We start from the raw sequence: 47,906 nt of genomic DNA on the forward strand, positions 1-47,906 counted from the left end.
GGCCCCCTTTCGCGTCCCCGCGGGGGTTGAGTGGTGTGGGCGCCCTGGGTGTGGGCGCCCAGGGTGTGTGCGTGTGGGCGCCTGGGTGACTTGGCCAGCCTGAGTCAGATTAGACAGGTTTGAACCAGCTCAGTCTGACTTCGACTGTCGAAATGCTGTGCTCAATCGCACGAGAGTCCCTGAGGACGACTGCTCCTTCACCGTCGTAGACTTGTACGCATGCTTTCTACCCGCTCTTCCTCTGCGTCGCTGACGACAACTGCCTCGCATTCGTTCGGCGTGGGAGTGCGCCTCATCATCAGCGCCATGCTCGCATTGCTGCTGATCGGGGCGCAGCTGGTCCTCTACCCCGGCACCTCGCACGGTGTGGGCCAACCGGGTGAGAAGCAGGAGAAGGTCTACGAAACACCGGCGGACCTCGGCGATGAAGCGAAGCCGCCGCAGCCGGTGGGCACGTCGTGGCTGGTGGGTGACCTCGACACGGGTGAAGTTCAGGCGGCGCACGATATCGACAAGAAGCACGCACCCGCCTCGACGATCAAGCTGCTGACCGCGCTAGCTCTTGTCGACGTGCTCGACGATCCCAAACAGAAGGTCGAGGCAGAGTTCGAGGACATGGAGATCGACGGCACGAAGGTCGGTCTCATGCAGAAGAACGAATACACCGTCGACCTGCTCTTCCACGCGATGCTGATGTCGAGTGCCAATGATGCCGCCAACGCCCTCGGTCGGGCCGCCGGCGGCCAGGAGAAGGCCGTGGCACTCATGAACAAGAAGGCCGAAGAGCTGGGGATGACGAACACTCACGCAGCCAACACCTCAGGCCTCGACGACACGAAACAGCACATGACGGCCTCAGACATGATGAAGCTGGCGTGGGCGGTGTGCGAGAACGATTACCTGATGGACGTCATCAGCACCGAGACGTACAAATTCCCGGGTGGCAAGAACCCGGATACTAAGGAGAAGTTCAAGGGCTACGAAATTCAGAACCATACGAAGATCGTCGGCCAGATCGACGGTGGGTTGGGCCTGAAGAACGGATTCACTCGCCAGGCCAAGGGTGCCTATATCGCCGTTGCCGAACGCGACGGGCATCGTGTGGTTTCGACGATGCTAGGCATCGACAACAACTCCCGCCAAGCCGCGGTCGACCTGCTCGAATGGGACTTCGCCCAGAAGGACCCGAAGTCTCTTCAGACCGTCCCTGTCGGCCAGTCGATGACGCCCAGTGCCGATGCGACTGCTTCGGAGAGCGGCAGTGATGCCAGCGGCGCCGACGCCGCTTCGGTCGGCACCGAGATGGACTCAGGCGATGGTGGCGAGGCGACTGAGTCCAAGGCCTCGGCGAAGATCCTCGGCGTCTCGAATGAAACTCTGCTTCCCGTCGGAATGCTGGTCGTTGCGGCTGCGCTTCTGATCACCGCGCTCATCATCTTGCTGAGTCTGCGTCGCGGCAAGACCTTCCGCTGATCAACCACTGTTTTGACTTCTCGTTTCCGATGCGGTTAAGCTGATGTCTTGCGTTCGGAGTCGTCCGGCTTCATTGAACCATCTGATCCGCTGAGCACGATGACACGTCGCTCATGAGTGAGAATTCAGATCCAGGTTCGACATTGCAAATGATTCGCCACGGACACTGTCTCACTTCGAATCGCAGATCCCCCACCGTGAAGGATCAACCCACACCACGGTGACATTTCAGCGGGCCAGCATCCGATTCGCTCCGATACTCGGCCAGCACCTCGGCGACCGCCCCGTCGCCACCACGAAAACAATGAGAACGACATGCGTTGATGCATGCCGTTCGACGAAGTAGCTAAGAAAGGAGGGAACGATGACTCAGTTCCCACAGTGGGTCCAGCGTGCCATTGAGCATGCAGGACTGATTGATCCGAAGATCAGCACCCGCAACGGCAAAGTCACGATCAGTGACATCACCGGCCGCGTCGTGCTGTTCACCGGTTCATCGCTGCGTGAGATCACGCCGCTGGCGGCCTGATCGCCGCCGTCTGTCGGGTTTTCCTTCGCACTGCTGGGTTTTAAGCAGAGCGAGAACCACGACAGTCTGAGCTCTGCCCGACATTTCGCAGGTTTCACCTGCAGGAATGTCGGGCATTTTCATTCTCCGCCCATTGCCCCTCGCCCACGCCGGTCAGCTACCATATATGCCTTGTAGGGTGATAACTCCATGCATTCTGTCCGAAAGGACGACCATTGCAGCAGAACTCACGACACCAGCTATCGTTTCTGGCCAGACGTCCCGAAGTCGTCACCGACATTCTTCAGGTCGTCAAGACGGTGATCGCGGCCACCGGCGCCTGGTGGCTGTCTGATAGCGTCCTGAACTCCCAGATGCCGTTCCTGGCTCCGTGGGCGGCGCTGCTGACAGTCCATGCCACCGTCCACCGCTCGCTGTCTCGCGGAGCGCAGTCGACGATCGCCTCAACCCTCGGTGTTGCCTTGTCCTTCGTCATCGGCAACTACCTGGGGGTGAGCATCTGGACTTTTGCTCTCGCGCTCCTGGTCGGCCTCACTGCTGCGCGGCTGCCGTGGATCCGCGATGAAGGTATTGCGATTGCAACAACCGGAATCTTCGTCCTCGGCAGCGGCTTCGACAGTCAGCAGCCCTTTCTCGGGGAGCGGATCTTGGAGCTCTGCGTCGGCGTCGCCGTCGGCATCGTCGTCAACCTCCTGGTGATTCCGCCTCTGCGCGATCAACAGGCAGCTCGCTATGTCGACAGCATCAACCGTCGCATGGGCGACATGTTGGTCGACATGGCAGATGAACTGGATGACGGCTGGGACACAGCCGATGCCGATGATTGGTTCGAGGAGACCGAATCGATGAGCCACGAGTTGAGCTCGGCATGGCAGTCGGTCAGATTCGCTCGTGAGAGCCAGAGGGCAAACCCGCGTTATCGTGTTCGCCGGAGACGCAACCCATCCGGTGAAGCCCACGATTCGGTGTCATCGGCAGAGGAGACTAACTACGAGAACATCCTGCAGCGGGTGGAAGAAGGCATCTCGCATCTGCGTCACCTGACCCGGACCCTACGTGAGGGCTCATATGCAAGGGGTGAATGGGACACTCACTTCCGCGAACAGTGGACCTCCATCGTCCGGGACGCAGGACGGGCGATTGCCGACCCCGATGCGGAGGTCGAACCGGTCTTCAAGCGGCTCGAACAGTTGTCGGTGAAAATGGCCAACGATGACGGCCTCCCCGAGCGTTCCTGGGCTCTCTACGGTTCGCTGATCGCAAGCATGCAGCATATCGCCGCCATCGTCGATGACGTCGCCTCGGCACGATCGGCGCGCGAATCTAGCTGACGCTGGAGGCTGCGGGCGCCTCGGCACTGTTCTGCACCGTGCTGGCCTCGGCCATGGTGGCCTCGACCACCTCGTCTCTGTCGTCAGCACGTGGCTCGAAGCGGACCATGACCGCCTTGAAGCCTGGTGTGTTCGACTCTCGTGCCACCAGGTCACGATGGACGAGTGCATTGGCTTCGGGAAAGTACGCTGCCACGCAGCCCCGAGCAGTCGGGTAAGAGACCATTCGGAATTTCTCGGCCCGACGCTCCTCACCGTTGAAGACGGAGACGACATCGACGAGCTGTCTGTCCTCAACGCCCGCAGGTGCGAGATCAGCGGGGTTGATGAGTATTACGCGCCGGCCGCCGGAGATGCCCCGGTACCGATCGTCGAGCCCGTAGAACGTGGTGTTGTATTGATCGTGCGAGCGCATAGTCTGCAGAATGAGGTGGCCTTCAGGCGGAATCAGGTATTCGAGCTGGCGCGTGGTGAACTGTGCCCGACCTTCTTCTGTCGCGAACGAGCGCTCGTCCCGTGGAGGATTGGGCAGGACGAAGCCGTATTTGTCGCGGACACGAGTGTTGAAATTCTCGGTTCCGGGGATGACTCTGGAGGCATGGTCGCGGATGACATCGTAGTCCTGCGCCATCGCCTTCCAGTCCACCACATGGTCGGGACCGAAGACCGCCTCGGCGATTCTGGCAAGGAGGACAGGCTCCGCCAGCAGGTGGTCGGAGACCGGCTCTAAACGTCCCTGTGTCTTGCTGACCACGGACATGGAGTTCTCGACAGACAGGAACTGAGCTCCCCCGGGGTGCTTATCATCGCGGTCAGTGCGTCCCAGTGTGGGCAGGATGATCGAAGTCTTGCCGTGGACGACATGTGAGCGGTTGGGTTTCGTCGAGATGTGTACCGTGAGTCCGGTCTGCTTGAGACCGGACTCCATCAATGCTGTGTCTGAATTCGCCATCGCCAGGTTTCCACCCAGCGCCATAAAGACATCGACATCGCCGCGTGCCATGGCCCGCATCGCCTCGGTGGAGTCGTAGCCATGTTCACGGGGCGCATCGATCCCGAACTCGGTGTCCAACAGGTGCAGGAACTCCTCTTTCGGCTTCTCCCAGACCCCGAACGTACGGTCACCTTGAACATTGGAGTGTCCCCGTACCGGGCACGCTCCTGCTCCCGGCTTGCCGAAGTTTCCCTGCAGGAGCAGCAGATTCACGATCTCCTTGATCGTGTCAACGGAGTGCGGCTGCTGTGTGATGCCCAATGCCCAGCAGAAGATCGTGGCCTTCGAGGTCGCCAGCATTCCGGCGACATGTTCAATCTCCGCGCGCTTGAGTCCAGTGGCGAGTTCGGTCTCGTCCCAATCGAGTTCCTCTCGTGCCTGCGCGTAGGAAGCGAAGCCCTCAGTTGATGAGTCGACGAAATCACGATCGACGACAGTGCCTGGAGCCTCAGCCTCCATCTTGAGCAGCAGATGCCCCAGGGCCTGGAACAGGGCCTGGTCTCCGCCGACCCGGATCTGGAGGAACTCATCACTGGTTCGCTCCCCGTCTGCCAGCAGTCCTTTCGGGGTCTGCGGATCTTTGAAGTTCAGGAGCCCGGCCTCCGGCAGCGGGTTCACCGCGACGACTTTGCCGCCGTTGCGTCGGCATTCAGCCAGGGATCCGAGCATGCGGGGGTGATTCGTTCCAGGGTTCTGTCCCACGACGAAGATGAGCTCAGCCTTGTTGAGATCTTCGAGGGACACGGTGCCCTTGCCGATCCCGATTGTGGGACTCAGCGCCGAGCCGGAGGACTCGTGGCACATATTCGAGCAGTCGGGAAGGTTGTTCGTCCCGATGCTCCTGGCCAGGAGCTGGTAGAGGAACGCCGTCTCATTGGGTGTGCGACCCGAGGTGTAGAAGACGGACCGGTCAGGCTCGGTGGCCCGAATGTGTTCACCGATGATCTCGAAGGCTTCGGACCATTCGAGGGGCGAGTAGTGTGTCTCCCCCTCCCTGATGATCATCGGGTGGGTGATTCGACCCGACTGCCCCAGCCAATACTCGGTCTTCTTCTCGAGAACGGAGATCGGGTGCTGTGCCCACCATCCGGGCGTCGCCACACGTGTCGTGTTCTCCTCGGCAAGTGCCTTCGCGCCGTTTTCGCAGAATTCGATCTTCTTCCGATCACCAGTGATCGATTCCGGCCAGGCGCAGCCGGGGCAGTCGACGCCGTCGGGCTGGTTGACTCGGAGCATCGACCGCACGGTCCGGCTGGCTCCACCCTGCTTGAGACCCCGTTCGAACGAGACCTCGACGGCCTTCAGACCCGCCGCCGCAGTCTTGGGTTCGGTCACCACCAGATCGGATTCGTCGATATCGTCGAATTCGACTTTTCGCCCACGCACACGTGTCATGAAGATCGCCTCTGATCTTGAGATGGAATTGATATATCACACCCTATCCTGTTGTCCGTGGACTGCACACTCCTGGATCTGGGAGTTGCCGGGCCGGTTCGCCAACTAAGGCGGTACGGGCCTGCGAAGAGGTGGACACTCAGAAGTCCCAGTCGCCGTCTTCCGTGTTCTCGGCCTTGCCGACGACGTAGGAGGATCCAGATCCGGAGAAGAAGTCGTGGTTCTATCGGCCGCGCTGGTGAGAGCCCCGTTCGCTGAAAACCTGGAGATGTTGGCCGGGGTCTGCAGGGGGCTGATTGTGGGTGATCTGAGGTCACGTGTGCTCGTTTTGTGCTCATGTCTCCGGGGCCACCACACATGGACCGATAACAACTTCACAACAGTGCTTTAGTCCCTCAGAATGTTCGCAAAACGCATGTAGTGTATTCTCATGAAATCTTCGAGGCCGCCCGCGGATTCGGAGCGCCCCGACAGCTCACAAGTCTCACACCTCTCATCGATTCCTCGCCACATTGAAAAGTGGCTCGACGCCTTCTTTGACGGAAGCCCCACGGTCCGCTTCACCTGCACTCCACAGTTCTACGAGCACATGTACTTTCGACTCCGAGAAGCAGCATCCGAGCACGGCTACGATCCTGACCTCATCGTCGGTCGCGGCGGCACTCTCGAATTTCGACTTCGAGCATCAGGACGAGAAGCGCAGACCGTCCCTACCCAGGATGAATCGGTACAAGAAGCCTTCAGTTCACCCAAACGGAATTCACCCAAACGGAATGAGCCGCAAATAATAGAATGCGCTTCTCCCGACGAGCTCATGACACGGCTCGAACTGCTTCGCGACAATATCTCACACGAAAGTGCCCACCGTCGGGAACTTGCGCGCCGGGCAGTGGCAGCAGGAATCAAAAAATCTCGCGTCTACATCAATGCTGGCGTTACCCCTCCGACTCTGAACCGATGGCTTCGCGACGACACCTCAGTCGGCAACGATCACGAGCCAGACCGACACCTGATATTGAGACGGCTCCAGGTTGCGAACACACACATACGGTCGAGTAAGGCTTTGCTGCGGGAACTCGCGTCCGAAGCTGCGCTAGCAATAGAAGACGTATCCAAGGTCGCACGAGCGGCAGGAATATCACGACAGGCCATCTACCGCTGGCTCAGGATCCGCAAATCGACCAACGGCTAGCCACACACAGCGCGCTGTTTGAGCACTGGACAGCAAACGTGCTGCCCCTCCCACCCCACGTCGTCTGCATGCAACCACGCGCCCAGCGTGGAGCAGCGCGCTCAGCGTGGAGCAGCGCCGGTCCTTGAACTCAACGAAGATCGCACCATCGAACCCTTGACGAGTCGCCACACCGCCGACTCCCTCCACTCCGTCACGCTCCCGCTCGATGCGGTCACGCACCCGCATGGGTGGGCGGTCCTGGAATGACGCACGGGCGTCGGCAGCGTTGCGGATCTTCTGCCAGTAGCGCCAAGTCGCTGTGCCGTAGTCCTCGGATTCGGTCATAAGTTCTATGATGTATCCGCTGCCCTCTAGCCATGCCCTCAATGTTCAGTCCAGCCTGAGTATCTCACCCGGCCGAGTGCAGGACCAGGCACGGTGGCATGCGACATGCCCCCGATGGAAGGGCACGACACCAGTCTTGCGTGACAGGTCTGTGTTGAACCGGCATCGTCAACGCGGATACAGTCGAGGTCGAAAACGTTCGCCGAGCCTTCTGGGATCGCCAGAATAAGGGAATGGTGGCCTTCGTGGCCTGCTTCTAGTCCTGCTGCTCTAGAATCACCCGTATTACGCTTTCACAGCGAGACGGGTGATAGGTGACTCATGCCTGAGCATGGTCGACCTAGCTTCTATCCGTTCCTCGTCATCGTCAGCGATTGCCACGTTAGCCACTCTCAGTCGGCCTCGACCATTCAGCGGTCCTTCTTGATGCGATTGAAGCGCGTCAGCGCGCGCAAAGAGGTTCGCGCAAGATTCCACCGAAGCCAAACTGAACCGGTTCCGCGACTATTCGCTTTCAGGCAACAACTGAAATCAGAGAAAGCCAGTCATGCAGCAGCTCAATGCCACTCAGATAAAGAAGTCCTTCATCAACACCTCTCGCCGCGAAGCCGAGAAAATCACGCCGCCAGCTAATCTCGCTGAGGTCGAGTGGGCGAAACTCGAATACTTTGGTTGGGCCGATACGAAAATTCCACAACGCGCGTACATCATCGTCCCCGTAGACGACGTGCCACGTGGACTGATGCTAAGGGTAGTACCCATATCGAAGTCCCAAGCGATGTGCAGTTGGTGCGAGGACCTGCACGAGACCATCGGCGTCCGGATGTTCACCGCGAAGAAGGCTGGGTCATCGGGGCGGAACGGCAATACGCTCGGGACGCTTATTCATGGCAATTTCGAATGTTCCGAGATAGTCAGGAACCCTCCTCGCGCAGTTGAAGGTCACAATGACTTCGAGACTCACGTATCGATGCGCATCGGCAAACTCAACGAGCGTGCCACGAACTTCGTCAAACGAGTTTTAGGCGAGAAATAATCCGCAATTAGGCTTGCCAAGCCCAACCGAGCCTGCGCCGGAACAACATAGGCTCCGCCGTAACCGCGGTGGGGCCATGTTGTGTCCGATATTCTGTTGCCATGCACTCACCGACGAGCCCAGCATGAGTACTTGTGCAGCAGTGTGGTGCGACCGGGATGCGATTGCGCGTGGCCTATGGATGCGCTGCTATGCGAGGTATAAACGCGGCCTTGGCGGGAGCGAGACACGGCAGTACACGATGCGAGAGACCAAGGATCGTGTGCGCTACGAGGTGACTGCGCATCGTGAGGCGGGTGAGTCCATCGCCGAGATTGCTGCCCCTGTGGGAGTCAACGAGTCGACGTTGGTTAAGTGGTTCAGAGAATGGGGTATGCGACCGGCTGTTGGTACACGCGGCCGCTCGTTGGCGACGAGCCGGTGGAAGCCATGGACATGTGAAGATGCTGTGGTCGCATACACCCGCACGGACCTGCCGGTCGCGGAACGTGCTGCAATGCTCGGCCGCTCATACACTGCCGTGGCCGGGTACGTCCGCGACAACCGGCAACGATCGAGCGACTCCTACCGGATCAAGTAGGCGCGAAAGGGCACCACTCGGACGAGCAAGTGATGGTCTGCACATGGACACCGGCGATATAATCCAATCCCGACGCCGACCAGCATTGAAGGCTAAGTCTCATGGCTATTCCACGTGATCTCATCAGACTGACCATTGCCCTTGCAACCGCTGCGACGGTAGCAGCCGGAATCACCTCTATTGTCACCTTGGCACGATCTCGCAGGACAGAGGGCGACCAGAAATATCACCCTTGGGACCACACCGTCTCGCAATCTGACAGCGCCGGGTAGTCTCGAAATAGTCTTGCGAGCGGCACAAATTCCCTCGGTATAATAAGGGCCCATTCGAACTGTAAGGGTGAATCATGGACCTGACTCAGAACAGCAAAGGCGAGTGCACACTACGCAACGATGAAACCACGGCCGTTTATCACGTCGCGGTGACAGGTGAGGTGTTCAAGGACATCAACGTTCCGGAACTTCAACCGAATCAAGACATCCAGTTTGAACTGGCCCCGGCTGCCCAACGACGTTCGGGCGAGTTGCGAGTCACATGGGAGACGCACCTAGGGGAAAAGCAAGTGCTCACGCAGGCACTTCACTAAGCAACGACCAACTACCCAGACCCCCGCTGCGAGAGTAAGGCTGGGTCGTCGTCGATACCGGCAATCTACACCGCGTTCGCCGACAGTACTCGGTTTCGCAGCGCGAGTTTCCCTCCGGGCGACGAGCTTTTCCACCTGACATGGGACAAGACACCCCACTTGTACGCCGCTCCGAGTTCACCAGCTCCTCCGGCCTCTGTCTCACGTTGGCCCTACGGTACGGTAAGGCCCAAGTGAGCGGCCTTTGTGCTAAGTCAAACATCACCTGCTCGTGAGACAGCCTCATGAGACCACTCACAGGGCCATATCGCATTTTCGCCTCAACGACAGAGCCTGCACCTCCGAAAATGGAAGTGCAGGCTCCTTGATCCTCGATTAGAAGTGATACTGCGATGCTTCGAGTATTGCCCTCGGCTGGACTAGCGCACGGATGATGACCCAGAGCGCAGCCAGGAGCGCAGCGTCGGATATCCGGCATTCATGCACGAGCGGTTCCGCGAACTCGTTGTTGCGGCAGATCCTGACGGAACGCTGATCCCCTCAATGTAGTCGCCCAAGACCGAGGAGTCGTGGTTCATGAGCGTGAAGAAACGAGCCAGCTTGTCGGCAGGGTTTCGATTCCACGACCTCCGGCATTCCGCCGCTTCGTTCGCGGTGTCAGAGGGCGCTTCGGTGTAGGTCATGCAGCACATGTCGGGCTACAATCAGGCGACGGTCACTCTCGACGTATACGCCGACCTATTCAGTACCGATGTGGATGATGTGGCGGCTCGGATTGATGCGGCACGGAATCGGAGTGGGCTCAAAATGTGCTTAAACGACAATTCTGCGGCGACAGGTGGGTGGATACAGGAAAGCGGCCCTCCCAAGCATTTCTGCCGGGATGGGCCGCTGACCTAGTGTTTCAGAAGTCCCAGTCGTCGTCTTCCGTGTTCTCGGCCTTGCCGATGACGTAGGAGGAACCGGAGCCGGAGAAGAAGTCGTGGTTCTCGTCGCTGTTGGGCGAGAGAGCCGCGAGGATCGCCGGGTTGACCTCGGTGACCTCCTTCGGGAACATCGCTTCGTACCCGAGGTTCATCAGGGCCTTGTTGGCGTTGTAGTGGAGGAACATCTTGCAGTCCTCGGCCAGACCCACCGAGTCGTAGAGGTCATGGGTATAGGCGACCTCGTTCTCGTAGAGCTCGAACATGAGGTTCATCGTGTAGTCCTTGAGCTCCTGTTTGCGCTCTTCAGACTGTGACTCCAGGCCCTTCTGGTACTTGTAGCCGATGTAGTAGCCGTGAACAGCCTCGTCGCGGATGATGAGGCGGATGAGGTCCGCCGTGTTCGTCAGCTTCGCATGTGCAGACCAGTACATGGGCAGGTAGAAGCCCGAGTAGAAGAGGAATGATTCCAGCAGTGTGGAGGCAACCTTGCGCTTGAGGGGGTCATCGCCTCGGTAGTAGCTGAGGATGATGTCAGCCTTGGACTGCAGGTAGGTGTTCTCCCGCGACCAACGGAACGCCTCGTCGATCTCCTTCGTCGAGCACAGGGTCGAGAAGATCGACGAATATGACTTTGCATGCACGCTCTCCATGAACGCGATGTTCGTCATCACAGCTTCCTCATGCGGCGTCACCGCATCGGGAATCAAGGAGATCGCACCCACGGTGCCCTGAATGGTATCGAGCAGTGTCAGACCGGTGAAGACGCGCATCGTCAGCGTCTTCTCCTCCTCCGTGAGTGTCGCCCACGAGGGGATGTCGTTGCTCAGCGGCACCTTCTCAGGCAGCCAGAAGTTTCCGGTGAGGCGATCCCAGACGTCATCATCGACGGGATCGATGACACGGTTCCAGTTGATGGCGTCGACATGCGACGCCAAAGTCAGGTTCTCCAACGTTTCCATCTCTCTTCCAAGTTGCAGGTACGCCGTGCGTACGTGTGGTCTGCCCAGCAGACTGAGAATGCTTTCTGCCCGGTCCCGCGAGTTCTGCGTACTTCAGGTCCACTCAACTCGCGGAATCCGGGTCATGGATTCAGCGGGCCGGTTCACACCGACCCGCTGAACCCATCGGTCACAGCATGCAGGATACGCAGCCATCGACCTCGGTGCCCTCCAGCGCGAGCTGGCGCAACCGGATGTAGTAGATGGTCTTGATGCCCTTGCGCCACGCGTAGATCTGCGCCTTGTTGATGTCACGAGTCGTGGCGGTGTCCATGAAGAACAAGGTCAGCGACAGCCCCTGGTCCACGTGCTTCGTGGCCTCGGCGTAGGTGTCGATGATCTTCTCATAGCCGATCTCGTAGGCATCCTGGTAGTACTTGAGGTTGTCGTTGTCCATGAAAGGCGCCGGGTAGTACACACGCCCGATCTTGCCCTCCTTGCGAATCTCGACCTTCGAGGCCACTGGGTGGATCGACGAGGTCGAGTTGTTGATGTAGGAGATCGATCCGGTAGGTGGAACAGCCTGCAGGTTCTGGTTGTAGATGCCGTGCTCGGCAACTGCAGCCTTGAGCTCACGCCAATCATCCTGAGTAGGGATATGCACGCCGGCTTCGGTGAACATCGCGGCCACACGCTGGGTGCGTGGTTCCCACGCTTCCTCGGTGTACTTATCGAAGTATTCACCGGTCGCGTACTTCGACCTCTCGAATCCGGCGAAGGCAGCTTTACGTTCCTTCGCGATCTCCATCGACGCACGCACACAGTGGTAGGCGACGGTGTAGAAGTACATGTTCGTGAAGTCGAGACCCTCATCCGAACCGTAGTAGATGTGCTCCCGGGCAAGGTAGCCGTGAAGGTTCATCTGGCCAAGTCCGATGGCATGCGACATGTCATTGCCGCGGGCGATCGAAGGAACCGACTGGATGTCAGAGGTCTCAGCGACAGCGGTCAGCCCGCGGATCGCGGTCTCGATGGTCTGCCCGAAGTTCTCGGAATCCATCGTCAGTGCGATGTTGAGAGAACCGAGGTTGCAGGAGATGTCCTTGCCGACGACGTCGTATCCGAGATCGGAGTCGTACTTACTGGGCTCGGAAACCTGAAGGATCTCTGAACACAGGTTCGACATGATGATCTTGCCGTCGATCGGGTTCGCCTTGTTCACCGTGTCTTCGAACATGACATAGGGGTAACCGGACTCGAACTGGATCTCTGCCAAGGTCTGGAAGAACTCGCGGGCATTGATCTTGTTCTTCTTGATGGCAGCGTTGTCGACCATCTCCTCGTACTTCTCTGTCACGTTGACGTCAGAGAAGGGCATGCCGTAGACGCGCTCGACGTCGTAGGGACTGAAGAGGTACATGTCCTCGTTGCGCTTGGCCAATTCAAAGGTGATATCCGGAATGACGACGCCCAATGACAGAGTCTTGATCCGGATCTTCTCATCCGCGTTCTCGCGCTTGGTGTCGAGGAACTTGTAGATGTCGGGGTGGTGAGCGTGCAGGTACACAGCTCCGGCACCCTGTCGTGCACCCAGCTGGTTGGCGTAGGAGAAGGAGTCTTCGAGCAGCTTCATGACGGGGATGACACCCGAGGACTGGTTCTCGATCTTCTTGATCGGTGCACCGGACTCGCGGATATTGGTCAGGGCAAAGGCCACACCGCCGCCGCGCTTCGACAGCTGCAGCGCGGAGTTGATGGAGCGGCCGATGGACTCCATATTGTCTTCGATGCGCAGCAGGAAGCAGGAGACGAGCTCGCCGCGCTGCTTCTTGCCCGCGTTGAGGAAGGTCGGGGTGGCCGGCTGGAAGCGACCGTGGATGATCTCGTCGACGAGCTGCTTAGCCAGTGTCTCGTCGCCGCGAGCAAGGAACAGTGCGACCATGACGACACGATCTTCGAAGCGTTCGAGGTAGCGCTTTCCGTCGAAGGTCTTCAGCGTGTAGGAGGTGTAGAACTTGAAAGCACCGAGGAAGGTCTGGAACCGGAACTTAGCCGAATAGGCGTGCTTCGAAAGCTCCTCGATGAAGTCGAAGGAGTACTGATCGAGGACTTCGGGTTCGTAGTATTCCTTCTCGACGAGGTAGTCGAGCTTCTCCTTGAGGTCGTGGAAGAAGACGGTGTTGTTGTTGACATGCTGCAGGAAGTACTGCCTGGCAGCCTGTTTGTCACGCTCGAACTGGATCCGACCGTCCTGGTCATACAGATTCAGCATGGCGTTGAGCGCATGGTAGTCAAGATCCGTCTCTTCGCGGATGATGTCTTCTACATTGCGGTCTTCAGCGAGCTCACGCACAGTTTGTCCAATCCTAAATTCACTGCTTCGACGTCCTCTGGGGTTCCGAGGAGTTCGACACGGTACAGCACGGGTACATTGCATTTCGCGGCCACTTTGCGTGCCGCGCGACAGTATTCTTCGCCGAAGTTCGTATTTCCGGCGCCGATGACGCCGACGAGATGGCGGCGATTCGATTCGATGTTGAGGAACTTGATCACTTGTTTGGGGACGGCGCCTCTGTTGGGGCCGGCTCCGTAGGTGGGAGTCACAAGGACGAACGGTTCGTCGATCGCCAGCGTCTCATCTTTTGTCAGCAGGGGAAGTCGGCGTGAGGGGTGCCGCAGCTTGCTGACGAATCGGTCGGTGTACTCAGAGCTGCTCGAGTAGTAGACCAGGAGCATGTCAGGCTACAACGGAAACCGAGGTCTGCTCTCCGGCCAGGGTGGCGATCTTGTCCGGACGGAAACCTGACCAGTGGTCGTTATCAGTGACAACGACGGGAGCCTGCATGTAGCCCATGGCCTTGACGACGTCCAAGGCGTTCTCATCGACACTGAGATCGACCGATTTGTACTTCAGCCCTTTGGCATCGAGCGCACGGTACGTGGCGTTGCACTGGACGCAAGCTGGCTTGGTGTACACGGTGATCATCGCGACTCCTCATTTCTGCACTTCGGCTTAGATTTCACGGTATTTCCACTAGTTTCATGACCTAGACAATGACGAATATCACGTAGATCATGCCCGAGTGTGACCACTAGATGTTGTGTTCGAGGTCGACTCTACCCCTATATCCAGTGTTACACCAGTGTTCTTTCGACCATCCACAACCTGTGCTCAAACAGTCCACAGTCATCCACAAGTCACGAATGACACCGTTGTAGTTCGATCACCTGCGAGGACACTGGCCTATGAGGCCGAAGAGCCGTATTCAGGCACCGCGCTCGGGACCGTTTTCCACACCTGTCCACAGATAAAATTTTCCCCTGTGGGTACTTCGTCGGCGTGTCACATTCGATTCCCTCTCCGATCCCCTGGCGTCCCATTTCATAGTCGTTCCCACCCCATCTCCACGGTCGCTCCCACCTCCTTTCCACCATCACCCCTGAGTGTTTCGCACTGTTCTTCATACTTGTGTGTCGGTCTTCAAATGGTATGTGTCGGTACTGACACGAAAGAGTCCAGTCGGGTGTCAGGGTCAACCCATATGCTGGTTCTGTCAGCCAGTTGAGATTCGAGAGGCACCAGCATGACGGCAACGGCACCCGCCAACACTCAAGAGATCGCACACGCCCAATCGATCCTGAGCGGTCTGGAATCCTATCTTGACCATTTCGTCGTCGGACAGCAGCGCCTGCGCGAGAGTCTGCTCATCGGTCTCCTCTCCAGCGGCCACCTTCTCCTGGAGAGTGTTCCCGGGCTTGCCAAGACAACTGCGGCGGCGGCGCTGGCCAATGCTGTGGATGGAAAGTTCTCCCGCATCCAGTGCACGCCCGATCTGCTGCCCGCTGACATCATCGGCTCGCAGATCTACAACGCCCAAGAAGGCTCTTTCAATACAGTCCTGGGCCCGGTACACGCCAACATCGTCCTCCTCGACGAGATCAACCGCTCGTCGGCGAAGACGCAGAGTGCCATGCTCGAGGCCATGCAGGAGAAGCAGACGACGATCGGCGGCCAGCGGTTCGATCTTCCCCGTCCTTTCCTCGTCATGGCCACACAGAACCCGATCGAGCAGGAGGGCACCTACCAGTTGCCCGAAGCTCAGCTCGATCGGTTCATGATCAAAGACCTCCTGACCCATCCGAACCCCAATGAGGAGATGGAGATCCTGTCGCGACTCGATTCGGGTGTCTTCGATCGCGACTCCGTCCCGAAGCCCTCCTGCAGCCTCGAAGATGTGGAGACGCTGCAGCAATATGCACGCACCATCTACGTCGACCCGTCGATCACCCGATACCTTGTCGAACTCGTCCATGCGACGAGGAACACCACGAAATATCTGGGTCGCCTGGCTCCCTTCATCGAATATGGGGCCAGCCCCCGCGCCTCGATCGCCTTCACCAACGCGGGACGAGCTCTGGCGATGATCCGAGGCCGCAACTACGTTATCCCCGAAGACATCAAGGATCTGGCCCACCGAATCCTCGCTCACCGCATCCAGCTCAACTTCGAAGCCGCAGCGGAGAACATCACGAGCGCACAGGTCGTCGATGCCCTTCTCATAGCCGTCCCCACTCCCTGATCGGGTGCATCGATGACTGCTCTGCTCAATCGGATCAAAGCGCGGATGACCATCCACGCGCACCGTCGAACCCGCAGGCTCCTCGACGGGGACTATTCCTCTGTCTTCCACGGGCACAGCCTCGACTTCGACGACCTGCGCGACTACATTCCCGGCGACGAGATCCGCGACATCGACTGGAAGGCCACGGCCCGACACTCGAACCCGCTGGTCAAACGCTATGTCGCCCACCGCAGGCACATTCTCGCGCTCGTCGTCGACTCGTCCCGGAACTTCGACGCCGTGACCTCGGCCGGGGTCGACAAGCGACAGCTCGCGATCCTCATGGCCGGCATGACCGGATACCTCGCCGTACGCCACGGAGATGACGTGATGCTCATCCACGGCAGCGCACAACGCACCACCGCGTCCCCCCGCAAGGGCAGTGAAGCCCACTTGGAGAACCTTCTGCAGCAAATCCTCGCCGAGGCGGGCACCGACGCCGACGGTTCGATCGATGAGCAGCTGCAGTGGATCGCCTCGCACATCAATCACCGGATGCTTGTGGTCGTCATCTCCGACCAGGCTCCGCTCGGCGAGAAGGAGGAAGCCACAATCAAACGTCTGCGTGCACAGCACGAGATCCTGTGGATCACGATCACCGACGCGGACCTGGCACAACTGCCGGCCACCTCGGCGCCGTTCGATGTCTCCCGCCCTGATGTCGGTCTGCCCACCTCCGTGATGGCCAACCCGAACGTACGCAATGAATTCCTCGTTGCGGAAGCAAGCCGCAGGCAGCACCGAATCGACCTGCTCTCGAAGCTCGGAATCTCACACACCGAAATCGCCCATCAGGACCAAGCTCTGGGCAATCTCCACACTCTTCTGCTGAGGCACCGCCGTGGGCCCCGCTGAGCTCGTCGGCCCCCTGCAGATCTCGGTCTGGTGGTATGTCGCCGCCGCCGTGGTTCTGCTGGCCGCCGCCCTCAACCTGTTCGCTCCGCTGCTGCGCGCGGCGGCCGGATCAGGGATGAAGTCCCGACCGCGGATTCCCATCCCTGTTCGCAGCACCTACATGTCTCGGATCGGCGCGGTCGAGTCGAAACTGGATGCGGGTGAAGCCGATGTCCGCGATGCGGCTCGGGAACTGGCGAAGATCGTGCGCGAGTTCGCCCATCACGCATGGGGCGTCAAGGCCGAACACCTCACCTACCGAGATGCAGCTGTGGCCGGCCTCGACGACCTCGCGGAGTCCTTGTCTGGCCTCTACGAAGCAGAGTTCGCCGAGGACGACGTCAATGATCTGGGGCCCCAGATCGCTGGCGCAAGAAAGCTGGTGACCCGATGGTCCTGATGTTCTGGTGGCTGGCCCTCGTCCTCCTCGTGCTTGCCGCGGCAGCAGTCTTCTTCTTCCGCAGACCCAAGGCCACCGCGTCGTCACTGGCTGTGGCGCACAGCGGCCGAATGACAAGCCTGCCCAGCTTCCGCAAAGCCATGCGGACCCGTCTGATGACGACCGTCGCCTTCCTCGCCGTCATCGCACTCACCGGTCTCTCCACCCTCGCAGGGATTTCTCGCCCCGCTTGGGTCGAGACCGTCAATCCGGAGAAGAAGCTGCGAGATGTCATGCTCTGCCTCGATGTGTCCGGTTCGATGCTCGGCTATGACGCGGACCTCCTCGAGGCCTACCAGGAGCTCGTCGACCGATTCGACGGTGAACGCATCGGAATGACCGTGTTCAACTCGACCGCCGTCTCCGCCTTCCCTCTCACCGATGACTACGACATGGTCCAGAACTATCTCGAGGAAGCCGAGGAGGGCTTCCGCACCTGGGGCTCCGAAGGCACCGATTACTCCTGGTCGACCTCGCCTCCCAACATCGGCGGTTCCTCCCTCATCGGAGACGGACTCGTCTCCTGCGTGGACAATTTCGACCGTCAGGACGAAGATCGGTCTCGTTCGATCATCTTCGCCACCGACAACATGCTTGCCGGTGACCCTCTGTTCGACCTCGACGAAGCCACCGACATCGCTGTTGACTCCAAGGTCAGGGTCTACAGCCTCTCTCCCCCGTCGGTGCTCACGAACCCGCAGACAAAGGAACTGAAGTCGGTCTCCGATCGCACCGGAGGCAAACAGTTCGACATGGGTTCGGCATCGACGATCGATCGGATCGTCGCAGAGATCCAAAGTCAGGAGGCCGAGAACACTCCGGGCCGTTCCTACACCGTCGTCCATGACATGCCCGCAGTTCCCCTCGGAATCGCAGTCTTCGGCCTCGCCGGTGTCTTCGTTCTGGCTTGGAGGACGAAATCATGATCTTCGATCCCGTCTTCACCTGGTTCGGATGGGGCTTCCTCGTCCTCGCCCTGCTGACCGTGTGCATCATCCCGGCAGTGCGCGGGGATGGACCTCGCTGGAAATGGTTCGCACGCATGGGCATCGTCGCCGTGCTCGCACTCGCCCTGGCCCGACCGGGCATTCCCATCAAATCCTCGACCGAGGAATACGAGGCAGCCGCCGACGTCTACTTCCTCGTCGATACGACGACTTCGATGGCCGCCGAGGACTATGACGGTGACAAGACCCGACTGGAAGGGGTCAAGAAGGACATGTTGGAGCTGGCAGAGCAGCTCCCCGGCACCAGGATGAGCATCATCTCCTTCGCCTCGACCGCATCGACGGTCATGCCTCTGACGACCGACCATACGGCGTTCGCCTCCGCCGTCGATGTCCTCAGTCCGGAGATGTCGCTGAACTCGAACGGATCCTCCATCACCGAGGCGGGCGCTGAGCTGGACAAGCGGATGAAGTCCAATCAGGAAGATCGTCCGGACAACAAGAGCCTCGTCTTCTACTTCGGCGACGGCGAGCAGACCTCCGAGTCCCCCGTCGACTCGTGGTCATCCTTCGCCTCCCGCATCGACAGCGGGGCGGTGTTCGGCTACGGAACGTCTCAGGGCGGAAAGATGAAGGAATCCCAGCCATTCGGCTACGGTGCGGGTTCAGGCGGGGGCCCCGGCCTCGGTGATCCTGGTGATACCGGCGGGACCGGAGATGGTGACGGGTCCGCAGGAACGGACGGCGAGTACATCCTCGACGGACAGGGCAATCCTGGGATCTCAACGATCGACGAGACGAACCTCAGACAGATCGCGAACGACCTCGGTGTGAAGTACCACCACCGTGACGGCGGAGCCTCGATGTCGAGCGTGTACACGGCACCGAAGTACGATCAGGCGCTGGTCAAGAAGGATGGGCGGGTCACCGTCGACGAATACTTCTGGGTCCCCCTGCTTCTCGTGTTCGCATGGATCGCGGTCGAAATGGTCTTCGGCGTCCGCGAGCTGCTGCGGTTGCGCACGATTGCGCCCAAACCACGAGGAGGACGGTCATGAACCGGATCACTCGCAGTTGGTCGACGATGCGCAGGCTCTCGCGCGTCAACCTCATCATCGGATCCGTCCTCCTCCTCGTGTTCGGCTATGTGGCTGTGACCCTCTACTTCGGCGCAGCATCTCAGGTTCGCTACGCGTCGAATGATTTCCCTGGAGCGAAGAAGGCGTCGACCGCGTTCCTCACACTCAGCCCGATCCAACGCCATATCGGCTACTACAACCGCGGCACCGCAGAGGCGGCCGTCGGCGATTTCGAACCGGCGCAGGCAGACCTCGAATCCGCTCTTGAGATCACCCCTGTCCGTGACGAATGTGCCGTGAGGATCAACCTGTCCTACGTGTATGAGAAGCTCGCCGACGAGGTCGCGGACCAAGATCCAGGACAGTCGGACGAACTCTACGACCAGTCGCTGCAGACCTTGGAAGATGCTCCAGAGGAATGCCAGCCCAAGAAGAGCGAAGAGAAGCAGAAGAGCGACGAAGCGAAGAAGCGCGTGGAAGACAAGAAGGCCGGAGAGAAGTCGAAGCAGGAAGGCTCCGAGAGCGACGACTCCGATGGCTCCGAGGGCGAGGATCCGAAGAACGGCGACTCCGGAGATGACTCGAAGAAGAAGGACGAAGGTCAGGACTCCGGCGAAGGCGAGGAGAAATCCGACGACTCGGAGGGGAAGTCCGAAGAGCAGAAGAAACGCGACAAGCTGAAGGAACGCGGCGAGGACTCGGAACGTCAGCAGCGCCAGCAGGGGCCCGGCGGAGACGGGGGCCGTTCCGCCCCGGACAAACCGTGGTGAGGCACCTGTGAAATCATGAGTCCATGAACTCTCCGGACACCTCTGCTGGCAGCACTTCGACCCCTCGACTGCGGGCCTCACTGAAGACATTCCCGCCGTATGTTCCGGGGAAGGCGCCCAAGCGAATCGACGGGCTCGCCTCGTTCAAGCTGTCCTCGAACGAAAACTACCTCGAGCCGCTGCCGGCGGTCACTAACGCCATGGTCGCTCACGCGAAGAACCCCGCTGTGTACCCCGATGACGGAGCACTGGCGCTGCGCACCGAACTGGCCGAGCGCCTGGGCGTGAGCATCGATGAACTCGTCGTGACCACCGGCGCCAGCGAACTGCTCGTGGCACTGACCCAGATCACTTCGGACGCCACCACGGAAGCGATCTATCCCTGGCCGTCATTCGAAATGTATCCCCAGACGACAGGGCTGGCCGGGTCGAAACGGATCGAGGTGCCGGTACGCGACGACGGTCGACAAGATCTGGACGCCATGGCGGCGGCGATCACCGATCGAACCAGTCTCATCATTCTCTGCTCCCCGAACAATCCGACGGGACCAGCACTTCGCGACGATGAGGTCCGGCAGTTCCTCACGCAGGTGCCAGACCATGTGCTCGTCGCCCTCGACGAGGCCTATTGGGAGTTCGCCACCGCCGAGGGCCTCGTCGATGGCGTCGACCTTGTGGCCGATCATCCCAATGTCGTTCTGGTCAGGACCTTCTCCAAGGCTCACGCCCTGGCGGGCCTGCGGGTCGGATACGCCCTCGCTCACACAGCCGTGATCCAAGGTCTACTGAAAGCCGTCATCCCCTTCGGTGTCACCGATATCAGCCAGGCGGCCGCACTTGAATCACTGCGTCACAGCGAGGAGGTCGACGTCCGGGCCAAGGAGATCGCTGCCGTTCGCGATGAATTCGCCCACGCGCTGCGCGACCAGGGTTGGGACGTGCCTGAGGCGCAGGGGAACTTCGTGTGGCTGCCCCTTGGCCAGTTGTCCTCAGCCTTTGAAGATGCCTGCGTCGAGCAGGCCGTTGCGGTACGCAACCTCGGCGACGGGGTGCGTATCAGCATCGGTGAACAAGAGGGGCTCGACCGTGTCCTCGCGGTCGCCGCAGCCTTCTACTCCGAGCACTTCGACTAAGCACATCGAGCTGACTGGACCGGCCCGGGACGCCTCTCAGAGTTCTGCGAGCTCAAGGGCCAAGGCCACGGCTTGAACCGATTCCGCCCGGGTGAGGTCGCGGCCCAACAGCGTCTCGATCTTCGCCATTCGTGCACGCACTGTGTGGCGGTGGATGCCGAGTTCAGCTGCGACCGCATCCCGCACTCCTCCTGCTGCGATGAAGGCTCGCAGCGTCAGCAGCAGGTCCTGTTCGTCGCGTGAAGCAAGGAGCGTGCCCAGCACTCGGTCGACGAATCTCTGTGCCGCTGACTCATCGATCGACGACAGCAGTGCCCGCACATCCGAGGTCGCACTTTCGTGCTGCGTTCGCCACACGGTCCACGTGTGGTGGACCTGAGTCAGTGGGATCATCTTCGCAAACAGCTTGTCGAGTCCGGTGACCTCCGCAACCCGATCGACCGTACTCGCATGACCCGCTGCCAGTTCGGCCGCATCGAGACGGCTCTGGTACGCCCTCTGGGTACCGGGTTCGATGACCCCGAGCATCGAACCCGCACGGACCAGGAGAGTTCCATCACCCAGATCACCCAGCAGCGTCTCCGGGACCCCACCTCGCACATTGCCGAAGACCGTGAACTTCACTCGTGAGACCGGAGCCAGGCCGGTCTCGCGCACCCACTCGGCCCGAGCCTGTCCTGCCGTCAAGGGAGTCGTGAAGAGCTGTGAATCCGCTCGCCGAGGCGGGACCTCTGTGATGTTCAGACTCAACAGTGCCGCTGCAGTGGAAAGCAGCAGTCCACGGGTGCGCGGATTGCCGGCCACCTCGGCGGGGGCGAGGATCCATCCTCGAACCTGCTCGTCTCCGACCGGAACGGCTTCGACGATTTCCACCTCAGTACGCAGAAGACGCGGCGCCATCGAGGGTTTGAGAGCTTCGGCAATCAGGTCATGCCGCACAAGGTTCTCGGCATCGGTGCCGGTCAGCCCCCTGCCTGTGGGTGAGACGAACCGAACGTCCGTCCCCAGAGTGCTGGCCAGATCTGCGACAAGCGCGGCGGGACCCTGATGCGCGAGGTCGGTGGCGAACCGCCGTCCCGCACTGCTGGCCCGGGTGAGCTCTCGGTTCGTCTCCTCCTCACGCATTCTGGTGAAGGCATCGACGACCGCGACGAAAGGAACAGGTTCGGGGACCCCGAACAGTGGAAGCTCCTGAGCTTCTGCGTGCTCGATCAGCGCCGGTGGAAGCGCCTGCCACGGCAAAGCGGAGCCAAGGCCGATGCCGAGCGCAAGGACCCCCACACGCTTGAGGCGCCCGACATAGTCGCCCACGCCCTCGCCGCCAAGGTCCTGACCGACGCCGATCGTGAGCAGAACCTCTCCTCCGGCCAACCATTCGTCAACCGCGGGCAGCTCCGAGGAGTGCACGATCGTGACATCGGCCGATCCGGCGCTCGGAGAATCGACGACGACGTCGAGCGCGAGTTCCTGACGTGCCCAGAGCTGACCCAAGGTGACCATGAGATCCATACTATCCGCAATGGATATCTACATTTTCAAATCCTCCATTCTGGATATTCGCGCTGTGTGAGCCACGTCCTAGGCTGATGGCAATCACGCACCACAGAGAACATTCACGAATTCAAAGGAGAGCCGATGTCGACTCAGCCCATTGGACCAGCCGATTACAGCCAGACACCACGTTTCGCGGGGCCACCGACCTTCGGTCTGCTCCCGCGCATCGACGAGGTCGAAGCACAGCGACCAGGTGAGAAGATCGACGTCAAGATCCTCGGCGTCCCCTTCGACGCCGGCGTCAGCTACCGTCCGGGCGCACGATTCGGCCCCGCCCACATCCGCCAGTCCTCCAAACTGCTGCGCCCTTACAACCAGGCAACGAACGTCCACGCGTTCACCTGGCAGCAGGTCGCCGACTGTGGTGACCTTGGCGTCAACCCCTTCGACATCGAAGAGGCCATCACCGAAGTCGAACGGACCGCCGATGAGATGCGTGCTGATGGGGCCAAGCTGCTCACACTCGGCGGCGACCACACACTGGCCCTGCCGAACCTGCGTTCCCTGCACAAGACGCACGGCAAGATCGCGGTCCTGCACTTCGACGCCCACCTCGACACCTGGGACACCTACTTCGGTGCCCCGTACACGCACGGCACCCCGTTCCGCCGCGCCAGCGAAGAAGGTCTGCTCGACCTCGAGTCCTGTATGCATGTCGGCATCCGCGGACCGCTCTACGGCGAAAAAGACCTGGAAGACGACGCTGTGCTCGGATTCCAGATCATCCGCAGCGACGACTACCAGTTCACGTCCGTCCAGGAAGTCGTGGCTCGGATGCGCAGACGACTCGGCGATGCACCCGTCTACCTGTCCGTCGACATCGACGTCCTCGACCCTGCTGCCGCCCCCGGCACAGGCACCCCCGAGGCAGGCGGCATGACGAGCCGCGAACTGCTCAACTCGATTCGCGGACTCCAGGGGCTCAATGTCGTCGGAGCCGAGATCGTCGAAGTGGCGCCCGCCTATGACCATGCCGAGATCACCGGACTCGCCGCGGCCCATGTCGGCTACGAAATGCTCTCCCTGTGGGCTGCCGAGGCCAATGGTCTCACCGGTCCTTCGGGCCCCAGCGGCGAAGCCCTCGGGGTCTGAAGATGGCAGATAACAAGAACATCGCGCCTGGCGAGGAGTTCCGCAACGGCGGCCGGGCCGTCATCGCGACCCTGGCCGCGCACGGCGTCGACACGATCTTCGGAATTCCCGGCACACACAACCTCGAGTTCTACCGACACCTGAGCGAATTCGGAATCCGTGCCATCACACCCCGCCACGAGCAGGGTGCCGGCTACGGTGCCGACGGATATTTCCTCGTCTCCGGCAAACCCGGAGTCGTCATCACCACCTCGGGTCCGGGGTTGACGAATGTCATCACGGCCGCGGCGACTGCCTATGCGGAGTCACGCCCGATGCTCATCCTCTCCCCCGGTGTTCCCACCGGGCTTGAGCGCGCCGATGTCGGAATGCTCCATGAGACAAAGGATTCCTCCGGGGCGCTGAACCGCCTGCTGGTCTCCTCTCAGCGCACCCGCACGGCCGAGGGTGCTGCGCAGGCCGTCGCCGAAGCGTTCGTCATGTTCTCCTCCTCACGCCCGGGTCCCGTTCACATCGAGGTGCCCCTCGACGTGCTCGAGGGCGTCTGGAACGGCAGTGTTCCGACGCAGATCCCTGGCCGCTGTCCGGGTCTGGACCCGCGAGTCATCTCTCGTGCCGCCGAGGCGGTGGGCAGTGCCACTCGTCCGCTCATCGTCGCCGGTGGCGGGGCCCGCAAGGCGAGCGCCGAGGTCAGGGCCTTCGCGGAGGAACTCGATGCCCCGGTGGCCACAACCGCCAATGGCAAGGGCATCATCTCCGAGGACCACCCGCTGTCTTTGGGCTCCAACGTTCGCTTCCCCAGCGTTCAAGCCGAGTCCGCGGCAGCCGATGTGCTCATCGTCCTCGGCTCCGAACTCGCCGACTCCGACCTCTGGGGCGGACTCATCGGCGCCCAGACATCGGCCGGCATCCGCGACGAAGCCTCCACACAGGTCGTCATCCGCTGCGATATCGACCCCGACCAGCTGGGCAAGAACCTCGGCGGGGATATCCTCGCCTGCGCCGATGCGGGGGAATTCCTCACCGCACTGATGACCGAGCTGGACCAGAACGCGCCCACGACCACCTCGGCGAGAGAAGTCACCCCCACAGGAAGCGGAGCCGAACGTGTCGCGGCGATCCGAGACTCCTGGGGTTCGGACTTCGACTTCGAGTCCATCGGCGCTCGTGTCACTCGCCTCGTCGAACAGGGTGCGGGACCCTCTGTTGTCGTCGCCGGGGACTCATCCCAGGTCACCTACGACGGGTCGGTGCACGCGCTGACGGCCAGCACACCCGATCAGCTGCTCTACATGCCCGGTTTTGCGACCTTGGGCTACGGTATTCCTGCTGCCATCGGGGCAAAGCTGGCCGACAGTGCGCGTCCGGTCGCCTGCATCCTGGGAGATGGAGCTGCCATGTTCTCCATCCAGGAGCTGATGACGGCGGGCGAGCTGGGGTTGGGGATTCCCTTCGTCATCGTCGACAACGGCGGGTACGCCGAAATCGAGGCTCAGATGGTCGACCGGACGATCGAGCCGTTCGCGGTCAGACTCGCCCGTCCCGACTTCGCGGCCCTGGGCCGGTCCATGGGTGGGTCAGGGGTGACGATCGCTGAGTCCGACATCGACGAGCTGCTGCCGACCGCCGTGGCTGAGGCGCTCGACCGGACCGTTCCCACCACCATTCACATCACACTCGGGTGCTGAAGCACCCGTTGAGCCGATTGCTCATGCAGCCAACTAAGAAAGGGTCGACGTGGACTCTCTAGTCGTCATCATCTATCTCGCCGCCATGGTGGGGTTCGGAATCTGGGGCCGGTACAAGGCGAAGAATCAGGACGATTTCCTCGTCGCGGGCCGCCGCCTGGGCGGGTGGCTGTACACGGGCACGATGTCCGCGGTCGTCCTCGGCGGGGCCTCGACTATCGGCGGCGTCGGCCTCGGCTACACCTCGGGCCTGTCGGGGATGTGGCTGGTCTTCAGCATCGGCCTGGGCATCATCGCGCTCTCGCTGTTCTTCGCCCCGAGGATCCAGAAGCTGGAGATCTACACGGTCTCACAGATGCTGGAGCTGCGCTACGGAAAGGGCTCCCGCCTGGTCTCGGGCGCGATCATGACCGCCTACGGGCTGATGATCTCCACGACGTCGACGGTCGCCTATGCGACGATCTTCCACGCGCTCTTCGACATCAATAAGTTCTGGTCCGTGCTCATCGGTGGTGGAATCGTCATCCTCTACTCGATGCTCGGCGGAATGTGGTCGATCACGCTGACCGACTTCGTGCAGTTCTTCATCCAGACCATCGGCATCTTCCTCATCATGCTGCCGATCGTGTTGAGCAAGTCCGGTGGCATCGGAGAGCTGTTCTCATCGCTCCCGGCCGAGCAGACCAGCCCGGTGGGCATCGGCTGGCAGGCAATTCTCGGCTATATCCTCATCTACACTCTGGGACTGCTCATCGGACAGGACATCTGGCAGCGGGTGTTCACCGCGCGCAGCCCGGGGGTGGCCAGGTGGGGCGGTCTGTCGGCTGGCGTCTACTGCCTCCTCTACGCCGTGGCCGGTGCGCTCATCGGCATGGCCGCCACGAAGATCGTTCCCGGCATCGAAGTCCAGGACGATGTGTTCGTCGCCGTCGTCGATGCTGCAATGTCGCCCCTGCTGGGCGGATTAGTCCTCGCCGCGGCATTGGCAGCAATGATGTCGACAGCCTCCGGCTCGCTCATGGCGGCTGCGACAGTGTGCCGCCAGGACATCGTCGAGCCCCTGCTTGCTCGCAAGGACATCGTTCCGGTGACTGCTGAATCAGCCGGTGAGGCCGGGGAAGCCGGTGAGGCCGAGGAAGCCGGCGGAACCAGGGCAGCCGAGGCGGCCGGGGACACCAGCGGAGCCGGGACAGCTGAGGCAGCCAATTCGGTGCACGGCGACGTTTCTCCTCTCAGCTCCGGCGGGGCGACGAAGTCGACGCTCGTGAAATCGCTGGTCCGCGAAACCGGAGACGAAATCCGTGATTCTCGCATCTACCTCATCGGACTCGGCATCGTCACCCTCATCCTTGCGATGATCATGCCCAGTGTCGTCGAGGCGCTGACGGTCGCCTACAACCTGCTGGTGGCCGGACTCTTCATCCCCATCCTCGGTGGGCTGATCTTCAAACGCGGAAACATCATCGGCGTCATGGCGGGCATGATCCTGGGTTCGCTCACCACGATCGTCATCATGATCACGATGGGCATCTACTCGAACGAGGCCATCTACCTGGGCCTCATCGCATCACTGCTCGGCTACGTCATCGGCTCTCTGGTATCGAAGCCGACACCACCGGAGGTCATGGCCGCATGGAAGGAACGACTGAACAGGTAGCCGGCACCCAGCCACCAGCAACCCCACAGCTGGCTGCGCTGCGGAGCCGCCATCGAAAAACGCACGCTGCGTCGAATCTCTCATGTGCACGTGCGTTTTTCGACGCTAGTCCCGTTTCTCGGTGCAGCTGGCTCCATGTGGACCAGCAGAACTTGGACGACCGGCCCGCTTTCATCTATATTCGAATGGTCAGGCCGGTGCCAACGTCGAATCCGGTTGCTGCCGAAAAGCCGGTGCTCGAAAAAGGAGCGCGAAGCCGCGGGACCCGCGTGTGAGACATATATGGATCGTTCTCTTCCATATCTCTCATCCGCGAAAGGCCCCTGATGGCTCACACCTCGGCACACGTCGCTCACACTCTGGCCCACCACATCGATGAAGTCTTCGGACTCATGGGCAACGGCAACGCCTACTTCCTCGATGCTCTTCTGACCTCCACCTCGGCGACCTACACTGCCGTTCGGCACGAAGCCGGCGCCGTCGTTGCCGCCGATGCGCATTTCCGCACCTCCGGCAGAATCGCCGCGGCCACCACCACCTACGGCGCCGGGTTCACAAACACCCTCACTGCGCTGGCCGAAGCCGCGCAGGCCAAGGTTCCACTCGTCCTTGTCGTCGGTGACGAGCCAACGTCCGGTCCGCGTCCCTGGGACGTCGACCAGATCGCGATGGCCTCGGCGGTGGGCGTGCGCACCTATACCGTCGGGCGCGTCGATGCGGCGGCCGCGACTGTCACCGCAATCGAGCACGCGCTGACGTACCGAGTGCCCGTTGTCCTCGCGATCCCCTACGATGTCGCAACCCTCGACATCGGTGAGATTCCCTCGGTTCCGGGACCCGGACGACCCGCTCCCCTGGCGCCGTCGTCCGAGTTCTCGCAGACCTCGCTCGATCGTCTGACGGTTGCCCTCGCCGAGGCGGAACGACCGATCCTTCTGGCCGGCCGAGGTGCGTGGTTGGCAGGTGCAGAGGCCGAGCTCGGTGCCCTGGCAGAAGCCACAGGGGCGTTGACTACGACTACTGCCCTTGGCCGCAATGTCTTCCCAGATGCCGATTATGACCTCGGCGTGGCCGGAGGATTCGGTGCCCCTGAGGCCATGGAGCGAATCCGCGAGGCGGACATCGCCGTCGTCTTCGGGGCTTCGCTCAATCAGTTCACGATGCGATTCGGCGAGCTGTTCCACCCGTCGACAGCGGTCTGGCAGATCGACACCGATGATCGGGCCACGAATGCCCGGGTCGGCGGTTTCATCCGCAGCGATGTCAAGCTTGCTGCGGGCGAGTTGGTCACACGGCTGGAGGCCTCGGGTGCGGTAGCGAGCGGGTGGCGCGAGACCGTGGATACGGGTGCCGACCGGGCCTACGAAATGGGTACGGAGTTCGCCGAGGATGGTCGCCTGGACCCTCGTGCTGCCGCTGCACGACTCGGCGAGCTGATGCCAGAGGCCCGAGTCGTGGTCTCCGACGGCGGTCACTTCATCGCGTGGGCGAACATGTTCTGGGAGCCCAGCGCACCCGACCGTCTGGCGATGGTCGGCACGGCGTTCCAGTCGATCGGGCTCGGCTGGCACAGCGTTGCAGGGGCGGCACGCGCCAATCAGGATTCGACGATCGTTCTCACCACCGGCGACGGGGGCGGCGCCATGGCGCTGTCTGACCTCGATACCGCAATCCGTTCAGCCGGGGGCCGCGGCATGGCCGTCGTCTTCAATGACGCCGCCTATGGTGCAGAGGTGAATCTGTACGGACTCAAGGGCCTGAATAAGGCACCGATGCTCATCGATGAGATCGACTTCGCAGCGCTGGGCAGCGCCGCCGGAGGGCACGGTGTTGCCGTCCACTCGCTGGCCGACCTCGAAGTCATCAACGAATGGAAAGAGATTCCGGTCGACGAACGGAGGTTCCTGGTGCTCGACCTGCGGATCTCGGGTGCGGTCATTGCGCCGTATCAGGAGGAAGTCATCCGTGTGAACTCGTAGAGATCGGCGCTGACGTATCCAGGTCCTCGCCACTCAGACAATCAAATTGCCAGAGTCGTACAGTCCTGATCATTTGGTCGTACAGTCCTGATCATTTGTGTTCTGGAGGTCGGGGAGAGACGATTCCCTGGAACAAGGGTGCCGGGAACCAACAGAAAATGCCCTGGGTTCACAAGGAACCCAGGGCATTGAAGTGGAGATGGCGGGAATATCCAGCACCCCCGCCCTGACCAGGCATTATGCCCCATCAGTCGCATCTCCGGTCCGATTCTGGTCCGATGCTCGGTCCGGGTCGTCAGTCCTCGACACGCAGGTTCTCACAAATCTGAGGGAATCTCCACAGGCGAATGCCCTTAACCGCAACTACGTTGGCACACCTCCCATGCCGAAGCCAAGCCGCCTTGACGAATTAGAAGCTGGCGAGGCCAGGTTTCGCGTGCCAGCATAAGAGGAGCGGCCCCCGTGGACCCAGGTTTCTCAGGCCTGGCGGGAGCCGCTCGGAATTTTCACTCATGTCCCAGTTTACGGGTACTCCCGGCTCCGTGTCACCCGCGACACCAGCCAATGGCCCAACCCAGCGGGTACCCGTTGCCATGCGCTTCTCGGTTGCTGCCGAGGACGTACTTCGACGCTACGTGCGGGGGTATCGGAGGATTCACCGCACGCGAGTCCTGTACTGGGATTCGTGCCCGTGGTCGCCCTATCCATCCCGCTCTCGCCGCAGCCCCGTCACGGGGTCAACCGGTGCGCCGCGCCGCCGTCGCGATACGGCGGCGTCTCTGGCGATCATGGCGATGGAAGCGGACACGGAGCACGTCGAACTCTCCACGGTCACCGTCTCACCATCGCTCTCTGCGGGGTCGGGCACGACGTGGACCGCCATCACGCTCATCGCACTCGACTGCCTAGTTCGTGCCATCCGATACCTGCGCGGCCCGTGGGCGCGCCAGGTCGGAACGTTGACCGTTGTGATGTCGCAGCCGGGCACGCCTGCGTGGACCGCCCGGCCTCATCTCCACGATGTAATTGCCACGGGCATCGCGGAGCAGGTTCCCGCTCTCTGGCGCGATATCGCCACGTTCTTCGGCATCCGGACTAGTTCTGCGGACGTGGTTGTCAGACCACTCGACACCGGCGATGCCTCTGCCCTCACAGCCACGGCAATCTACATGGGGCAGGACGATGACGTCCTGCCCCCGCGTGAGACCGACGACTCGTGGACCCTGACGGCCGTTGCACGCCACGGTGCCGATTTGCTGCTGGCGGGTGACAACTCCGGACTCGACTGGCTGCACGCCTGGAGTGCCACGCAGGCGGCGATCACCGCGTCTGGGGTTACACCGGGCCTCGTCACGACCCGGTCGCTTCAGGCCGCCGCGCGGCATCTCGCGACTGAGATCAACGTCCCCGAGACGGCGGCCAGGTCGGAGATGGGCGCAGTCGTTGCCGCCATGCTGGCCCTGCGACCCTCCATCTGGTCATCGATGGACCAGCTCGCTCCCGCCCAGGTCATCCAGCGTCACCGCGCGGCCGAGGCACTCGCGTCACACCGCGCCCACGGCCTTCGCCGTGCCGCTCGATCGGGACCAGCCCGCAGAGTGGCCATCGCAGTCGCCTGCCGAGCACTCGCCCACGACCAGGAAGAACTCTCGTCGGAGTGGTGTGCACCAGACGAACGCAAGCGCGTCATGCCGCACCAGAGCTGGGCAAACGACCTTCACAAGGTCGAGGTGCGCCCGTGCGCTCGATCACCACCCTCGACGGCGAGACCTCAGCCGCACCTGCGAGGGGAGACTTGAACCCCCACGTCTGGCTCTCAGGTGTAGCCGGTGACCACCGAGGATGCCCCCGAACCCGCCTCTGACGCTCATACCGCGCCAAGGGCGGGTTCGAGGTGCGCCCAGACGAGCCACTACCCAAACTCTGGATAAATCAGTAACGTAGTAACCAGTAACATTCGTTTCCATGTAATGATCTGAGAGGTGTGTGGCATGGTCACCACGGATGAGGCACAGACACCGGAGGACCGAGCCGAGGCGGCGGCCCGCGAACTGGCGGACACTGGTCAACCGGTCACAGCGCGCGCGGTTCGCGCCACTGCGGGAGTCAGCATGGCCGTAGCGGCGACAACGGCGAAGGCGTGGAAGGAGGCAGAAGCGGAGACAGTGACGATGCCCGTCCCGCCAGTTCCGGGAGATGTGGCGGCTCGACTCTCGGCAATCTGGTCTGATGCCTACCGGGCGGCAATCGCGGCCGTCTCCCCGGAACGAGATCGGCTCGCGGCGGTGGTCTCCCAGCTCCAAGGGGAGGTCGAGGCACTGACCGCGACCGTGACCGAAGTAGAGGAAAGTGGGGATGCCGTCGCGGCTGATCTAGCGGCAGCACGGGAGGCAGCGAACGAGGCCGAGAATCGGGCAGACGCGGCATCGCGCGAGGCACGTGAAGCGGAGGCGAGGGCGGTAGCGGCGGAGGCTGAGCGCGCGCGAGTAGAAGCGACCCTCACGGCACTTATCGAACGCATCCCGAACGCTCAAGAGGGCCGGGCGTGAGCACCCGAGGTGGGGCAGTGCCGATCACTGAGAAGGCCGAGGATCGGACGCGGAAGTGGTCGCGCGCGGGCCGGATTGAGGCTCAGCGGCGCGCCGATCTGCGGAGGCGCGCCCGTCACCTGATGAGGAGCGCAGGTATGACGGATGAGGACATCGCCGTTGTCATCCAAAGCACCCCGGCAGGGGTGCGGAAGAGTTTCTACCGCGACGCAACGAAGAGCCGCAGCGAGGCCCCGCGAAACGTCGATGAAGACGGCCTCGAATGGGAGGACTGACAGCGACCGTTCCCGAGGCGCTGGACAGCGGGAAGAGTCGTCGCCAGCGACTCCCTAGATTTGGCGTCCGCGCACTGTAGCAGGCAGGAAAGCAAGTACGGCAAGGCTTGCAGTTAGCCCTGGCTTTTACCCTGCACTTAGCCCTGCGGCCCCGACCAGGGCACCGTCCACCTGACCGTCCAGTACGCTCCGCTGGACGGTCTCCAGGACACCCAGAGACGGCGAAGTCAGCGGGAAAACCGCGGAGACACCGCCGAGACCGAGGACAAGCCGATAGACAGCATCGGTGACGGTCGAGGACCTGAGTGTCCACACCGTCCAGGCAACCACAGTGGTTCTGTAAGTGGGTTCTGCCGGAGGCTCGTCGTTCCCGGTCGTGGATGCTGCGCTCGGCCACTGGCGGACCTCGCTTGTCCCGTCGATTTCGTCGGTGCGGGTCGGACTGGTGACGTGTGCGCGAGTGGGCCGGTGAGGTGCGTGCAGTTGAGGGAAGAAGTGTTCATTGGGCGCTGTGTGAGCTGGGTGCTCGTTGTGTTCGGAATGGCATGATCGCGCGTAGTCTCGTCCTGTCTCCGGCTGAGGTGCTTCTGCAATAGTGAACCGACTCCTTCATCTGTCCCTCGCGGGCCGTCTTCGTAACCTCCGCGGGCTTCAACCCTGCACCCACCGATTCGATCGGGCGAAGCCCTGCACCCCCGCTTGCCCAAATACCACGATGTTCCCGCTCGCAGCTCTCACGGAATACTTCGTCTATTACGTGAAGGATTTGACCTCGCAGAGCGCACGCCCCCACACACAGATCACCTTCGAACGGCCCTCATACGTAGACTGCTATTGGGACGACTTTGAAAGATGAGCCACTGATACGAGAGGGGAGAGCAAGGTCTATCACGTTCTCGAACTCCACGTCACTGCCATCTACAGCCGGAAAGCTGGTTGCTTGATTAGATGCATTTTCCCGAACGAAGGAAAAAACAGCATCGACGACATCCGGAGAGATCCTTTGAAGAAGCTTATTTCGATGGAGCACGGGCACGTCAGCCTGAAGTGAGGACGTTACTTTACCCAAAACCGAGAATTCGCCATCTAGAATGCGATCCTCGTCGTCTACAACAAAATGGGCGTTATCGCAGATAGTAATGGCTGTCACGTCCGAGATATCTCCATAGAACTCCCTCGTCTTCTCGGCACGGAAATCTACACGAGCCGCTTCAGCTATCGTTCGCGCCAAACTGGCACGCATCTCCGCCTTGGCCGCAGTCTTTTCGACAAACGCCCTCCGCTCCTCGAATCCAGGGTATGCATCATATAACTTGACCGCTTCAGCTTTAACCTGATGCTCTACGATGGCTGCAACAAGACTCGGCGTCACTATGTCTAAAAGAGCGTGCAACTCGTTTGGTCTGAAGGAAGCTCTGAATTCGACGAAGTCGCCACTTGCCAACTGGCTAGCGTCACTCGCGTTTTCTATTGGTTTCAGCAATCCCCTAGAAATCAGCTCATTACGCACTTGCGACAGATAATAGGCCTGCGAGTACTTGAAATTTTGAACCGTCTTGCTATTTGCGGCCCACCCTGACTGATCGTTAGCGGCGACATCACCATCAACTTTAAGCCCCACATGTCCGACACCGGGCGCTTTCAAACCGGCTTCCACCGCGGCACCCCCGCCTCCACTCGTTGCTGACGTGCTATTGTCTTCTCTTCCACTTTCAGTGCTGAGATCCGTAACAACCGGTGCCGAGAACAGTTGCTGAAGTAATCCGGCAACGTGCTCCGAGTTCTGATATATCGAGATTGTGGGCATTACCGCGTTGTCGATCGACTTGTTGTTCACAGAAACCTTCCTTCCGAGCCTTGGAGACCTACCTCCGCAGCTCTCCCATATGTACGTTCAGGGAACGAAGCGCGTAAGCGATATTTGCCACCTCTTTGTCAGATCCTGAATTTCGACTACTACCTTCTTGCGGAGCAGGCATCGCTTCACCCCACGCTTCGGTATTGAGGACGTACGCTTCCGAATACTCATTTCCGTCCGGACCCTTATAAGAAACACTGACATCGGCAGAGGAAGGCGCACCTTCCAACAAACCCCGTGATCGATCATCTCTTCGCCAGACGATTCTCATCCCAGCAGAAGGAGGCAGGGTGACTGATCGATCCAGGAAGTTCTTGAGCGGAGCAACAACCCTATCGTCGTCGCTCAAGGGTCGAAGCTCACCGACTGAAATGTGCACGTCGTGCGCTATAGAGGCACCCATATTCTTGATTCGAAGGTCCCATGCCCCGTGACCTTGAAGTCCAGGAACAATCTCCAGAAAGACGTATGGTCGCGTTTGGCGCGCCGAGTCATCTTTAAGATGTTCCAGCTGACTCCCAGCGTTCGTCAACGTTCTATGAGCCACTATCGCAAGTGCACCCGTCCCTACCGCCGTAGCGACTGAACCTATTGCGGTTATCCAGTCCAGCATCGAAGCATCCATGCTCCAAGTGTCCGGCTGCGACTCCCTAAGGACCATGAAGACGCGGGAGATAAATGGTCACGGTTTAATGACAATCACTCATCCGTGACGCGAGTCGACACAGTTTCAACAACGATTCGCACGAAGACTATGACTCTCCGATCTCCAGATCGTATGGAAACGCGTCGAGCACCGGGCCACACCAACGGACGGCCAGGATCTCACCCGAAGACACGAATCGCACTGACCTACGATTTTTACGTCAGCGGACTGGCTCAATCCACGTCCCCGGAGGCTCGTGGTCAGAGCAAAGCTCATCGATGATCGAGGACAAGGGCAGCTCCAGGGCATGCATAACGGCATGTATCGTGTCGAGGCGCGCAACCTTGTGCGCCTGCTCCAAGTTAATGAGTGACTTCCGGGAGACTCCTGAGGCCTCTGCGAGCGCGTCGAGACTGAGCCCGCGCCTTCGCCTCGCGGCGGCTACCGCAACTCCAAAGGCTCTGAGGTCGGGGGGTGGAACAAGACTCACCCCAGCTGGAAACTCCACGCACCCAACTCTGCCGAAGGGCAATGGAGTGCACAGTCCCCTAAAGTGCCCTATTGTGGACTACATCATCACACTTCCAGAATAAGGACAAGTAGGCATGGCAACACGCGTGACAACCCCTCTTCCCGCGGCGAAGCTAAGACCCTCATCGTTAGAGTGGAACAACTGATGGCGTCGATGGCTCCCCTCGCAGCTGGTGGCGGAGTCCTGCTCGCGACCTTCTTTGGCGCGGGCAAGCGCTACATGCGGATCGCGGCAGAGGAAGCGCAATGGGTCAATGCCGAAATCAGGCACGACCTCGAATCGCTGAGGATGACCGGCCAACTGGAGAACCGCCCACCTTCCAGACCAATGCAGCCGAGGAAGCCCGTCAACGCTTTCCTCATCATCGGCGGGACCTACGCCGCCAGCGCCTTCGTCAGCTTCATCTTGTGGTTCATCTTGCTGTTCTTCGTGTTCAACGCAATGCAGAACTCGGTAGACAGCACCCAACCGGCGGGCGCAACCGCGCTTGGCAGCATGATGTTCGCGGGCATGATCGCAGTCGTGCTCGGCCTGTTCGGCATTGTGGTCCCTGGCATCCCCCTCGTATTTTTCTTCGCCTTCCGAGAGAACACGAAGCGCGCACGGGAGGAGGTTGCGTCCGAGTTCTACCGCCCCTACTGGGAAGCACGCACCCGGCAGATGCACGCCCTCACCACGGTTCGCCCAACCGAAGGGTCCGTTCCACCCGCAGCAATCGCAGCAGCCGAACTTGAGCTGTTCGTAGTTACCGACGCTGAGAGCGCGACCGTCCGCTGAACGCCCGAGCGAATCACCCGAGAGGAACCCATGAAACTCAGATCACTCGCCCTCGCTGGAATCGCGCTCACTGCGCTCGCCCTGTCCGCTTGCGGCGGTACGAGCGAGTGGGAAGGCTCCTTCTCAGTCGCCAACGGCGACTCATCTTTCTATATCGGGAACCAGCACCGCTCCGACACCGTCACCGTCAAGTGCAGTGAGAAGGGCGGAGCATCACCGCCACGATCAGCGAGTCCGAGACCGGGAGCGAGTTCACGACGACTCAGCCCGACGAGGGCAGTGGCCCTGCTGGCGGCACCCTCAAGATGGGCGACAGCGGCGAGGAGTTCACGTGGGAGGTTAGCGCCAACGGCGACGAGGAGCACCCCTTCGAGAACGCCCAGCAGACCGGCTCGCCCGTCAACTGGACCACTACCGGGATGTTGTCCTTTGGCACCGGTCTGCGTCAGTCGACTACGAAGAGCGACCAGGGAGAGGCTCGCGTCCAGATTCCCGGCCAGGTGGACTGCACCCCCAACAACTGAGCACCAAGTATCCCCGCGACCTCAAGAACGAAAACACCGCACCGTTACACCGCCGGGCTATCAGAACAAGGACCGAGAACACACGCCCAGAAGCACGGAGGAGCAACGGCGCGCTAGAGAAGGTTTCCAGAGGTCAACAGCCTCAGGTAGGATTCCTTACAGCCAGCGGGGCTGGTTAGGCTCGGAGCCGAGCTTTCACGCGGAAACGCGTTTGAGGCCATGTACACCAAAGTAGATGGTTGTGGGAACGTACTTTCTCCTCGGCCCAGCCGCCCCCGCTGCGGAGGAAATATGCTTCAGATCACAGAAGACCACTTGATTTCTGAATGCCAGAAACTCATTAAGAAGCATGAACGCTACATGAGAGAACTCCGCAAAGAAGATGTCAGACGCAGGCGAAGAGGAACGCACCCATCCGTCGGACGCATTCGGCGCCCTAGTTACTGGAGCGTCAGCAGAGGATTCGACCCCTACTACGTTCGTTCGAATGCTAGCTCAATAACATACGCGGTCAATCGAGCCCTGAAGCTCGGCGACTACTCTCCACGCCCCCCGGTTGCCCACGAGGTACCGAAAGCAGGCGGAGGAACTAGAACTGTCTCGATTTTTCAAATCGTAGATTCGGTAGTCTCGCGCGAAGTCTTCAAGTCATTATCCATTAAGAACAGATCGTTGCTTAGCGCTCGGTCCTACGCCTACCGGGACGATCTATCCGCTCACGATGCAATCCAGTACATTGCAAGTGAATTTCAAACGAACGATCGACTGTATATTGCGGAGTACGATTTCTCGAACTACTTCGACTCGATCAGCCACTCATATATACGATCTACTCTCAAAGAGAATCATTTTCTCGTAACCAAGCACGAGAATCGCGTTATAGATTCCTTCCTTGCAGCACATTTAGTAAATGAAATTGACTACAATACGACAGTAGGATCAGAAAACCGAACAGTTGGAATACCCCAAGGTACGTCGCTGTCCTTGTTTCTTGCTAATGCCGCTGCCTGGCGCATTGACAGATACCTTGAGAGGATCGGCGTTAGTTTTGCGCGGTATGCTGACGACACACTCATCTGGTCGCGTAACTACGGCCAAATAAGCGCAGCGGTCAACATCCTGAAGAGCGAAAGCACTTTGCTCGGAGCCCAGCTGAACCGAAAAAAATCCAAAGGAATTCGACTCTTTGTGCCTGCAGGAGAGACGTCTGAGATCCGAAGTACCGACACTATAGACTTCGTCGGCTATCGGTTTTTCCGGGGATCGATCGGACTGAACAGCTCGGTTGAAGGGAGAATCAAGAAACGCATCCAAGATCTAGTGTGGTCCAACTTACTCCAGCCTCTACAGCAAGGCACTTTTAAACCAGACCGAGTTTCTCCGCCTATCGACAGAGACTATATCGTCCTATTGATGCAAATTCGACGCTACCTGTACGGGAATTACTCGGAGAACAAGGTTCGAGAACTTGAACGGGGTTCGGTCAAGCGTGTCCGATTTCCGGGCGTGCTTTCTTACTTCCCATTGGCGACTGATCAATCACAAATGATAGCGCTCGATGGATGGCTGTCTGGCACTCTACATCAGGCGCTAAAGAAGCGTTCGGAGTTGCTAACTGATTTAGGAATTAACCGCCACCCTCACCCACATGGCCTATCCAAGAAAAAGCTAGTTGGAGCAATGGGAACAACAACACGAGGTGACGTGGTCGATCTTAGAATCCCCTCCATAAAACGATTCCTTTCGATCCTGAATAGATCCGCAGAAGCATACGGCGCTAATATAATTGGCCGGGGCGTCGGTACCGAACAGTACCAGTATTCTATAGGCCCGGATTTAACTTAGTGAGGTGCGCATATTATGGCGCATTGCCAGCCCCGGAACCGGATCAGCTCCGTTTTCGTGGCTGGCAAAACACTTACTAACAGGCCATTCGGTCGGCGATGGCACGTTGCCTTTCACCTGTGCTGTGCTGGTAGCGCATCGCGATGTCGGGTGAACGGTGTCCGGCGATGTCCATCAACTCTCGCGTGGTGGCTCCGGCGTGCGCGGCCCAGGTCAGAGCCGTGTGGCGCATGCTATGCGGAGTGAATCCCGTCATCTCGGCGTCGCTCGCTGCACTGGCAAACGCATCTCCGAGGCTGTTCGGATGGATGGTCCCAGTGGCGCACCGGCCAGGGAACATGGGGCTGTCTGCGGTCGCCCCGTCCGCGAACTCGGCCATGTGCTCGCGCAGGATGGCCACCATGAATGTGGGCAGGCCGACTGTGCGAACTGAACCGTACTTAGGCAGCGCGAAAGTCATCGACCGCCGCTCCCCCGGCCCTCGCGGCGCAGTTCGCTCTTCCTCCGTAACGACCTGCCTCCTCACATGCAGCAGCCTGGCATCCAAGTCGAAATCACCCACTTGAAGGCCAACGATCTCGGCGCGGCGTAGCCCGCACCAAAGCCCCACCCACACGGCGAGGCGCAGCCGCGTCGGCATCGACGCAGCTAGGTGCTCCGCCTCTGATCGTGTGAGCACTCGCGCTTCGACACGTACCGGACGGTGCCTATCAGCTCCTTGCACCTGGACAGGAGTGGCAACGCAGACACGAGCCTTCACCGCAGCGGCGTACATGGCTCGCAAGGTCATGTAGACCGGCCTCGGCACACCTGCCGTCGTCGAGTCAGAGAGCCGTTCGTACCAGTGATCAACATCGTCGGCGGTGATTCCGCCAAGCGGCCGGTCTCCAAAGGCGGGCAGGATGTGTCGCCGGAGACGAGCGCGATGGTCACGGAGCGTTCGAGGTGCCCAGCGCCGAGACCCCGCAGCAAGCCAGCGTTCAGCCCATTCCGCCACCGTGACCGAGCGACGTTCCTCTTCAGCTCGCCGCCCGGCGGCATCTCGACGTTCCTCGGCAGGGCTAAGCCATGTGCGGGCGTCAATCCGGTCCTCAATTCTATTCAGCTCTCGCTGTGCCGCTCGTCGGCTCGCGAATCGACCCGCCGAGTACCGCTTTCCATCCGGACCGGTGTACCTCGCCCGGTATCGTCCGGACTCGCCCGTGATGCTTCCAAATGATCGTGCAGACATGTGCTCACCTCCGCCGGTCCTCAGACGGTCCGCAAGCGGTCCGGAGGATACCGGCAATAATCGAACTACGTTGGCATAGTTGAGGTTGAGAACCCAAACCGAGTTCTCGGCACATCTGCGCGTACACAGAGAAAAGACCCCGCCAGGCACAAGGCCTGACGGGGTCTAGTCTAATCGAACAGTGGAGATGGCGGGAATCGAACCCGCGTCCGTCGGCAGATTGTCAGGACTTCTCCGGGCGCAGTTCGTGAAGTAGTTTCTTAGGTTCTGGCCCTCACACGAACATGTGGACCAACGAACGGAGTTGAGTAAAAGTCCCTCAGATACCCTCAACAAATATCTGAAGCAGTGGCTCCCTAAGCGACGCCAGGACCTAGAGTGGAAGCAACTCTAGACTGACGGATTCGCAGCTCGGCCTAATCAGGCAGCGAGGGCGAAATCGGTGCGGTTATTAGACTTAGCACCTATTGTTTTGCAGAGGACATTAACGAGATGACTCTACATTCTCGGCCCGCTTCTCCCGTCGCAGTGTCCGACGTCGAAACCGATCATCCCCATATTCTTTTACCAAATCTGCCCAGCTCATCCACCTGCGCAAACAGGCTCACGCGCCGACCAGAATAACCAGCATACTCCCACAACACCACACGACCCAATTGCATTCCCGAGGACGGGAATTCAGTCAGATCTTCGGTGTCAGAGGAACTGCTTGGACTTGATCGCCCGCTCAGCCTCACGCTTGTCCTGCGCTTCACGCAGGGCCTGACGCTTGTCCCATTCGCGCTTGCCCTTGGCCAACGCGATCTCGACCTTGACTCGCGATCCGTCGAAGTACAGCTCCAGCGGAATGAGGGTGCGCCCGGACTCCTTGACCTTCTGCGACAGCCGGAGAATCTCCTCGCGGTGCAACAGCAGCTTCCGACGTCGGCGAGCAGTGTGGTTCGTCCATGTCCCCTGTGCGTACTCGGGAATGTAGACGCCCTCAAGCCACGCTTCGTTCTGGAAGATCAGCGCAAACCCGTCGGTCAGCGACGCCCTGCCCTCTCGCAGTGACTTCACTTCGGTTCCGCTCAGCACGAGACCGGCCTCCCACGTATCTTCGATGAGATAGTCGTGGCGCGCCTTGCGGTTCCTCGCGATGACTTTCTTGCCAGTTTCCTTCGGCATGACCGGCCTCCTTCCTCTGTCTCGGATCAGTGTGTCCGGCCGCGGCTATCAGTCCCAGGAGACTGCTCAACCGCGTAGACACGCAGACCGACTATTCTATCTCAATGATATCGCGTACGAAAGGCCATGGTGCCGACTGCCGAAGGGTCGCCTCGGCGAGGCCGCGCTCAATCGGCTGGGGTCAGGAGATGTAGGGCATCGGATCGACGTATCCGCCGTTCTTCATGACCTCGAAGTGCAGGTGGCAGCCCGTGGATGCGCCGGTCGTACCCGAATCCGAGATGACCTGGCCCTTCTTCACCTTCTGCCCATCGTGGACCTTGAGGTCCGTGTTGTGGTTGTACGTCGAGGCGATCGAGTCGCCCTTGATCTTTCCGTGGGAGATGACGACGCGGTTGCCGTAGCCGCCTGTCCACCCCGAGGTTACGACGATGCCGTCGCCGGCGGCCTTGATCGGGGTGCCGCAGGGGACGCCGAAGTCGGTGCCCGAGTGCAGCTTCTTCGCACCGGTGATCGGGTGGATGCGGTAGCCGAAAGGCGAGGTGATGGGATAGCCCTCGGCCGGATTGGCCAGCATTCCGTCGCCATAGACGAACTTGCCCTTCTTCTCCTGCTCCTTCTCCCACTCGCGAACCTTCTTCGCCAGCCGGTCCTGCTCGTCCTGTTCCTTCTGCAGCTGTTCCTCGGTCGTGGCTTTGTTGTCAGAGATCGTCTTCTCCGCATCGTCCTTCGCGGAGATGATGTCGTTGAGACTGTCGGACTTCTTCTTCGCGTCGATCTGTGCGGCCTCTTTGGCCAGCACCGCCTCGGCGGCTTCGTCTTTGAGGTCCGAAATCTCATCGGTGACACCCGAGAGGCGCTCTTCGTTGTTCTTGTTGACCGCTCGCTGCTCGGAGAGGTTGTCGATCGTGCGCTGCTGTGATCGGACGGCGGAGTCCACGCGCCCGATTCCACCGTCGGCGCTTGTCCCCTCGGCCATCTGCAGCAGCATCGCCAGGTCAGAGGTGATGCCCGAGTTCTGATATGCCTGACGGCCGATGCGCGCGGCCGAGGTCCTGTGCTTGTCGATCTCCTCCGCGCCGTCCTTGATCGAGGTCTTGAGATCCGACTGCGCATTCTCCGCCGAGGTGAGTCGAGCAGCCATGGCGTCATCCGTCTCAATGGCCTCACCTAGAGCATCGTCGGCCTTCTTCGACGCGGCCTCAGCGTCGGGCAGCTTCTCTTCCGCCGCGTCGCGTTCGGCGATGACTCGGGCCAGGTCCTCGTCAAGTCCCTCGAACTCCTGCTGGAGCTCCTTGACCCGGTCATCGACCTTGCTCTTGTCATCGCGGGGATCGGCCCCCGCCGCGCTCACGGGCAGGATGACAGCCAGCACCGCTGCCGTCACCGCTAAGCCGAGTCTGCGTTTCATGTCAGACCTTCGTGTACTTATTCAAAGTGATCAGGGATGACGCACCGGCCATGATCACACCGATGGCAATGAGAATCGGGGCAACGATGAGGACGTTGACTCCGGAGATCAGACTGAAGCCCGTCGCCTGCCCTTCCAGCCAGCCGCTGACGCCGAAGTGGACGAGGAGCCCCAGCGCACCGGCGGACAGGGTCGCACCGATCGCCGAGGCGATGACACCTTCGAGCAGGAACGGGAGCTGGATGAATGTGTTCGACGCACCCACCAGGCGCATGATTCCGGTCTCGCGCCTCCTTGAGAACGCGGAGAGTCGGATGGTCGTGGCGATGAGCAGCATGGCGCACAGCAGCATGATTCCGGCAATCGCGACCGCGACGACGGTGGCGATATTGAGGACGCTGAACAGGCGATCGAGGAGCTGGTTCTGGTCAACGACCTCCTCGACGCCCTGGGTCGAGGAGAACGATTCTTTGATGATGTCGTACTTCTCGGCGTCCTGGAGTTTGACCCTGAACGACTCGTTCATCTCGTCTTCGGGAACGGTGCCTTCGAGGCTGGTTCCCTTGAACTGGTCCTGGAAGTGTTCGAAGGCCTCACCCTTGTCTTCGAAGTAGACCTCGTCGACGTAGGGGGCAAGCTCTGAGCTGTTGAGCTGATCTTCGATGTTCTTCTTCTGCGTATCGGTGACTTCACCTTCGACGCAGTTGGTGGCTTCGGAGTCGGGTGGGCACAGGAAGACGGAGACCTGGACGCGGTCGTACCAGTAGTCCTTCATCTGCCCCACCTGCATCTGCAGCAAGATCGCGGCGCCGACGAAGAGCAGGGACACAAAGGTCACGAGCACCACGGACAGGACCATGGACACGTTCTTGCGCAGCCCTGACCAGACCTCGGAGAGGATGAATCCGGCCCTCATGAGGCGACTCCGTACGTGCCCTCTTCGACGTCGCGGACGATTGTCCCCTCGGAGAGTTCGATGACTCGTTTTCGCATCCGGTTGACGATCTCTCCGTCGTGAGTGGCCATGAGCACTGTGGTGCCGTTGCGGTTGATCTTCTCAAGCACCGACATGATGTCGGCGCTGGTGGTCGGGTCGAGGTTGCCTGTGGGCTCATCGGCGAGCAGGATACCCGGCTTGTTGACGACGGCACGGGCAATGGCCACGCGCTGCTGCTCACCGCCGGAGAGTTCGTTGGGGTAGCGCTTCTCTTTGCCAGCCAGTCCAACGGTCTCGAGCACATCGGGGACCAGGGTCGACATTGACGCCCGAGACTTGCCGATGACCTGGAGGGCGAAGGCGACGTTGGCGAAGACGGTCTTGTTCGGCAGCAGGCGGAAGTCCTGGAAGACTGTGCCGATCCCCCGCCGCAGGTAGGGCACCTTCCAGCTGGGCATCTTCACGACCGACTTTCCGGCGATGTGGATGCGCCCGGTGCTGGGGACCTCTTCGCGCAGGATGAGGCGGATGACCGTGGACTTACCCGAGCCCGAAGCACCGACGAGGAACACGAATTCTCCACGCTCGGCCTCGAACGAGATGTCGTCGAGTGCTCTGCGGGAGCGTGCGTCGTAGGACTTCGAAACTGAGTCGAATTTGATCAAGAGGGTCTTCAATCATGTCGCGGATGGCTCGGCCGCTTCCACTGTACGTAACAGCTCCATCATGTTCCGGGAGGCTTAAGGGCGTGTGTTGCGCATTGGAGGAAGTTCACAGCCGCCGAGGCGGTGCATCTGCTGGACACTGTGTCATCCAGACCTGCCGCCCACCCCTTCGGAGGCCCCATGTTTTCCGCTTGCCTGAGTTCTGTGGAATTATGATGGCTTGAGGAACAGACACGGAGAAGTGGTTATATGACAGACGAGGCCGGGACTAGACGAGGCAAGCCCCGCCCCAGCATCAAGGACGTCGCCGCCCTGGCCGGAGTCTCATGGCGCACCGTCTCCAACGTCATCCACGGACATCGCTACCTGCGGCCGGAAACTAAGGCAAAGGTTGAGGATGCGATTGCCGAACTGGGATACAAACCCCAGATGGCGGCTCGGCAATTGCGCAGTGGGCGCAGCGATGTCATCACACTCGCAATCCCGTACATCGACCACCCCTATTTCGCCAGCCTGGCACACGCCGTCGTTGAGGCGGCCAAGGCATATGAATACACAGTATTGATCGACGAGACACGCGGCCTGCCTGACAAGGAAGAACAGGTTGCTCGCGGTTACCAGAGCATCCAGACGGACGGCATCATCTTCAGCCCCCTGACGCTGCCTGTCGACTCAATTCTGGCTGCGCGCGACGACACACCGCTCGTCTTGCTCGGGGAGCACACGCTCGATCCCAGAATCGACCATGTCACCGCCGACAATGTCGAATCGACCCGCGAAGCGACCGAACACCTCATTTCACTCGGGCACCGCCGAATCGCCTTCCTCGGCTACCTCACCGAAGGTACCCTCGGCACCGGAGATCTGCGATTCGAAGGCTACCGCCGTGCCCTCGCCACCGCTGACATAGACGAGAACCCAGAGCTGATCATCGGCGCCGCTCCACAGGCCGATCTGGCCGAAGCAGTCGGCGCAGAAAGCGACTACTCCCGCGAGGAGGGCTACTCCCGTGCTCAGCAGATTCTGCTCCTGCACCAGACAACTCAGATCGATGCAGTTGTATGCGCGAACGATCTTCTGGCCATCGGCCTGCTTCGTGCGCTCAGGGAAGCCGATGTGAAGGTACCGAGCGACATCGCTGTCACCGGCTGGGACAACACCCCGGAAGGCGGATATTCCGCCCCAACGCTCACGACAGTTGCGCCCGACATGAATGCAATCGCGCGGTTCGCCGTTGAAGCAGTGCATAAGCGCATCCAGGGCTCCTCGGTAGCTCCGGTCGGCCGCGTAGCACCTCACCGCCTGATGATCCGCGAATCGACAGCGGGCGCTGCGAGCTAAGCACTCACGCCCCAGATCGGGACCCTGTGCTTCTCACACGGATCGGCTCTGCCCGTCTGATAGTGACTGATTTCGCGACCTCACTGACACCGTTCGTCAGCAGCAGCTCTCCCCATCTTCGATACTTCTGCCCATTTATTTCCACGTTGCAATACGCGCGTTGGTCTGCTTAGATCTTCATACAGAGCACCTTTGTTGGGGCCCATCGCCTCTCCGGCTGTGCTCAAATCTGCACGCCTGGCTTCACAACAGTGAATCGCCTCGTGTGGAAAGTGAACGGCACCCCCGCCGAACAGCGCGTCAGAAGTCAGAGCCTTCTGATGCCCGGAATGACCAAGGAAGCTCATGCCTGTGAACAGCACCGCCAACCCGATCAAGCAGCGCGATCTCGAGAAGCCTGGCTTCGTCGAGAAACTCGGCTATGGAATGGCCGGTGGAGCCAATAACGTCGTCTGGACCGGGATTTCAACCTTCCTCGTGTATTTCTACACCGACGTCGTCGGCGTCGCCGCGGGGCTGATCGGCACCATCTTCCTCTTCTCTCGACTCGTCGACGGGGCGAGTGATGTGGTGATGGGCGTCGTCCTCGACAAAACGCGCACTCGCTTCGGCAAGGCTCGACCGTGGCTCCTATGGATGGCACTGCCATTTGCAGTCGTCGCCACGGCACTCTTCGCGGTCCCCGACGCCAGCACAACCACCCAGATCATCTACATCATCATCACCTACAACATTGCACTCCTCGTCTACACAGCTGTGGAGATCCCCCACGGCACGCTTGGCGCGCTGATGACCTACGACCAGCACCAGCGCTCGGTGCTCAACGTAGCGAAGATGGTCGGCGCCTATGTCGCCATCATCGCAATCACGAACATCACGCTGCCGATCGTCGACTTCTTCGGCGGAGGCCAGTCCGGCTGGATCTACGCATTCATCCTCTTCGGGCTCATCGCCGCGGCCACGTATTTCTTCACGTTCTGGTCCACGAAGGAACGCACGGATCCTGTCGGCACCAAACAGGACAAGGACCGCCCAACCGTCAAAGCCAGTCTGATCTCGCTGGTGCGCAACAAATACTGGTTCATCGCGACCCTCGTCCTGCTGCTGATGTACATCTACAATGCGATCACCGCCGGAGTCGCGATCTACTACTCCGAGTATGTACTCGGATCGCCTGCGCTGGTCGGGCTTGTCGCCACTGCGCTCACCCTTGCCACTTTGGGCGGCATGCTCATCGTCGTGCCCATCACTCGTCGATTCGGCAAGCGCAACACCGCGATCGTCGGCTGCCTGATCGCCGTCGTCGGGTCCCTGATCATCTTCTTAGTACCCGACAGCACTGCCGTCGTCGTCATCGGACAGGTCGTCCGGGGAATCGGCAAAGCCGCGATCATGGGCGTCATCTTCGCCATGCTCGCCGACACCATGGAATACGGCGAATGGAAGACAGGCGTCCGCATCGAAGGGCTTATCTACAGCGGGGCGAGCATGGGGATCAAGGTCGGCACCGGCCTGGGAAGCGCCCTCATCGGCTGGGGACTCGCGGCAAGTGGGTATGCAGGAGACCAGGCAACACAGTCTGCGGAATCGGTGACGATGATCTCGAATCTCTTCATCTGGGTGCCGTCGCTCGTCAGCATTCTCATGGCAGTGCTCCTCTACTTCTTCAAGCTCGACAAACAGTATCCGCAGATCCTCAAGGAGCTCCAGGAGATGAAGAGCGCGAAGGCCTGATACTCGACCTTCGAGACCTCCCTGCCTGCACCAGAGCGCTGTCTGCAACAGCCCCGAGTCGAGCCACGACCCCCAGTCGAACCACACGCACCGCACCACGATTGAACCAGAGCAAGGGATACACATGGAGAAAGAACTGCACGAGCCCGTCGACATGTGCCTCAGTGACGGCACACTCAACGAAACGGCCGTCGGATGGAGTCGGTTCCCGCTGCACAGGGCTAACCTCAAGGGCTGGGGCCGTCGGAAGAGATTCGACTACTGGTGCATCGTATCGCCGGAGATGATCCTCGCCTTCTCCATTTCGGATACAGACTACAAGTCCGCTACGTCCCTGTTCTTCCTCGACAGAACAACACAGACGGAGACGACAGCAGGCAGCATGGACTGGTTCAGGTCCAATCCGACCTCACGTGCACCATGGGGCACTCAGCCGATCCACTCCGGCAAGAAGGACATCGACATCTCGGTCACGCCCGGTGATCAGGCGATGATAATCAACGTCGCGACAGCACATGTGAACGCCGAGGTGGAAGTGAGCATTCCAGATGATCATCAGTCGATGGGCGTCCTGGTTCCGTGGAGCAAACGGCGTTTCCAGTACACCCGCAAGGACAATTGCCTGACCGCGAGCGGACGTGTTCGAGCCAATGGTGTCACCTACCTGCTGGATGAGAAGACGACGACGGCGACCATGGACCACGGGCGCGGGAAATGGCCATACGAAACCCTATGGAACTGGGCCTCAGGCAGCGGTATGACGAACGGTGAGGAAATCGGCCTGCAGTTCGGTGCCAAGTGGACTGCAGGAACCCCATCGACAGAGAATGCGCTGCGCCTGGGCGGTCAGATCGAGAAGATCAGCGAAGAGCTCGAGTGGACGTATGACACCGAGAATTGGATGGCCCCCTGGACGATCAAGGGCGAACGAGTCGACCTGCAGTTCACCCCCGAATATCATCGCCATTCCGAATTCGACAAGAAGGTCGTCAGCAGCCGAGAGGATCAGGCCTTCGGCTACTTCTCTGGCACGGTATGGTCACTCAGCGGTCGTGCGTACCCGGTTGAGAAGGTCTTCGGCTGGGCTGAAGAAGTTCACCGCCGCTGGTGAAGCTGCCCATCCCGGGCAGATGAGTGTGGGGGGGGGGGGGGGGGGGGGGGGGGGGGGGGGGGGGGGGGGGGGGGGGGGGGGGGGGGGGGGGGGGGGGGGGGGGGGGGGGGGGGGGGGGGGGGGGGGGGGGGGGGGGGGGGGG

The 47,906-nt window shown here is 60.6% G+C and carries 40 protein-coding genes and 1 other RNA gene; 26 read left to right on the plus strand and 15 right to left on the minus strand.

Features of this window, described 5'->3' with window-relative positions:
- Positions 1–219 precede the first annotated feature (219 nt).
- From ACE03M_RS01690 to ACE03M_RS01700, 3 genes are all read left to right on the plus strand, one after another.
- Positions 220–1,473: a D-alanyl-D-alanine carboxypeptidase family protein gene (locus ACE03M_RS01690; protein ID WP_485932403.1), complete on the plus strand. Its 1,254-nt coding sequence runs from the start codon at positions 220–222 to the stop codon at positions 1,471–1,473.
- Positions 1,474–1,837: 364 nt separating this feature from the next.
- Positions 1,838–2,002: a hypothetical protein gene (locus tag ACE03M_RS01695; protein ID WP_186293211.1), complete on the plus strand. Its 165-nt coding sequence runs from the start codon at positions 1,838–1,840 to the stop codon at positions 2,000–2,002.
- Positions 2,003–2,217: 215 nt separating this feature from the next.
- Positions 2,218–3,333, plus strand: coding sequence for an FUSC family protein (locus ACE03M_RS01700; protein ID WP_143924171.1), 1,116 nt, complete (start codon positions 2,218–2,220; stop codon positions 3,331–3,333).
- On the opposite strand, the gene ACE03M_RS01705 is transcribed toward ACE03M_RS01700, so the two are convergent.
- Together ACE03M_RS01705 and ACE03M_RS01710 are read right to left on the minus strand one after the other, a co-directional pair.
- Positions 3,326–5,722, minus strand: coding sequence for an FdhF/YdeP family oxidoreductase (locus ACE03M_RS01705; RefSeq protein ID WP_143924172.1), 2,397 nt, complete (start codon positions 5,720–5,722; stop codon positions 3,326–3,328). The two genes, ACE03M_RS01700 and ACE03M_RS01705, sit on opposite strands and share 8 nt — an antisense overlap.
- Positions 5,723–6,860: 1,138 nt before the next feature.
- Positions 6,861–7,241, minus strand: coding sequence for a hypothetical protein (locus tag ACE03M_RS01710; protein ID WP_485932406.1), 381 nt, complete (start codon positions 7,239–7,241; stop codon positions 6,861–6,863).
- Positions 7,242–7,788: 547 nt separating this feature from the next.
- On the opposite strand from ACE03M_RS01710, the gene ACE03M_RS01715 reads away from it, so the two are divergent.
- From ACE03M_RS01715 to ACE03M_RS01725, 3 genes are all read left to right on the plus strand, one after another.
- Positions 7,789–8,277 carry an FBP domain-containing protein gene (locus ACE03M_RS01715; protein WP_485932408.1) on the plus strand — a complete coding sequence of 163 codons (489 nt, stop codon included), beginning with the start codon at positions 7,789–7,791 and terminating at the stop codon, positions 8,275–8,277.
- A 124-nt stretch (positions 8,278–8,401) separates the two neighbouring features.
- On the plus strand, positions 8,402–8,857 hold the full coding sequence (locus ACE03M_RS01720; RefSeq protein ID WP_485932410.1) for a hypothetical protein: 456 nt from the start codon (positions 8,402–8,404) through the stop codon (positions 8,855–8,857).
- 346 nt (positions 8,858–9,203) lie between these two features.
- Positions 9,204–9,443 (plus strand): hypothetical protein, encoded by a 240-nt coding sequence (locus ACE03M_RS01725; protein WP_143924175.1) that lies wholly within the window; start codon positions 9,204–9,206, stop codon positions 9,441–9,443.
- Positions 9,444–10,347: 904 nt separating this feature from the next.
- Here ACE03M_RS01725 and nrdF read toward each other — a convergent pair.
- The 4 genes from nrdF to nrdH all read right to left on the minus strand — a co-directional run bounded on the left by nrdF (position 10,348) and on the right by nrdH (position 14,293).
- Positions 10,348–11,328, minus strand: a complete 981-nt coding sequence (nrdF, locus tag ACE03M_RS01730) for a class 1b ribonucleoside-diphosphate reductase subunit beta (RefSeq protein ID WP_198396928.1) — start codon at positions 11,326–11,328, stop codon at positions 10,348–10,350.
- A 169-nt stretch (positions 11,329–11,497) separates the two neighbouring features.
- On the minus strand, positions 11,498–13,624 hold the full coding sequence (gene nrdE / locus ACE03M_RS01735) for a class 1b ribonucleoside-diphosphate reductase subunit alpha (protein ID WP_260848195.1): 2,127 nt from the start codon (positions 13,622–13,624) through the stop codon (positions 11,498–11,500).
- A 5-nt stretch (positions 13,625–13,629) separates the two neighbouring features.
- The gene (gene nrdI, locus ACE03M_RS01740; protein ID WP_143923443.1) at positions 13,630–14,043 is read right to left on the minus strand and encodes a class Ib ribonucleoside-diphosphate reductase assembly flavoprotein NrdI; all 414 of its coding nucleotides are present in this window, start codon (positions 14,041–14,043) and stop codon (positions 13,630–13,632) included.
- Position 14,044: 1 nt separating this feature from the next.
- On the minus strand, positions 14,045–14,293 hold the full coding sequence (nrdH, locus tag ACE03M_RS01745; RefSeq protein WP_092106910.1) for a glutaredoxin-like protein NrdH: 249 nt from the start codon (positions 14,291–14,293) through the stop codon (positions 14,045–14,047).
- A 598-nt stretch (positions 14,294–14,891) separates the two neighbouring features.
- On the opposite strand from nrdH, the gene ACE03M_RS01750 reads away from it, so the two are divergent.
- The 7 genes from ACE03M_RS01750 to ACE03M_RS01780 are packed head-to-tail and all read left to right on the plus strand — an operon-like array spanning position 14,892 to position 21,191.
- The gene (locus tag ACE03M_RS01750; protein WP_485932413.1) at positions 14,892–15,887 is read left to right on the plus strand and encodes an AAA family ATPase; all 996 of its coding nucleotides are present in this window, start codon (positions 14,892–14,894) and stop codon (positions 15,885–15,887) included.
- Between the two features lie 12 nt (positions 15,888–15,899).
- On the plus strand, positions 15,900–16,784 hold the full coding sequence (locus ACE03M_RS01755; RefSeq protein ID WP_485932415.1) for a DUF58 domain-containing protein: 885 nt from the start codon (positions 15,900–15,902) through the stop codon (positions 16,782–16,784).
- A complete protein-coding gene (locus ACE03M_RS01760) occupies positions 16,771–17,223 on the plus strand; it encodes a hypothetical protein (protein ID WP_485932417.1) in 453 nt (150 codons plus the stop codon). The genes ACE03M_RS01755 and ACE03M_RS01760 overlap by 14 nt, the downstream gene beginning before the upstream one ends.
- Entirely contained in the window at positions 17,214–18,188 is a 975-nt protein-coding gene (locus ACE03M_RS01765; RefSeq protein WP_485932419.1) for a vWA domain-containing protein, read from the plus strand. Before ACE03M_RS01760 ends, ACE03M_RS01765 begins: the two co-directional genes overlap by 10 nt.
- Positions 18,185–19,267: a vWA domain-containing protein gene (locus ACE03M_RS01770; protein WP_143923448.1), complete on the plus strand. Its 1,083-nt coding sequence runs from the start codon at positions 18,185–18,187 to the stop codon at positions 19,265–19,267. The genes ACE03M_RS01765 and ACE03M_RS01770 overlap by 4 nt, the downstream gene beginning before the upstream one ends.
- Positions 19,264–20,058: a tetratricopeptide repeat protein gene (locus tag ACE03M_RS01775; RefSeq protein WP_485932421.1), complete on the plus strand. Its 795-nt coding sequence runs from the start codon at positions 19,264–19,266 to the stop codon at positions 20,056–20,058. The genes ACE03M_RS01770 and ACE03M_RS01775 overlap by 4 nt, the downstream gene beginning before the upstream one ends.
- Positions 20,059–20,081: 23 nt before the next feature.
- The gene (locus tag ACE03M_RS01780) at positions 20,082–21,191 is read left to right on the plus strand and encodes a histidinol-phosphate transaminase (protein ID WP_485932423.1); all 1,110 of its coding nucleotides are present in this window, start codon (positions 20,082–20,084) and stop codon (positions 21,189–21,191) included.
- 36 nt (positions 21,192–21,227) lie between these two features.
- Here the strand turns inward: ACE03M_RS01780 and ACE03M_RS01785 are convergent, their stop codons facing one another.
- Entirely contained in the window at positions 21,228–22,691 is a 1,464-nt protein-coding gene (locus ACE03M_RS01785; protein WP_485932424.1) for a PucR family transcriptional regulator, read from the minus strand.
- 135 nt (positions 22,692–22,826) lie between these two features.
- On the opposite strand from ACE03M_RS01785, the gene speB reads away from it, so the two are divergent.
- The 7 genes from speB to ACE03M_RS01820 all read left to right on the plus strand — a co-directional run bounded on the left by speB (position 22,827) and on the right by ACE03M_RS01820 (position 31,985).
- A complete protein-coding gene (gene speB, locus ACE03M_RS01790) occupies positions 22,827–23,837 on the plus strand; it encodes an agmatinase (RefSeq protein WP_143923452.1) in 1,011 nt (336 codons plus the stop codon).
- Between the two features lie 2 nt (positions 23,838–23,839).
- Positions 23,840–25,525 carry a thiamine pyrophosphate-binding protein gene (locus ACE03M_RS01795; protein ID WP_485932426.1) on the plus strand — a complete coding sequence of 562 codons (1,686 nt, stop codon included), beginning with the start codon at positions 23,840–23,842 and terminating at the stop codon, positions 25,523–25,525.
- A gap of 49 nt (positions 25,526–25,574) precedes the next feature.
- Positions 25,575–27,182 carry a sodium:solute symporter family protein gene (locus ACE03M_RS01800; protein ID WP_485932428.1) on the plus strand — a complete coding sequence of 536 codons (1,608 nt, stop codon included), beginning with the start codon at positions 25,575–25,577 and terminating at the stop codon, positions 27,180–27,182.
- 326 nt (positions 27,183–27,508) lie between these two features.
- Entirely contained in the window at positions 27,509–29,161 is a 1,653-nt protein-coding gene (locus ACE03M_RS01805) for a thiamine pyrophosphate-binding protein (RefSeq protein WP_485932430.1), read from the plus strand.
- Between the two features lie 512 nt (positions 29,162–29,673).
- On the plus strand, positions 29,674–30,960 hold the full coding sequence (locus ACE03M_RS01810) for a hypothetical protein (RefSeq protein ID WP_485932431.1): 1,287 nt from the start codon (positions 29,674–29,676) through the stop codon (positions 30,958–30,960).
- 192 nt (positions 30,961–31,152) lie between these two features.
- Positions 31,153–31,710 (plus strand): DNA-binding protein, encoded by a 558-nt coding sequence (locus tag ACE03M_RS01815; RefSeq protein WP_485932433.1) that lies wholly within the window; start codon positions 31,153–31,155, stop codon positions 31,708–31,710.
- A gap of 17 nt (positions 31,711–31,727) precedes the next feature.
- Complete coding sequence (locus tag ACE03M_RS01820) at positions 31,728–31,985, plus strand: hypothetical protein (RefSeq protein WP_485932435.1); 258 nt, start codon at positions 31,728–31,730, stop codon at positions 31,983–31,985.
- 817 nt (positions 31,986–32,802) lie between these two features.
- On the opposite strand, the gene ACE03M_RS01825 is transcribed toward ACE03M_RS01820, so the two are convergent.
- On the minus strand, positions 32,803–33,822 hold the full coding sequence (locus tag ACE03M_RS01825) for a DUF6414 family protein (protein ID WP_485932437.1): 1,020 nt from the start codon (positions 33,820–33,822) through the stop codon (positions 32,803–32,805).
- Positions 33,823–34,709: 887 nt separating this feature from the next.
- The gene (locus tag ACE03M_RS01830; RefSeq protein ID WP_485932439.1) at positions 34,710–34,997 is read right to left on the minus strand and encodes a helix-turn-helix domain-containing protein; all 288 of its coding nucleotides are present in this window, start codon (positions 34,995–34,997) and stop codon (positions 34,710–34,712) included.
- Positions 34,998–35,174: 177 nt separating this feature from the next.
- Between ACE03M_RS01830 and ACE03M_RS01835 the strand changes: the two genes are divergently transcribed.
- The 3 genes from ACE03M_RS01835 (at position 35,175) to ACE03M_RS01845 (ending at position 38,167) form a co-directional block, all read left to right on the plus strand.
- Positions 35,175–35,798 (plus strand): hypothetical protein, encoded by a 624-nt coding sequence (locus tag ACE03M_RS01835; RefSeq protein ID WP_485932441.1) that lies wholly within the window; start codon positions 35,175–35,177, stop codon positions 35,796–35,798.
- A gap of 305 nt (positions 35,799–36,103) precedes the next feature.
- Positions 36,104–36,322 (plus strand): hypothetical protein, encoded by a 219-nt coding sequence (locus ACE03M_RS01840; RefSeq protein ID WP_485932443.1) that lies wholly within the window; start codon positions 36,104–36,106, stop codon positions 36,320–36,322.
- 291 nt (positions 36,323–36,613) lie between these two features.
- Entirely contained in the window at positions 36,614–38,167 is a 1,554-nt protein-coding gene (locus ACE03M_RS01845) for a reverse transcriptase domain-containing protein (RefSeq protein WP_485932445.1), read from the plus strand.
- Positions 38,168–38,243: 76 nt separating this feature from the next.
- On the opposite strand, the gene ACE03M_RS01850 is transcribed toward ACE03M_RS01845, so the two are convergent.
- From ACE03M_RS01850 to ftsE, 6 genes are all read right to left on the minus strand, one after another.
- Positions 38,244–39,398: a tyrosine-type recombinase/integrase gene (locus ACE03M_RS01850; protein WP_485932447.1), complete on the minus strand. Its 1,155-nt coding sequence runs from the start codon at positions 39,396–39,398 to the stop codon at positions 38,244–38,246.
- Between the two features lie 179 nt (positions 39,399–39,577).
- Positions 39,578–39,954, minus strand: a transfer-messenger RNA (tmRNA) gene (ssrA, locus tag ACE03M_RS01855).
- A gap of 140 nt (positions 39,955–40,094) precedes the next feature.
- On the minus strand, positions 40,095–40,565 hold the full coding sequence (smpB, locus tag ACE03M_RS01860; RefSeq protein ID WP_198396913.1) for an SsrA-binding protein SmpB: 471 nt from the start codon (positions 40,563–40,565) through the stop codon (positions 40,095–40,097).
- 181 nt (positions 40,566–40,746) lie between these two features.
- A complete protein-coding gene (locus ACE03M_RS01865) occupies positions 40,747–41,976 on the minus strand; it encodes a peptidoglycan DD-metalloendopeptidase family protein (RefSeq protein WP_485932450.1) in 1,230 nt (409 codons plus the stop codon).
- A gap of 1 nt (position 41,977) precedes the next feature.
- Positions 41,978–42,892 carry a permease-like cell division protein FtsX gene (ftsX, locus tag ACE03M_RS01870; RefSeq protein WP_485932452.1) on the minus strand — a complete coding sequence of 305 codons (915 nt, stop codon included), beginning with the start codon at positions 42,890–42,892 and terminating at the stop codon, positions 41,978–41,980.
- Positions 42,889–43,578: a cell division ATP-binding protein FtsE gene (gene ftsE / locus ACE03M_RS01875; RefSeq protein ID WP_143923458.1), complete on the minus strand. Its 690-nt coding sequence runs from the start codon at positions 43,576–43,578 to the stop codon at positions 42,889–42,891. The genes ftsX and ftsE overlap by 4 nt, the downstream gene beginning before the upstream one ends.
- Before the next feature lie 249 nt (positions 43,579–43,827).
- On the opposite strand from ftsE, the gene ACE03M_RS01880 reads away from it, so the two are divergent.
- The 3 genes from ACE03M_RS01880 (at position 43,828) to ACE03M_RS01890 (ending at position 47,764) form a co-directional block, all read left to right on the plus strand.
- Entirely contained in the window at positions 43,828–44,919 is a 1,092-nt protein-coding gene (locus tag ACE03M_RS01880) for a LacI family DNA-binding transcriptional regulator (RefSeq protein ID WP_485932454.1), read from the plus strand.
- A 345-nt stretch (positions 44,920–45,264) separates the two neighbouring features.
- Positions 45,265–46,653: an MFS transporter gene (locus tag ACE03M_RS01885; protein ID WP_143923460.1), complete on the plus strand. Its 1,389-nt coding sequence runs from the start codon at positions 45,265–45,267 to the stop codon at positions 46,651–46,653.
- Positions 46,654–46,777: 124 nt separating this feature from the next.
- Positions 46,778–47,764, plus strand: a complete 987-nt coding sequence (locus ACE03M_RS01890; RefSeq protein WP_485932457.1) for a DUF2804 domain-containing protein — start codon at positions 46,778–46,780, stop codon at positions 47,762–47,764.
- The last annotated feature ends 142 nt before the right edge of the window (positions 47,765–47,906 follow it).

The organism is Brevibacterium sp. AGC70 (assembly GCF_057334195.1).

What these genes read in the sequence shown, in the direction of transcription:
- ACE03M_RS01805 (WP_485932430.1), top strand. Translation starts at nt 27,509, where the DNA reads ATGGCTCACACCTCGGCACACGTCGCTCACACTCTGGCCCACCACATC.
- ACE03M_RS01890 (WP_485932457.1), top strand. Translation starts at nt 46,778, where the DNA reads ATGGAGAAAGAACTGCACGAGCCCGTCGACATGTGCCTCAGTGACGGC.
- ACE03M_RS01690 (WP_485932403.1), top strand. Translation starts at nt 220, where the DNA reads ATGCTTTCTACCCGCTCTTCCTCTGCGTCGCTGACGACAACTGCCTCG.
- ACE03M_RS01815 (WP_485932433.1), top strand. Translation starts at nt 31,153, where the DNA reads ATGGTCACCACGGATGAGGCACAGACACCGGAGGACCGAGCCGAGGCG.
- ACE03M_RS01775 (WP_485932421.1), top strand. Translation starts at nt 19,264, where the DNA reads ATGAACCGGATCACTCGCAGTTGGTCGACGATGCGCAGGCTCTCGCGC.
- ACE03M_RS01695 (WP_186293211.1), top strand. Translation starts at nt 1,838, where the DNA reads ATGACTCAGTTCCCACAGTGGGTCCAGCGTGCCATTGAGCATGCAGGA.
- ftsX (WP_485932452.1), bottom strand. Translation starts at nt 42,892, where the DNA reads ATGAGGGCCGGATTCATCCTCTCCGAGGTCTGGTCAGGGCTGCGCAAG.
- ACE03M_RS01710 (WP_485932406.1), bottom strand. Translation starts at nt 7,241, where the DNA reads ATGACCGAATCCGAGGACTACGGCACAGCGACTTGGCGCTACTGGCAG.
- ACE03M_RS01865 (WP_485932450.1), bottom strand. Translation starts at nt 41,976, where the DNA reads ATGAAACGCAGACTCGGCTTAGCGGTGACGGCAGCGGTGCTGGCTGTC.
- ACE03M_RS01725 (WP_143924175.1), top strand. Translation starts at nt 9,204, where the DNA reads ATGGACCTGACTCAGAACAGCAAAGGCGAGTGCACACTACGCAACGAT.
- ACE03M_RS01705 (WP_143924172.1), bottom strand. Translation starts at nt 5,722, where the DNA reads ATGACACGTGTGCGTGGGCGAAAAGTCGAATTCGACGATATCGACGAA.
- ACE03M_RS01840 (WP_485932443.1), top strand. Translation starts at nt 36,104, where the DNA reads ATGGGCGACAGCGGCGAGGAGTTCACGTGGGAGGTTAGCGCCAACGGC.
- smpB (WP_198396913.1), bottom strand. Translation starts at nt 40,565, where the DNA reads ATGCCGAAGGAAACTGGCAAGAAAGTCATCGCGAGGAACCGCAAGGCG.
- speB (WP_143923452.1), top strand. Translation starts at nt 22,827, where the DNA reads ATGTCGACTCAGCCCATTGGACCAGCCGATTACAGCCAGACACCACGT.
- ACE03M_RS01720 (WP_485932410.1), top strand. Translation starts at nt 8,402, where the DNA reads ATGAGTACTTGTGCAGCAGTGTGGTGCGACCGGGATGCGATTGCGCGT.
- nrdI (WP_143923443.1), bottom strand. Translation starts at nt 14,043, where the DNA reads ATGCTCCTGGTCTACTACTCGAGCAGCTCTGAGTACACCGACCGATTC.
- ACE03M_RS01795 (WP_485932426.1), top strand. Translation starts at nt 23,840, where the DNA reads ATGGCAGATAACAAGAACATCGCGCCTGGCGAGGAGTTCCGCAACGGC.
- ACE03M_RS01750 (WP_485932413.1), top strand. Translation starts at nt 14,892, where the DNA reads ATGACGGCAACGGCACCCGCCAACACTCAAGAGATCGCACACGCCCAA.
- ACE03M_RS01880 (WP_485932454.1), top strand. Translation starts at nt 43,828, where the DNA reads ATGACAGACGAGGCCGGGACTAGACGAGGCAAGCCCCGCCCCAGCATC.
- nrdH (WP_092106910.1), bottom strand. Translation starts at nt 14,293, where the DNA reads ATGATCACCGTGTACACCAAGCCAGCTTGCGTCCAGTGCAACGCCACG.
- ACE03M_RS01850 (WP_485932447.1), bottom strand. Translation starts at nt 39,398, where the DNA reads ATGTCTGCACGATCATTTGGAAGCATCACGGGCGAGTCCGGACGATAC.
- ACE03M_RS01770 (WP_143923448.1), top strand. Translation starts at nt 18,185, where the DNA reads ATGATCTTCGATCCCGTCTTCACCTGGTTCGGATGGGGCTTCCTCGTC.
- ACE03M_RS01765 (WP_485932419.1), top strand. Translation starts at nt 17,214, where the DNA reads ATGGTCCTGATGTTCTGGTGGCTGGCCCTCGTCCTCCTCGTGCTTGCC.
- ACE03M_RS01715 (WP_485932408.1), top strand. Translation starts at nt 7,789, where the DNA reads ATGCAGCAGCTCAATGCCACTCAGATAAAGAAGTCCTTCATCAACACC.
- ACE03M_RS01885 (WP_143923460.1), top strand. Translation starts at nt 45,265, where the DNA reads ATGCCTGTGAACAGCACCGCCAACCCGATCAAGCAGCGCGATCTCGAG.
- nrdF (WP_198396928.1), bottom strand. Translation starts at nt 11,328, where the DNA reads ATGGAAACGTTGGAGAACCTGACTTTGGCGTCGCATGTCGACGCCATC.
- ACE03M_RS01810 (WP_485932431.1), top strand. Translation starts at nt 29,674, where the DNA reads ATGTCCCAGTTTACGGGTACTCCCGGCTCCGTGTCACCCGCGACACCA.
- ACE03M_RS01785 (WP_485932424.1), bottom strand. Translation starts at nt 22,691, where the DNA reads ATGGTCACCTTGGGTCAGCTCTGGGCACGTCAGGAACTCGCGCTCGAC.
- ACE03M_RS01845 (WP_485932445.1), top strand. Translation starts at nt 36,614, where the DNA reads ATGCTTCAGATCACAGAAGACCACTTGATTTCTGAATGCCAGAAACTC.
- ACE03M_RS01780 (WP_485932423.1), top strand. Translation starts at nt 20,082, where the DNA reads ATGAACTCTCCGGACACCTCTGCTGGCAGCACTTCGACCCCTCGACTG.
- ACE03M_RS01835 (WP_485932441.1), top strand. Translation starts at nt 35,175, where the DNA reads ATGGCTCCCCTCGCAGCTGGTGGCGGAGTCCTGCTCGCGACCTTCTTT.
- ACE03M_RS01755 (WP_485932415.1), top strand. Translation starts at nt 15,900, where the DNA reads ATGACTGCTCTGCTCAATCGGATCAAAGCGCGGATGACCATCCACGCG.